This is a genomic window from Pseudomonas sp. B15(2017) (genome assembly GCF_002113215.1).
GTDB lineage: Bacteria > Pseudomonadota > Gammaproteobacteria > Pseudomonadales > Pseudomonadaceae > Aquipseudomonas.
In genome coordinates, this window is sequence record NZ_NEJZ01000016.1 from 57,672 (window position 1) to 113,596 (window position 55,925).

The following is a 55,925-nucleotide window of genomic DNA, read 5'->3' on the forward strand; positions in this document are numbered from 1 at the left end:
GTACCAGGCCTTCACGGATAAACAGCTCCCGCGAAACCACCGGATCCACCGGGCCGTAATGCACCGGTCGCCGGCCGACCACGATCAGCCCGAACAGAGTGATCTGTTCGAACGCGACGACCTGGCCGCGTTTCTTCTCCCAGTGCGGTTCGAAGTGGTTCTTCTTGATCAGGTGCCTGGCCAGCGGCTCGATCCAGTCGGCGTCGATCTTCGCCACCATGCGCGCGTACAGCTTGGTGGTTTCCACCAGTTCGGCGGTCATTACCCACTGCGGGCGCTTCTTGCCGATGCCCGACGACGGATGAATCCAGAACCGCCGCTGACGGGCGCCAAGGTAATCGCCGTCTTCGGTTTTCTGGCCGATCTGGCTGAGCAGGCCGACCAGCACCGCTTTGTGCAGTTTCGGATAATCCGCCGGCTCCTTATTCAGGCTCAGCTGCAAGTCGCGGCAGATCAGGCTCAACTGACGATGGGAATCGCGCCACTCGCGCAAGCGCAGGTAGTTGAGGAAATTCTTGCGGCACCAGTTACGCAGCGGGCTCGCCGTCAGCGCCTGGCGCTGCTCTTCAAAACCGCGCCACAGATTGACCAGAGCAGCAAAGTCCGAATCGGCGTCCTTCCACTGCGCGTGGGCCTGGTCAGCCGCCTGCTGACGCTCCGGCGGACGCTCGCGCGGGTCCTGAATCGACATGGCGCTGGCGACGATCAGCACTTCCTGCAAACTGCCGAGCTTCGCCGCTTCGAGCAGCATGCGGCCCATGCGCGGGTCCACCGGCAGGCGCGCCAGTTGACGACCAAGCGGGGTTAACTGATTGTTGCGATCCACCGCCGACAATTCTTGCAGCAGGTTGAAACCGTCGCTGATCGCCTTGCCGTCCGGCGGCTCGATGAACGGGAACGCGGTGATCTCGCCGAGGCGCAGATGGAGCATCTGCAAAATAACCGCCGCGAGGTTGGTGCGCAGGATTTCCGGATCGGTAAATTCCGGACGACCGAGGAAATCCTCTTCGCTGTACAAGCGCACACAGATGCCCGGCTCGACCCGGCCGCAGCGACCTTTACGCTGGTTGGCGCTGGCCTGGGAGATCGCTTCGATCGGCAGGCGCTGGACCTTGGCGCGATAGCTGTAGCGGCTGATGCGCGCAGTGCCGCTGTCGATCACGTACCGGATGCCCGGCACGGTCAACGAGGTTTCGGCAACGTTGGTCGCCAGCACCACGCGACGTCCCGGATGCGACTGGAAGATCCGCTGTTGTTCGGCCGGCGACAGGCGCGCGTACAACGGCAGGATTTCGGTGTGCTTGAGCTGGGCCTTGCGCAGCATGTCGGCGGCGTCGCGAATCTCGCGCTCGCCGGGCAGGAACACCAGCACATCGCCAGGACTGCGGCGTTCGCTGCGTTCATACGCGGCGATTTCGTCGAGGGTGGCGAGGATCGCCTGATCTACGGTCAGGTCATCTTCGACGCGGTTGCCCTCCTCGTCCTGCTCCAGGGTCAGCGGGCGATACCAGGTTTCCACCGGGAAGGTGCGGCCGGACACTTCGACAATCGGCGCATCGTCAAAGTGCTTGGAAAAGCGCTCCAGATCGATGGTCGCCGAGGTGATGATGACTTTCAGGTCCGGGCGACGCGGCAGCAGGGTTTTCAGGTAACCGAGCAGGAAATCGATGTTCAGACTGCGTTCGTGGGCTTCGTCGACGATGATTGTGTCGTAGCGTTCGAGGTAGCGGTCGTTCTGGGTTTCCGCCAGCAGGATGCCGTCGGTCATCAACTTGATCAGGGTGTTGGAATCGCTCTGATCTTCAAAGCGCACCTGATAGCCGACCAGCGCGCCCAGCGGCGTGCCGAGCTCCTCGGCAACCCGGCTGGCCACACTGCGCGCCGCGATCCGGCGAGGCTGGGTGTGACCGATCAGGCCCTGTTGGCCGCGACCGATCTCCAGGCAGATTTTCGGCAACTGAGTGGTTTTACCCGAGCCGGTTTCGCCGGCGATGATCAGCACCTGATGCTTTTCCAGCGCCTTTTTGATTTCGTCACGCTTGGCCGCAATCGGCAGGCTGTCGTCGTAACGGATCACCGGCAGGCTGGCCTTGCGCGCCAGCACCTGATCGCAGGACGCCTGCATGCGCGCCACCCACTGGGCCAGCTTGGCCTCGTCGGGTTTCTTGCGCAGCTCAAGCAATTGCCGCCGCAGCCGGTGGCGGTCGGCGAGCATGGCGTGATCGAGGTTTTTCAGCAGTTTGTCGATGGAGGGCGATTCGTCGGTCATCGGGTACGCAATTCGGTCGTCTAGTGGCGCAAGGACGCGATTGTCGCAGATTTACGCCTGACTGTGATCGTTCCCACGCAGAGCCTGGGAACGATCAGTAACAGGTTATTCGTTATCGAGGCCTTTACGACGGTAAGGGAAAACATCGATCACTTTCCCGGCCCTGATCGCCTCCTGCAGTCCCTTCCAGTAATCGGCGTTGTACAACTCGCCATGCAACTGATCGAACAGTTTGCGCTGCTTGGTATCGGCAAACAGAAACGGCGGAAACTCTTCGGGAAAAACGTCCAGCGGCCCGATCGAGTACCACGGCTCGGAGGCCATTTCGTCCTCCGGCGTGCGCGGTGCCGGGATGTGGCGGAAATTGGCTTCGGTGAGGAAACAGATTTCGTCGTAGTCGTAGAACACCACCCGACCATGGCGGGTGACACCAAAGTTCTTCAGCAGCATGTCGCCCGGGAAGATGTTGGCTGCCGCCAGTTGCTTGATCGCCAGGCCATAGTCTTCCAGTGCTTCGCGCACCTGGGCTTCACTGGCATTGTCGAGGTAGAGGTTCAGCGGCGTCATCCGGCGCTCGGTCCAGCAGTGGCGGATCAGTACGGTTTCACCTTCCAGCGACACCGTGGACGGCGCAACTTCCAGCAATTCCGCCAGGCACGCCGGCTCGAACTTGCTCAGGGGAAAACGGAAGTCGGCGAATTCCTGCGTATCGGCCATGCGCCCGACGCGGTCGACGCTTTTTACCAGTCGATACTTCTCGATCACCGTGGCGCGGTCGACGTTTTTCGACGGCGAGAAGCGGTCCTTGATGATCTTGAACACGGTGTTGAAGCCCGGCAACGTGAACACGCTCATGACCATGCCACGCACGCCAGGCGCCATGATGAACTGGTCGTCGGTGTTGGCCAGGTGATTGATCAGGGCACGGTAGAACTCGGACTTGCCGTGCTTGTAGAAGCCGATCGAGGTGTACAGCTCGGCGATGTGCTTGCCCGGCAGGATACGCTTGAGGAATCCGATGAACTCCGCCGGCACCGGCACATCAACCATGAAATACGAACGGGTGAAGGAGAAGATGATCGACACCTCCGCTTCGTCGGTGATCAATGCGTCGATCTGAATCCCGCGTCCCTCGCGGTGCAGCAGCGGAATCACCAGCGGCCATTGATCGTCGTTGGTGTAGATGCGCCCGACCAGGTACGCACCCTTGTTGCGGTACAGCACCGAGGAAAACAGCTCGACGCTCAGCTCTGGATCCTTGCACACCCAGTCCGGCAGATTCTCGCGCAGTTGCGCTTCCAGACGCTGCAAGTCGCCGGGCAGATCGGCATAGGCCTCGCTGAAGCGGTAATCGGCAAAGATGCTCGCGAGCATGCCCGATATCTGCCCTTGCGGTTTATAGGTGCGTGTTTGCGCGGCTCGTGCCCGGCGCAGGCTCGGGCGCGTCGTGTGGATGAACATGCAACCGTCGCTGATCAGGTCGTGGCTGAACAGGCTGCAGAAAATCGAGTTGTACCAGGTCTCGGACAGCTCATCGTCAAAACGCAGGTCGATGATGCTGATGTAGGCGCTTTTCACCAGTGGCCAGCAGGTGATGTCCATCAAGGTGTCCGGCTCGAAATATTCGCGCAGGCGGGCGACGGTTTCACCGACCTTTTCTTCGTAGAGGTTGATCCGCGCGGCCGACGCCGTTTGCGTGTCCTGCCAGCGGGCCTGCTCGAAGCGCTCCCGGGCGCCGTCGGTGATTCGCCGGAAATGCTCGCGGTAATCGTCAAAGCCATCGAGGATCAGGCGGGCGATTTCGGTGGCTGGCCATTGCTGCGGCATAGATGAGACCTCTGCGGGAATTGGAGAATCTGTGCTCGAAGGCCTGAGCTTAGCCACGGAAGCGGGCGCAGGAGAAGCGCAATTTCTGCCAAATCCTCGACCGGGTTGTACAGCGACACAGTTTTTATCAAAGTTTTTTTAATCGACCGTTTGGTCAATTAACGTCTCGCACCGCTCTCTGACCATCCCGGCGCCAGCCCGCGGTTTCGTTGGGGTTGGGATCCAATTGCTCAGCGACATCTCTAGTTCGCGGCTTTCCCTGATTGACCACGCCTGCCGACTTCGTGCGGCCTCGAATATCAGTCCGGCCTTACCAAGATGATGGCACTTTGATATACACCCCGCCATTACCCGCCTCACAACAAGATCCTCGGTTCACGAGGACATCCTCTCTCTCATCCTAAGGAGCACATTGATGTCTATCCGGAATCTGCGTATCGGTTTGCGCGCCAGTTTGTGTTTTGCCGTTCTGGCCAGTCTGCTGGTGGTGGTCGGCCTGTTCGGGCTGGGCCAGATGAAAACCCTGCGCGAGAGCGCGGCGGTGATCGAGGAGTCGTGGATGCCCAGCATCGAAAGCATCCATGACACAGCGGCTAACATCGCCAGCATCCGTCTCGAATCCCTGCGCCTGATCACCAGCACTCAGGCGGCCGTTCGCGAACGCAGCAAGGGCCTGCTTACCGTGCAACGCCAGGAACTGCTCAAGCGCCTCGACGACCACAAAGCCCTGATCACCAGCGATCAGGAACAGACGATGCTGGAAGGTCTGAGCGCCGATACGGCCAAGTACTTGAGCATCCTCGACCAGATCATCAAACAGATCGACGCCGGACAGAACGAACAGGCCTACACGCGCCTGAACAATGAACTGGCGCCGCAGGGCACGGTGCTCGACAAAACCCTGGAGCAGATGATCACCCTCAATCAGCAGGGCGCGGATGCCGCGGCCAAGTCCGCAGCGGCGATGTATCAGCAGGCGCTGTGGATTGTCGCCACGATCATCGTCATCGCCCTGATTGCCACGTTACTGCTGGCCTGGCTGCTGACACGCAGCATCACCGCGCCGATCAATCAGGCGCTGAACGTGGCACGGCGAATTGCTTCGGGAGACCTCAGCGGTCGCATCGACAGCGACGGCCGGGACGAAGCGGCGCAGTTGCTCACGGCGCTGGCCGAAATGCAGGGCAATCTGCGCTCGACCATTCGCGGCATCAGCGAGTCGGCCCAACAACTGGCCTCCGCCGCCGAGGAAATGAGTTCGGTGATGGAACAGAGCACCCGCGGCCTGCAACAGCAGAACGACCAGATCGAGCAAGCCGCCACGGCGGTCACTGAAATGAGCACGGCGGTCGATGAAGTGGCCGCCAATGCGGTGTCCAGCGCCGAGGCGTCCGAAGCCTCGAACGAGGACAGCAAGCACGGGCATGTGCAGGTCAGTGAGACCATCAGTTCGATTCAGGAACTGGTCAGCGCCGTGCTCGGCGCCTCCGAACAGGCCGAGGGCCTTGCGACTCAGGCCCAGGACATCAGTAAGGTTCTGGAGGTGATTCGCGGCATCGCCGGGCAGACCAATCTGTTGGCCCTGAACGCCGCCATTGAAGCGGCGCGGGCCGGTGAGGCCGGACGCGGGTTTGCGGTAGTCGCCGACGAGGTTCGCTCGCTGGCCCAGCGCACGCAGAACTCCACCGAAGAAATCGAGCTGATGATCAGCAGCATCCAGCAAGGCACCGGAGCCACCGTCGATGCATTGCAAAACAGCGCCGAGCAGGCCAGCCAAACCCTGCGCCGTGCCAACAGCGCCGGCCATGCACTGGAGAAAATCACCGCGTCGATCTCGCAGATCAACCAGCGCAATCTGGTCATCGCCAGCGCCGCCGAGCAACAGGCGCTGGTGGCCCGGGAAGTCGACGAGAACCTGGTGACCATCCGCGATCTGTCGACCCAGACCGCTGCCGGAGCAACCCAGACGTCTGCCGCCAGTCAGGAACTGTCGCGGCTGGCCGTCGACCTCAACGGCCTAGTGACGCGTTTCGTGATCTGATCAGAACATTAAATGCCTGATTAACGGTTGCCATCGCCGGGGCCCTCGGCAACACTCTCGTCCCGATCAAGGAAGGAGTGGCCCGTGAGCCCTGTCGATATTTTCCGCATGTTGTCGCTGGCTGCCATCTGGGGCGCAAGCTTCCTGTTCATGCGCATCATCGCTCCCGCGATCGGTACGGTTCCGACCGGATTCTTCCGCGTTTCGATTGCCGCCGTCGGCCTGCTGGTGATCCTCGGTCTGATGCGCATCAGCTGGGATTTCAAAGGCAAACTCAAGACCGTGATGCTGCTGGGTGTTATCAACTCGGGCCTCCCGGCAACCATGTACTCCGTCGCCGCTCAGGTTCTGCCCGCCGGGTATTCGGCGATCTTCAACGCCACCACGCCATTGATGGGGGTGTTGATCGGCGGATTGTTCTTCAGTGAAAAACTCACGCTGGCCAAACTCGCCGGCGTGTTCCTCGGTCTGCTCGGGGTGGGCGTGCTGACCCGCGCCGGCCCGGTCGCGTTCGATCTGCACCTGCTGATGGGCGCGGTGGCCTGCCTGCTCGCAACGACCTGCTATGGCTTCGCCGGGTTCCTTGCCCGACGCTGGCTGGATCAGGCCGGCGGGCTCGACAGTCGTCTGTCGGCGCTGGGCAGCATGCTCGGTGCGACCCTGTTTCTGTTGCCGCTGTTCGGTTACAGCGTCATCACTGCGCCGCCGGTGAGCTGGGGTGGCTGGAATGTCTGGCTGTCGCTGCTGGGCCTGGGTCTGGGCTGCACGGCGTTTGCCTACATCATTTACTTCCGCCTGCTGAGTTCCATCGGGCCGGTGAAGTCGATGACCGTGACCTTCATGATTCCGCCGTTCGGCGTGTTGTGGGGGGCGCTGTTTCTCGATGAACCGCTGTCGATGGCCCACGTGTATGGCGGGGTGTTGATCGCGGTTGCGCTGTGGCTGGTGTTGAAACCCGCGGCGGTGAAGTCGGCAGAAATCGCCACCCGCTGATTGGCAGATGCACAAAGGCCCGGAAGTTTCCTCCCGGGCCTTTTTCATGCGCGGCGGTTAAGCCGATTTACGGAACACGAACACCAGACCGACGATGATCAACAGCATCCCCAGTACGCTTAACGCGGCCAGGCGATTACCGAAAATCAGGTAATCCATCACCGCCGTCACGGCCGGCACCAGATAGAACAGACTGGTGACATTCACCAGATTGCCCCGGGCGATCAGCCGGTACAGCAGCAACGTCGCCAGCACGGACACCACCAGTCCCATCCACAACACCGGCACGATGAAACCGGTGCTGTGCTCGAAGTGAAATGGCTGGAACGGCACGAATATCCCGCACAGCAGCAGACCGGCCAGGTACTGCACCGGCAGCGTACCGAGGGGATTGTCGGTGATGCGTTTCTGCATGATCGAGCCGAAGGTCATGCTTGCCAGCGCGAGCAGACCGAACAGCATCCCCGCCAGCGACATGCCGGCCAGGCCGATGCCTTGATAAACCACCATGATCAGACCGGCCAATCCCAGTGCCAGGCCGAACATCCGGCTCACCGAGCGCTGCCGCTCCATGATCACCACCGTAAGGATCGGCTGCACGCCCATGATGGTCGCCATCACGCCGGGGGTGACCTTCAGGTCCAGCGCCAGCAAATAGAAGATCTGATAGGCACCCAGCAGCACCACGCCGGTGGCCATCGCGTACAGCATCGGCTTGCCGCCCTTGGGCAACTTCAACTTGAGCAACGGCACCAGCACCACCAGTCCGCACAGCGCAATCACAAAACGCATCAGCAGAAAGGCAAACGGTGAAGCGTGGGCCAGGCCCCACTTGGAGAAGATCGCCCCGCTGCTCCACAGCAGAACGAACAGGCTCGTGGACGCGGCCGCGAGCGCGGATTTTTTCGAAAGGACAAACATGAATACCACCTGTAGTCAGGCAAATAGCCAACTCAGCCGAAGCTGAAATTCAGTAGGTTTTTTCAGGCGGGCACAGGGGTCAGCAGAAAACGCCGATCAGCCCGAAACACCAACGCCCGGCGGTGATACGACTGCGCACACCGGCGTGCTACTGACAGGTGGAGGGTAATGACTGATCTGCACAGGCTGCTGATTCCCGCACGGCACGACGCCAGCGTTGACCGCTGAATCGACTACCGCGTTGATGGGGGATGCAGGCATCTGGGCTGATCTTTTTTGGAGGGTTGGACAGTGAGTCGTGCGACTCACGAGCGCCGACTATAACCAGCCCGCGACATGGATTGCAACGTTTTGGGCAAAGGGCCTCCAGCGACGGGTGGACGAGAGCTGAATAGTCTGTCGAGCAACGGCTACACCCACTGATGGGGAGACATGGAATGCTCGAAATCATATGCCAAGGGAACGCAATCATCTGCGGTATCAGTTGTATAAATCGCAAGCCAGGAAGCTTGCCCGTCTTGCCACGACTCAACTCCAGACTGACCTGGAGATGGCTGGCCCCACAACACTTGACCTTTCGAAAATACGTTTCGAACCCATCGACTCGTTGGCGCTGAGTGCTTTCGAGTGTTGGGAGAGCCCGCATTTTTCATGGGAAGAAGTCATTGGATGGAAATCGCGCGAACCTCTCGCTCTCGACATCGCGATCTGGTTTGAATCCGAACTGTGCGGACTTTGCTTTGCCAACCCGAATAAAAGTCGGCAACGCATTCGAATCGTACGACTGGAGGGGCGGCCCACAGAAACTCATCCATTGAAGAACCGTGTTGCACCGTTATCCGTTCTGGTCATAGAGCAATACGCCCGCATCATTGGAGGCAGCTTGATCGAGGTTCAAGAACCATTCCAGGGAGCAATACCAATTTACGAACAACTCGACTTTGGTTTGGATAACGAGGGCCGTCTTGTCAAAACAGTAGGGAGCCTAGTATTGTGAAAAACGCTCAAATATTGATCAACCAAGGTGGGAACATGCGCAAAGAAATAAAAAAGTCCCCCAGAAAGAAAAAAGCGCATGCAATGAGGGAGGATTCTAATCTGACGGGGCTGACAGCCAGTCAAAGGCGGCTCTTACAGATCATTGCAACCGGCACCGCCATCGATGAACCAATCTTGCTGGCGGGCCGTCCCTGATTCAGAAAAAATAAAAAACCGCTCACAAGGAGCGGTTTCATGTTTTCAAATCCAGCCTCAACCAAACAGCCAATACCCCAGCAACGTCAGCACCACCACCGCCAGCACCGGCCGCATCACGCGGTAGGCCTTTGGATTGCGGCGTTTCCACTGTTTGACCTTACCGCTGAACTTGTCGCTGAAGTTCTTGCTCCACGCGTAAGCCTGGTTGATCCCGCCGACGCGCTCGTCGTCGAGGTTCTGCGGTGCCGTGGCACGGCCCAGCCAGGCGCTGATGAAGCGGTTGATGCGGGTCATGAGACGATTGCTCAGCGGACGTTCGATGTCGCAGAACAGGATCACCCGGGTCTGTTCGGTTTCGTTCTTGACCCAGTGCACGTAGGTTTCGTCGAACATCACGTCTTCACCGTCGCGCCAGGCGTAGACCTGACCGTCGACAAAAATCCGGCAATCGTCGGAGTTCGGCGTCGACAGGCCCAGATGATAACGCAGGGAACCGGCGAACGGATCGCGGTGCGGGTTCAAATGACTGCCCCCCGGCAACAACGCAAACATCGCGCCTTTGACGTTGGGGATGGCACTGACCAGCGCCACGGTTTTCGGGCACAGGGTTTCGGCCGATGGCAGCGGTTTGTCGTACCACTTGAGGTAGAAACGCTTCCAGCCCTTCTTGAAGAACGAACCAAAACCGGCATCGTTGTTCTTCTCGGCGGCGCGAATATAGCCCTCGTCGAACAGGTGCATGGCCTCGTCGCGAATGGTTTCCCAGTTATCGCGCAACACGTCCAGTTCCGGAAACTTGCTGCGATCCAGATACGGTTTGGATGGCACGCCCGAGAACAGGTACATCAAGGCGTTGTAGGGTGCGAACAGCGCCGAATGGTTGACGAACTGACGCAGCACCGGCAAACGCGCCTTGCCGCGCAAATGCACGTAGAGGATGCTGCCCACAAACAGCAGCAACACCGACACCTTGGCGGCTAACGAAAAGGTCATCAACAACTCCTTGAAATAAGACAACGCCACGCCATGTCATTTGCCCGAGATGGCGGCCGGCCATGATAAACACTACCGGCTCCGGGAAAAACCCGCCCGACCCAAGATTCAGTGTTAAGAATTGCGCAACAAAGCATTTCTTAACATAACAATCCTGAACCCTGGCTGACCTGAATCAACGCGCCACTTACTGCTGGTTTTCCTGATCGGTGAACAGATCACTGAACAACATGCTCGACAGATAGCGTTCACCGGAATCGGGCAGCACCACGACAATGGTCTTGCCCTGCATTTCCGGGGTTTCCGCCAGGCGCACCGCCACCGACATGGCCGCACCGCAGGAAATCCCGCACAGGATCCCCTCTTCCTGCATCAGGCGCAGGGCCATGGCCTTGGACTCGTCATCGGTCACCAGCTCGACCCGGTCAACCATCGACAGATCAAGGTTCTTCGGCACAAAGCCGGCACCGATGCCCTGAATCTTGTGTGGGCTCGGCTTGATTTCTTCGCCTGCCAGCGCCTGGGTGATCACCGGAGAAGACGCCGGTTCCACTGCCACCGACAGAATCGGTTTGCCCGCCGTATTCTTGATATACCGCGACACACCAGTAATGGTTCCGCCGGTACCGACGCCCGCCACCAGCACATCAACGGCGCCATCGGTGTCGTTCCAGATTTCCGGGCCGGTGGTTTTTTCGTGGATGGCCGGGTTGGCCGGGTTGTCGAACTGGGCCGGCATGAAATATTTGCCCGCATCGCTGGCAACGATCTCCGCGGCCTTTTCGATGGCACCCTTCATGCCCTTGGCGGGCTCGGTCAACACCAGCTCGGCGCCCAGCGCCTTGAGCACCTTGCGTCGCTCGATACTCATCGAGGCCGGCATGGTCAGCAGCAATTTGTAACCACGAGCGGCAGCCACGAAAGCCAGACCGATGCCGGTATTGCCGGAGGTCGGCTCGACGATGGTCATGCCCGGCTTGAGTTTGCCGCTGCTTTCGGCGTCCCAGATCATGTTGGCGCCGATCCGGCACTTGACCGAGTAGCCCGGGTTGCGACCTTCGATCTTGGCCAGAATGGTCACGCCACGGGGCGCGATGCGGTTGATCTGCACCAGCGGCGTGTTGCCGATGGAATGGGCGTTGTCAGCAAAAATACGGCTCATGGCTGGGTCCTTGTGCAGCGTTGAATTCAGCGCTCCAAGGTAAGCCTGTTGCCCTTCTCAGTCCAGTCGGGCCGAACGTCTGCGGCAAGCGGCAGTCAATCGCTTTACACCGTTCGGAATTTGCTGCCATGAAGCGTCGCTACCGTTGGCCATTGTGGATTTTCGCCACTCTCGTTGTATTACTGGTCGCCCTGCACATCGCCCTGCCCTACCTCGTGCGTGATTACTTGAATGACAAACTGGCCAACATGGGCGACTACCGCGGCCAGATCACCGACGTCGACCTGGCGCTCTGGCGCGGCGCGTACAAGATCAATGGCCTGAAAATCGTCAAGGCCGACGGCAAGGTACCGGTGCCATTCGTCGATGCGCCGGTTATCGACCTGTCTGTCAGTTGGCACTCGCTTTGGTATGACCATGCTGTCGTGGCGCAGGTGAAATTCTTCAAACCTCAGGTGAACTTCGTTGATGGCGGCGCCAACAAGCAGAGCTCCCAGACCGGTCAAGGCACCGACTGGCGCGAGCAGTTGAGCAAATTGCTGCCGATCACCCTCGACGAGGTGCAGATCAACGATGGCCGTATCAGCTTTCGCAACTTCAACTCCAAACCACCGGTAAACATGAATGCGACCAATGTCGATGCCAGCATTTACAACCTGACCAACGTGGTCGACAAGGAAGGCAAGCGTGACGCTAGCTTCGAAGGCAAAGCCCTGCTGTTGGGCCATGCGCCGCTGGAAACCAGCGCCACCTTCGACCCGTTGAGCAACTTCGAAGACTTCGAATTTCGCCTGCGGGCCCGGGACATCGAACTCAAGCGCATGAACGACTTCGCCTCGGCCTACGGCAAATTCGACTTCAACGCCGGCCACGGCGACGTGGTCATCGAAGCCGCCGCCACCAACGGCCAACTCAAGGGCTACATCAAACCGCTGCTGCGCGACGTCGACGTATTCAACTGGCAGCAGGATGTCGAGAACAAGAACAAGGGGATCTTCCGCTCGATCTGGGAAGCATTGGTCGGTGGCACCGAAACCGTGCTGAAAAACCAGGGCAAGAACCAGTTCGCCACCCGGGTCGAACTCAGCGGCAGCGTGCACCAGCAAGATATCAGCGCATTCGAAGCGTTTTTGCAGATTTTGCGCAATGGATTCATCCAGGCGTTCAATGCGCGGTATGAACGGCCGAAGCCGGATGCGGGTTAGCGCACTTGTTCAACTGGCCCTCGGCTGAAACCGAGTCAACATGTGACGCCCCATTCAGAGACTGAATAAGCCGTCTGCGTTCACAGTTGACCGGGCCGCGCGTTATAGTCGGGCATCCGATTATTTCGCCCCCGCCCTGCCCGTTCAGGTCGGCGTTACCGTTCGAGGATTAGCAGATGAAGTTCGAAGGCACCCAGGCCTACGTCGCCACCGATGACCTGAAGCTGGCGGTCAACGCCGCCATCACCCTGGAGCGGCCGCTGCTGGTCAAGGGCGAACCGGGCACCGGCAAGACCATGCTCGCCGAGCAACTGGCCGAATCGTTCGGCGCCAAGCTGATCACCTGGCACATCAAATCCACCACCAAGGCCCATCAGGGCTTGTACGAATACGATGCGGTCAGCCGTCTGCGCGACTCGCAGCTGGGCAATGAAAAAGTCCACGACGTGCGCAACTACCTGAAGAAGGGCAAGCTCTGGGAAGCGTTCGAGTCCGAAGAACGCGTCATTCTGCTGATCGACGAAATCGACAAGGCCGACATCGAGTTCCCCAACGACCTGCTGCAAGAACTCGACAAGATGGAGTTCTACGTTTACGAGATCGACGAGACCATCAAAGCCAAGAAGCGTCCGATCATCATCATTACCTCCAACAACGAGAAAGAGCTGCCGGACGCGTTCCTGCGCCGCTGCTTCTTCCACTACATCGCCTTCCCCGACCGCACCACCCTGCAGAAAATCGTCGATGTGCACTACCCGGACATCAAGAAGGATCTGGTCAGCGAAGCGCTGGACGTGTTCTTCGACGTGCGCAAGGTGCCGGGCCTGAAGAAGAAGCCATCGACCTCCGAGCTGGTGGACTGGCTGAAACTGCTGATGGCCGACAACATCGGCGAAGCCGTGCTGCGCGAGCGCGATCCGACCAAAGCCATCCCGCCGCTGGCCGGTGCGCTGGTAAAGAACGAACAGGACGTGCAACTGCTTGAGCGCCTGGCGTTCATGAGCCGTCGCGGCACCCGTTAAGAGGCTGACGCCATGTTGCTCAACCTGTTCAATGAAATGCGTGCAGCCAAGGTGCCGGTGTCGGTGCGCGAGTTGCTCGACCTGATCAACGCGCTGAAACAGCGCGTGACTTTCGCTGACATGGACGAGTTCTACTACTTGTCCCGGGCGATCCTGGTGAAGGACGAACGGCATTTCGACAAGTTCGACCGCGCGTTCGGTGCCTACTTCAATGGCCTGGAAAAGCTCGACGATCACTTGCAGGCGCTGATCCCCGAAGACTGGCTACGCAAGGAGTTCGAGCGCTCGCTGACCGACGAGGAACGCGCGCAGATCCAGTCCCTCGGCGGTCTGGACAAGCTGATCGAAGAGTTCAAGAAACGCCTGGAAGAACAGAAGGAGCGCCACGCCGGCGGCAACAAATGGATCGGCACCGGCGGCACCAGTCCGTTCGGCTCCGGCGGTTTCAACCCGGAAGGCATCCGGGTCGGCGATGCCGGCAAGCGCCAGGGCAAAGCGGTGAAAGTCTGGGATCAACGCGAGTACAAAAACCTCGACGACTCTGTGGAGCTGGGTACCCGCAACATCAAGGTCGCCCTGCGCCGCCTGCGCAAATTCGCTCGTCAGGGCGCAGCGGAAGAGCTGGATATCGACGGCACCATCGACCACACCGCCAAGGACGCCGGCCTGCTGAACATCCAGATGCGCCCGGAACGGCGCAACACGGTGAAGCTGTTGCTGCTGTTCGACATCGGCGGTTCGATGGACGCCCACGTGAAGATCTGCGAGGAACTGTTCTCGGCCTGCAAGACCGAGTTCAAGCACCTGGAGTATTTCTACTTCCACAACTTCATTTATGAATCGGTGTGGAAGAACAACATGCGCCGCACCTCCGAGCGCACGTCGACCCAGGATCTGCTGCACAAGTACGGTGCCGACTACAAAGTGATCTTCATCGGTGACGCCGCGATGGCACCCTATGAAATCACCCAGGCCGGCGGCAGCGTCGAGCACTGGAACGAAGAGCCGGGTTACGTGTGGATGCAGCGCTTCATGGAGAAGTACAAGAAGCTCATCTGGATCAATCCTTATCCGAAAGATACGTGGGGCTACACATCGTCGACCAATATCGTTCGGGACTTGATCGAGGATCAGATGTATCCGCTGACGTTGCGCGGTCTGGAAGAAGGGATGCGGTTTTTGTCCAAATAATCGGCTGCCTGCACTGACGCTATCGCGGGCAAGCCCGCTCCCACAGGTATCGGTGGTGTACATGAATTTCGTGTACATCTCGAACACTGTGGGAGCGGGCTTGCTTCGGGCGGCGTTCCGACGATGCTTTCAGCGGTCGATAAATCGCTTCAGATACTCGACGTGTTCCCGGTGTGCCACTTCCTGCACCACCGGGCGCAATCTGACCATCGCTCCCGGCAGACACTGTGCCAGACGCGCCAGTGCCAACGGCGTCAACGCGCCCAGTCGCGGATAACCGCCAATGGTCTGCCGGTCATTGAGCAACACGATCGGCTGCCCATCCGGCGGCACCTGTACCGCGCCCAGCGGAATGCCCTCGGAAATCATCGGCTTGCCCTGATACTGCAACGCCGTCCCCAACAGGCGAATGCCCATGCGATCGGCGCGACTGTCCAGCGTCCAGGCCTTGTTGAATGCATCGAACAGGCTCTGCCCGCTGAACTGACCGATCTGCGCGCCGAGTACCAGATCGAGCGGAGCGTCGAGGCGCAGGTCCGGTAGATGCTGTGCCGGAACCTCACGCATCAATAGGGTTTCGCCCTGATAACTCAGCGAGGAGCCCCTGGCCAATGGCAAGCCGAAACCATCGAGACCACCCAGTTCCTCACGGACCACCGTGGCACTGCTGCCCAGCACTTTCGGCGCACTGAACCCGCCGGGCGCCGCCAGATAGGCCCGCGCGCCCAGCAACGGCTGGGTGAACTTCAAGGTCTGCCCTTTGCGCAGTTTGAAACTGCGCCACGGCGCCAACGCCTCACCGTCGATCTGCGCGCCAAGATCGGCACCCGCCAATGCCAGCAGGCAATCTTCTTCAGCCACCACCGTAAAACCGCCGAGGGTGATTTCGATCACCGGCAAATCCAGCCCATTGCCCAGCAGCCAGTTGGCCCAGGCCATCGACCGCCAGTCCGCCGCACCGCCCTGAGTCACACCCAGATGGCGCACGCCAAACCGCCCGGCGTCCTGTAACAGGCACAGCGGCGTACTCGCCTCAATTGTCAGTCGGCTCATGCCAAGGCCTCCAGAGGCGTGTCGTCACCGCCAAGACGGATGAATTCGGCGTGGCTCACTGCTTCGAAACGCACGGTATCGCCGGGCTGCATCAGGCTGTAGCCATCGCGCTCACGGTCGAACAGTTTTGCCGGTGTGCGACCGATCAGGTTCCAGCCACCGGGTGACACCACCGGATACGCCGCGGTCTGCCGTTCGGCAATGCCGACGCTGCCGGCGGCGACTTTCTTGCGTGGGGTATTCAGACGCGGTGCCGCGAGGACTTCTTCCACCAGCCCCATAAAGGCAAACCCCGGTGCAAAACCGAGCGCGAACACCTGATATTCCCGAGCACTGTGACGGCGAATCACTTCTTCCACCGACAAACCGCTGCGTTGCGACAGCAAGCTCAGTTCCGGGCCGACACTCAGGTCGTACCAGACCGGCAGCACATGACGCTGGCCGCTGGCGCGCGCATTCGGCGACAGGTCGATCAAGGCTTCGGCAATCAACTCCCGAGCCTGATTCGGATTCAATCCGGTCAGGTCGTAATGCACCATCAACGTGGTGTACGACGGCACCAGATCAATCAGATTTTCGCCGAACACTGTGCGTAAGCGCTCACTGGCGGCGAGCATCCACGGCATGTTGGTTTCGGCGATTTCATCGAACAGGCGCAGCATCAGGCAATCCAGCGCCACCACCTCCACCCGCGGATTCATGGCGCGCTCTGCTCGTTCAGGGCCTGACGAATGCGTTGCACGGCGGCCACTGAACTGGCGTTGTCACCGTGGACGCACAACGTGTTGGCTTGCAGATGCAGCGCGCTGCCGTCGCTGGCGGTGAGGTTGTCGCCACGGGCGATGGTCAGCGCTTGCCCGATGATGGTTTCGGAATCGTGGTGCACCGCACCCGGCAGCTGCCGCGAGACCAGTCGGCCGGCGCTGTCGTAGGCGCGGTCGGCGAAGGCTTCGAACCACAGGGTCACGCCGTATTCATCGCCGAGCTGTTGCGCGGCAGTGTTGTCGCGGGTGGCCATCAGCATCAGCGGCAAGCTGCGGTCGTAAGCCGCGACAGCCTGAATCACCGCTCGCAACTGCGCCGGGTTGGCCATCATGTCGTTGTACATCGCGCCGTGGGGTTTGACGTAACTGACTTTGCCACCCTGGGCGCGGCAAATGCCGTCCAGGGCCCCGATCTGGTAATGCAGGATGTCTTGCAGTTCCTGGGCGGTGTAGGCCATGGAACGTCGGCCGAACCCCACCAGATCCTGATAGGCCGGATGCGCGCCGATCTGCACGCCATGGCTCAGGGCCAGGCTGACGGTCTTGCGCATGATGCCCGGATCGCCGGCGTGGAAACCGCAGGCAATGTTGGCGCAATCGATGAAGGGCATGACCTCCGCGTCCAGACCCATGGTCCAGCTGCCGAAGCTCTCGCCGATGTCACAGTTCAATAGCAGGCGGCTCACGGTGAACACTCCTGTAGTTCTTTTCTTTTTTTGCCGTGGGACAGACAGTGCCCCGCAGGTTATCAGTTACTGCGCGTCCAGTTGTTTGCCACGGGTTTCCGGCAGGCTCAACGCCGCGAGAATCACCACGCCGTAGGACACTGCCGCGAAGGCACCGATGCCTACACTCAGCGGTACTTTCTGGCTGAGCAGCCCGATCAGCAGCGGAAACAACGCCGCCAGCGCCCGGCCGATGTTGTAGCAGAAGCCCTGCCCCGACCCGCGAATCCGGGTCGGAAACAGCTCGGTTAGAAACGCGCCCATACCACTGAAAATCCCCGAAGCAAAGAAGCCCAGCGGGAAGCCCAGCCACAACATCACGCCGTTGCTGACCGGCAATTGGGTATAGAGCAGAACGATGGTGAACGAGCCGACCGCGAACAGGATGAAGTTCTTCTTGCGGCCCAACAGGTCGGTCAAATAGGCGCTGATCACATAGCCGGCGTAGGAACCGATGATCACCATCGCCAGATAACCGCCGGTGCCGAGTACGCTTAAGCCGCGTTCATTCTTCAGAAAAGTCGGCAGCCAGGAAGTGATTGCGTAGTAACCGCCGAGGGCGCCGGTGGTCAGCAGCGAGGCGCGGATCGTGGTGAAGAGAATGCCGGGGGCGAAGATCTCGTAGAACTTCGAAGGGCTTTCCGGGGTTTGTCTGGCCTTGGCTTCGCGGTAGATCTCCGGATCTTTCACCAGACGCCGGACGAAAATCACGAACACCGCCGGCACGATGCCGAGGATGAACAGTGCGCGCCAGGCGTCTTCCGGCGGCAACACCGAGAACAGCAGCGCATACAGAATCGCCGTCAGCCCCCAACCCAGCGCCCAGCCGGATTGCACCATACCGACCGCTTTACCACGATCCTTGGCGCGGATCACTTCACCGATCAGCACCGCGCCGGCGGTCCATTCGCCGCCGAAACCGAAGCCCATCAGGGTGCGGGCGATCAGCAGTTGTTCGTAGTTCTGGGCGAAACCGCAGAGGAAAGTGAAAAAGGCGAACCACAGCACCGTCAGTTGCAGGGTGCGCACGCGGCCGATGCGGTCGGAGAGAATCCCCGCCACCCAACCGCCGATGGCCGAGGCGATCAGCGTGCTGGTGTGAATCAACCCGGCCTCACCGGTGGTGATGCCCCACATCGCGATCAGGGTCGGCACCACGAAGCTGAGCATCTGGGTGTCCATGCCGTCCAGACCGTAGCCGATCTTGCAGCTCCAGAACGTCCGGCGCTCCTGCTGATTGATGTTGCGATACCAGTCGAACGGGCCGGGACGGGCCGTGGTCTTGGGGAGGTCGAGGGTGTCGGGCGCACTCATGGCATGTCTCCGCAGGCTTTTATTGGTCTTGTTCGAAGCTCCGACGACGCCTATCGTGGGAACCGGATGCGTCGATTCTTGGGTGCGTCACCCGGTCGCGTCCAACGAATAAAAACCCGCCCAAGACATAAGAAAAATTTGTTGCCATGAACCTGAAGTTTCTCGAAACCTTCGTCTGGGTCGCCCGGCTGAAAAGTTTTCGCCTGACCGCCGACAAGCTGTTCACCACCCAGGCCTCGATCTCCAGCCGGATCGCGGTGCTCGAAGGCGAGCTCGGGGTGAAGCTGTTTGTGCGTGATTCACGCGGCGTCAGCCTGACGCCCGAAGGTTTGAAAGTGCTGGACTATGCCGAGCAGATGCTCGACACGATGCAGGCGCTGAAGCAGTCGATCGAGACCCGATCGAGCAAGGTCGGCCGGGTGCGCATCGGCGTGATGGACACGGTCATTCACACCTGGCTCAGCCCGCTGGTGGCGCAGATGACCGATCTGTACCCACGGGTGGAAATCGAGCTGGTGGCGGATACCTCGCTGAACCTCTGCGATCAGCTGCAAAAAGGCTTTCTCGATCTGATCCTGCAAACCGATCTGGTGCGCCATGAAAGCGTGCGCAGCCTGGAACTGGCCAGCCACCCCATAGGCTGGATCGTCGCCAGCAACTCGATCTACAACCGCGACTACCAAAGCCTCGCCGACCTGGCCCAGGAACGGATCATCACCTACTCGAAAAACTCCCGGCCACATCAGGACATTCTGGCGCTGATGCAGGCCCAAGGCATGTTGGCGCCACGCTTGAACTGTGTGAATTCGGTGTCGGCGATTACCCGGCTGTTACGCGACGGGTTCGGCATTGGCGCATTGCCGCCGGTGCTGGTGGCCGAGGAGCTGGCGCGGGGCGAACTGACCCTGCTCGACATCGAACAACGCCCGCCGAACCTGCAGGTCGTGGTGTCGTGGCGGGTCGGCGTGGAATGGGTCGAGGAGATTGTGACGCTGTGTCAGCAGGTGCTGGAGGGGTACGCGCGCAAGGTCGGCACGGATTACATCGTTCTGAGTTGATCGTTCCCACGCGGACGGTTCGACGCCTCGACGCGGGAACGATCTTCATAAGGCTCAGAGCCCGCGCACATCCCGGTCTTCGATCGGCCGGCTCTGGCGCAGGCGCTTGCCGCCCAGCACCACCCAGTCGATCAGACGAAACAGGCATTCAAGGCCGAACGACAGCAGCAACGCGCCGCTCATGCCCCAGATCATCGCTTCCGGCGTCAGCAGGATCTGGTAGCTGTAGCCGTTCCAGGTTTCCTTGCGGATGTCCGGGTCGGCGGCCAGCACCACTTGCAGGAAGCGGATGTACCACGGGCCTTGCATCGCCTGGAATTGCTTGTCCAGCGCCAGCTGGCGATTGAGCAAAGTGCTCAGGCTGTCGGCATCGCTGCGAAACACCGGGTCTTCGCTGGCGCGATAGTGAGCGACCAGCGCCTGGATATCACCCTTGAAAAACTGCTCGGCGGTGCCCTGGAAACCGCGCAGACCGGTCTGCGCCTCGATCAGGTGCGCTTCGACCCGCTTGGCGTAATCGTTGATGAAGCCGGGCACCTGGACACCGATCAACAGGCCCGCCGCAAACAACACCAGCCGTAGATAACTGAGCAACATTCGGGGAAATCCTTATTCGGTCGTGCCCTGGCTGACGCATTCGCCGCGTCGCCACAGGCTCCATTGGCCCGGCTCATAGCGGGTCCAGGTTTCGTTTTCGGTCAAGGGTTCGGTGGCAATCACCGTGACCACGTCGTTGGGCGTGGTTTCGGCCTGGAAGTCGACAATCACATCGACGTCCTTGAGCCGCGCCGGGCCGAACGGTGCGCGACGGGTGATCTGTGCCAGTTTGGTCGAGCAATAGCAGAACAGCCAGTCGCCGTCGCTGAGCAGGCAGTTGAACACGCCTTTGCTGCGGTATTCGGCGCAGGCCGCGACCAGATTCGGCAGCAGCGCTTCGACATCGACCGGTTCCGGAAACGCTGCACGTACGCGGTTGAGCAAATCGCAGAACGCCGCTTCACTGTCGGTATCGCCGACCGGGCGGTAGAAACTCTTGATCGGGGAGAAATCGGCGAGCTGGCCGTTATGCGCGAAGCACCAGTTGCGCCCCCACAGTTCGCGGACGAACGGGTGGGTGTTGGACAGGCAGACCTTGCCGACGTTGGCCTGACGGATATGACCGATGACCACTTCGCTCTTGATCGGATAGCGCTGCACCAGATTGGCCACTTCCGATTCGCTGCTGGCCGCCGGGTCCTGGAACAGGCGCAAGCCGCGCCCTTCATAGAAACCGATACCCCAGCCGTCGCGGTGCGGGCCGGTGCGACCGCCGCGCTGCATCAGCCCGGTGAAGCTGAACACGATGTCGGTCGGCACGTTGGCACTCATGCCCAGTAATTCACACATGTGCGGACTCTCGTGATTACAGACGCGGCTCGACGCGCCGACGCTGCGGATTGCTCGGCAGCGGTGGGCGGCCATAACGATCATCGCCGGCGCCGCCGAACGGTTGATCGCCGTCACGCTCATCTTCGGCACGGGCGGCTGCGCGAGCGGCTTCGGCCTGCTCCTTGCGAGCGTTCGACGCGCGCTCGATCGGGAAGCGGATCAGCACGAAAATCAGGTACAGGCCGAACGCGATCATGGCGTACATGAGCAGTTCGGAAATCGCGCGCCAGGCGTTGTTGCCGACCTTGAACGCCAGATCCAGCACGGTGATGGCGATGGCCGGGGCGAATTTTTCCTTCACCGGGTCAATGATGGTCGGGCTGAACAGCAACACCGCCATCAATACACGCAGCGGCTCGCGCAGCCAGCGCCACATCCAGCGGGTCATGCGCATCCACACCAGCAGGCAGCCCACGGCGGCAAAGGCGTAAAGGCCCCAGGCGATCAGATAGTCGTTCTCGGTCATGGTGTCCATGGCAAGGCAGGCAAGTCGGGTAGAGACAGACCATTACTGGTCTGCCTCCCCCTAAGAACCGTACGTGCGCCTTTCAACGCATACGGCTCAAGTCTTTAAAAAGCCCCGGTTGGAGCCGGCTTGTTTACTGTCAATCCACGGCTGTGTAGCTGCTGATGACAAACTGGATGCAATAGTACTCGGTTATCCAAGGTGTCTCCACCGCCTTGGGAGCGGTGGATTACATGATGGTCGTGCCACCCGCTTTCCTTGGTAATCGGCTGATTGCACAGCGGACATAGACCTTTTTGGCTTTGAAAAAGACTTACGATCTGTTTCCGATACTTCAGCTTTTTAAGCATTCGCACCATTCGCAATTTCTCTCCCATTTCCTCCATGGAAGGATCGAAGGGGTTGTATTCCCCGCTCACCTTTCTATGCCGCTCGATCGCAGTGCTCGCTATTGAGTACAGGGGAGCTATTGCTTTCGTCCCGTCCGTCCTCATCGCCGTGGTGGCGAATACCCAACTTCTGCCTTCATGGGGTTGGAAATAACCTCTCCTGACCCATTCCAACGATTTATTTGGATGTCGCCTTTTCGCCCAACGCCACAGAGCATGAAAAACAGAGTTATCCATTCTGCTAAACGCCTTCTTAGCAACCACCGGCTGGTGGTACATCGCCCAGCCACGCAGTATCGGATTCAGCCGTTGGATCAGATCCTCTTGCTTTGCCGTTTTGTTGGTACTGATGACGTCCTTCACCTTGCGATAGAACGCTTTCACGTTTTTCTTGCTTGGCTTGATCAGGAGCTTTCCCTCGTACTTGCGGAAATTCCATCCCAGAAAGTCAAAGCCTTCGTCTATGTGAACCACGCGGGTTTTCTCGAGTGACAGCTGCAATCCCCGCACAGCGAGGAATTGCTCCACCCAAGGTCTGATTTCGCTTTCCAGCATCTCTTTCGAGTTTCCGGTAATCACAAAGTCATCCGCATAACGCACCACATTGATTTTCAGCTTCTTGGCTTTCGTCACGCCCAGATGTTGCTTGAGCTGTGACTCCAGTCCATCCAGCACCATATTTGCCAAGGTTGGCGAAATAATCCCGCCTTGTGGCGTACCGGCGTCCGTTGCCTGAAGCTGACCTTTATGAATCACTCCAGCCTTTAGCCATTTCCGGAGGATCGTTTTGTCCGTAGGGACATTGGCGATCAGCCAGTCATGGTTGATGTAGTCAAAGCAGCCTTTGATGTCCGCCTCCAGTACCCATTCGGCCGAAACCTTCTTGGATAAGCAGATGAACAGCTGTCCCATCGCGTCAGCGGTAGAGCGTTCGATCCTGAAGCCGTAGCTGTTCGGATCTCCGGTGGTTTCTGCAATGGGCGCCAGAGCCAGCAGGTATAGAGCCTGCATGGCCCTGTCAGTCATGGTCGGAATGCCCAGAGGGCGTTCCTTCCCATTCGACTTCGGAATGAAGACACGCCTTAACGGCCGTGGCTTGTATCCGTGGCGCTTCAACCCGTTCGCCGCTTTCCATTTGGCATCGGGTGTATCCCAGAGCACGCGGTCGACTCCCGCCGTGCGCTTGCCCTGGTTTTCAGTGACTCGCCGAACAGCCAAATATCTGGCCGAACGAGAGCGGGTCAGCATTCGTTGCAGGGAGTTAACCCCGCGCCAATTGCCTTCCCGACAAGCCTTCGCAATCCGTAACTGCATCGCCCGGACATTCCGCTGAACACGCCACCAATCGATGTCATGCCATTGTTGCGGAGCGCCGGAAGGCGCAGACACGGCCGTAGGGCTGTGTACTTTCATGCTGCCTTCCTCTCAAATTGCCTGAGCTGAAGACGTACGCATCCCCTGACGGGAATGGACGTCCCGTCAGGGCTGGATAAATGGGAAACCTAAACTGCAGGTTTCTGAAATTATTGAGACAGGCTCAGTCAGAGTTCATGCGACGAAAGACCTCGCAGAAGTCTGCCCGGTTTCCCGTGGGGTGATGTTCCAACCCCTATTCGACCCATTACAGATCGACTTTCGCTTTATCTGCGATCCCATACCCGCACAGCCAACAGATCCCCTTGCGGTTCACCTGCCCGAAGGCAGCCATACGGGCTTACCACGTTCCCTGCCTGTCACACGATTGGTTCAGGGCCTGCCTTTTCGCCGGTGATCCTGATGACGACGTATCTCCAGCCTCTACAGAGATATCCGATCACTTTGCCTTTTGGCTCAAGCCTGACAGCTGTTTTGGCTTGTTTATAATTACGACGTTTATCAGCAGTTCACATATGTTGCCCATGCCAACCAGCCTGGCGCCTCAACCCGGTTCAGCTCCGAGCATCTCCACAGCCCCTCACGGTGGCTGCAGACCTTTTCAGGGGCTACGTTGTTAGAAAAGCTTCACACCTCATCGTTGCCGATGACGCATGTTTTCCTAGGCTATCGTTGGTCGCACAACGAGTCCGCTGCCGGCTTGCGAGCAAGCCGAGTGGACAATGACAGACAGAGCTTTCGCTCGAGTCTTCAGAGGGATAAGCAAGAACTGACAAAGTCAGCATGCTCAGAAAAGTGTTTCCTCCTGTTTCGGAAGCAGGAGAAAACCCTTGCGGGGATTCTTTCCCGCTGGGGTGGGGTTCTGTGAGAACCGAAGATTGAAGATGCATTCTAGAAAGAAAAAGATCCTTTCCCGGTCGATAGTATCGAATGCTGATCGACTGTGGGCACGCCCCGCCGCAACGGTAAGTCCTTGAAGGCAGTGGACTTCTTTGATGGATTATTATTCCGGAGATTGGGTACTCCAGCCTTGGCTGTAATCAGACAGCCCTTCAAGATGACCATCCACCTCGAAGTCTTGAAGACACGCTACGCGTGTCGCACAGAGGCGCTTATAGTAACGACTTTTCGCACGTCAGGCTTCCCCGCCGTCCGTGCGGCCCTTATTTGTCATGTCCGAGAGCTTTCCATGCCCGTATCCGCCAACGTCATCAGCGCCCCGATTGCCCACAAGGCTGCCGGTCACGACCCGTACGCCTGGCTGCAGGAACGCGACACCGACGCGGTGCTCGACTACCTCAAGGCTGAAAACGACTATCAACAGGCGCAGACTGCCGATCAGGCCGGACTACGCGAAACCCTGTTCGAGGAGATCAAGGGCCGGATCCTCGAAACCGACCTGTCCCTGCCGTCGCCATGGGGCCCGTATCTGTATTACACCCGCACCACTGCAGGTGACGAATACGCCCGTCACTACCGTTGCCCACGCCCGGCCGACAACAGCCTGACCCTCGACGAAAGCCGCGAACAGCTGCTGCTCGACCCGAATGCACTGGCCAACGGCGGCTTTTTCTCCCTCGGCGCGTTCAGCATCAGCCCGGATCACCAGCGCCTGGCCTACAGCGTCGATGCCTCGGGCGACGAGATTTACACGCTGTTCGTGAAGGAATTATCCAGCGAACGCGTCAGCGAACTGGAATTCCAGGACTGCGACGGCAGCATGACGTGGGCCAATGACAGCCTGACACTGTTTTTCGGTGTGCTCGACGATACCCATCGCCCGCACAAGCTGTTCCGCTATCGCCTCGACGGTACTGCCGCCGAAGAGGTGTTCCACGAACCGGACGGGCGTTTCTTCCTGCATTGCTACCGCGCCAGCTCCGAACAGCAATTGCTGCTGTCGCTTGGCAGCAAGACCACCAGCGAAGTCTGGGCGCTGGACGCCAATCAGCCGCACCAACCGTTCACTTGCCTGGCGCCACGGGTCGAGGATCACGAGTACGACGTCGACCACGGCAAACTCGATGGCGAATGGACCTGGTTCATCCGCACCAACCGAGACGGCATCAACTTCGCCCTGTATCAGGCGCCGGACACCGGCATCGCGCCGAGCGAAGCCGACTGGCAGAACCTGATCCCGCACAGCGATTCGGTGATGCTCGATGGCGTGACCCTCAACGCCGAAGCCCTGACCCTGAGCCTGCGCGAAGGTGGTCTGCCGATCATCGAAGTTCGCCCACACGGTCTGGCGCCTTATCGCGTGCAATTGCCGGACGCGGCCTACAGTCTCTACGTGCAAAACAGCCTGGAGTTCGAAAGCGACCGCATTCGCCTGCGCTATGAAGCGCTGAACCGTCCGGCTCAGGTTCGGCAACTGATTCTCGCCACCGGCGAACAGACCGTGCTCAAGGAAACCCCGGTGCTCGGTCCGTTCGACGCCGACGCCTACGTCAGCCAACGCCTGTGGGCCACTGCGCCGGACGGCACCCAGGTGCCGATCAGTGTGGTGATGAAACGGGAAATGGTCGGCAAAGCAGTGCCGCTGTACCTGTACGGGTACGGCGCCTACGGTTCGAGCCTCGATCCGTGGTTCTCCCACGCTCGCCTGAGCCTGTTGGATCGCGGCATGGCATTCGCCATCGCCCACGTGCGTGGCGGCGGCGAACTGGGCGAGTCCTGGTACCGCGCCGGCAAGCAGGAGCACAAGCACAACACCTTCAGCGACTTCATTGCCTGCGCCGAATTCCTGATCCTCAACGGCATCACCACCGCACCACAACTGGCGATCAGCGGCGGCAGTGCCGGAGGACTGCTGATCGGCGCGGTGCTCAACCAGCGTCCGGATCTGTTCGGCGTGGCGATTGCCGAAGTGCCGTTCGTCGATGTGCTCAATACCATGCTCGACCCGGACCTGCCGTTGACCGTCACTGAATACGACGAGTGGGGCAATCCCGAAGAGCCGGAGGTCTACGAGCGGATCAAGGCTTACGCGCCATACGAAAACGTCACCGCCCAGGCTTATCCCGCGACACTGGTGATCGCCGGTTACAACGACAGCCGCGTGCAGTACTGGGAAGCCGCCAAGTGGGTCGCGAAGCTGCGCGCAACCAAGACCGATGACAATCTGCTGCTGCTCAAGACCGAACTTGGCGCCGGCCATGGCGGGATGAGCGGGCGTTATCAGGGATTACGTGACGTAGCGCTCGAATATGCATTTGTTTTCAAGGTTCTGGGCATTGCCTGAGGAACTCCGCCGGTCACTTGGGTCTTAATTCCAGACCCCGGCGGTCGATACACCACAGATCCCATTGTGGGAGCAAGCTCGCTCCCACAACGATCCGTGTAGTGCCTGCAACCTGTGAAAACAAAAAGATTGTGACGACATGTCAGAACCCACTCTACTGAACAACGAAATCCGCGACTGGCTGATGGACTGCGGCCTGTTCGATCAATTGCAACTGGCGGATTTCGCCGCCGCGTCGGGCTACTTCAGCATCAGCACCGTGGCTGAAGGTGAAGCGATCTTTCGCGAAGGCGATGCCGGCAGTTTCATGTGCATCATCCACACCGGCCAGGTGGCCGTGCAGAAAACCGGCGGCGACGGCCAGGTCGTGACCATGGCTACCCTGCGCAGCGGCCGGGCGTTCGGCGAAATGGCCGTGCTCGACGGTGAGCGCCGTTCGGCGACTTGCGTCGCGGCGAGCAACTGTCAGTTGCTCAATCTCGGCAAGGATTCGCTGGAAAAAATGCTCAACGACGCGCCGAAGATTGCCGCCAAGATCATCCGCGCCCTCGCCGTTTCCCTGTCCAAACGCCTGCGCATGGCCGACGGACAACTCGCCGCCCAGCAGATCTAGCCTCCCGGGGATTTGGGTTTGCTGTCGGTCTGTTCCAGGCCCGGCAATGGCTGATCCTTGGTCGGCGGGCTGGGCATTTCGATCGGCACCAGCGGCGGGCCGCCACTGCCGGGGCCGGCCTTGGGAATCGGCACCGGGCTGATCTGCGGATACGGGGTTGGCGTCGCAGTACCGGGCGAGCCCGGTTGCGGTGTCGGGCTGACGGGAATCGTCTGTTGCGCCTGTACGGCAGTTATCGAGAGCGCGGCCAGGGTAATGGCCGTTAGAATGGTGCGCTTCATCAAGGGCTCCGTTGGCCTGAAGTCTGCCTTCAGGCTACTCCCAACGCGCCGGCTTGCCTTCCCCCCTGTAGAGATTTCCATGAAACGTTTCGTTCTGCTCGACACCACGCCGATCCCTGACAACGGCGGTGCCCTGTGCCTGTTCGAGTATGGCGAGGACTTCGTCATCAAGATCCAGGGCGGCGACGGCGGCCAATTGATGAACACCCGCATGCACGGTTCCGAAGACGCGCTGGCCGAGATCCCGTGCCGCAAGGTCGCTGGTCGGCCGAACTCGCGGGTGCTGATCGGCGGCCTGGGCATGGGCTTCACCCTCGCCTGCGCACTCAAGCATCTGGGCAAGAGCGCCGAAGTGGTGGTCGCCGAGCTGGTGCCTGGCGTGGTCGAGTGGAACCGTGGCCCGCTCGGAGAAAAGTCCGGACGTCCGCTGCTCGATCCGCGCACGGTGATTCGTCAGGAAGACGTGGCCAAGGTGCTGCAAAGCGAGCCGAATGGCTTCGACGCGATCATGCTCGACGTCGACAACGGCCCCGAAGGCCTGACCCAGAAGGCCAACAGTTGGCTGTATTCCGCCGCCGGTCTTGCCGCTTGCGCCAAGGCGATGCGGCCCAAAGGCGTGCTCGCGGTGTGGTCGGCCAGCGCTGACCGGCAGTTTTCCGACAAATTGCGCAAGGCCGGTTTCAAGGCCGAGGAAGTGCAGGTCTTTGCCCACGGCAACAAAGGCACGCGCCACACGATCTGGATTGCCGAGAAGCTCAAGGGCTGAGCTAAACTTGCCTCATAACCGTCATTAGTCTTCTGCAAAGGTGAACCCATGAGTTCGTCCACCCCGACCAACACTTCGAAGCTGGATCGCATCCTTGCCGACAACCAGCGCGACAAGGAAATGGGCTACCGCGACAAGGCCCTGAAGATGTACCCGCACGTGTGTGGCCGCTGCGCCCGTGAGTTTTCCGGCAAGCGCCTGAGCGAATTGACCGTGCACCACCGCGACCACAACCACGACAACAACCCGCAGGATGGTTCCAACTGGGAACTGCTGTGCCTGTACTGCCACGACAACGAACACTCGCGCTACACCGACCAGCAGTACTTCGGCGAAGGCTCGCTGAGCACGCCGAAAATCGCCAAGGCCACGCATAACCCGTTTGCGGCGCTGGCCGGGTTGATGAAAAAAGAAGACTGAGCCTGCCATGATCGTTCCCGCGCTCTGCGTGGGAATGCAGCCCGGGACGCTCCGCGTCCCAAAGCGGACGCAGAGCGTCCATTGAGGCATTCCCACGCAGAGCGTGGGAACGATCAGCACCGCAGATCCTCAATCTGCCCGCCCTCCCCCAATCCCCGTATAATCGCCCTCTTTTTCCCGAAGGCACCCCGCTCGTGGCAGACAAACGGTACAGCTGCATTGGTTTGTATAACCCCAAATCACCGGAAAACGTCGGTTCGGTGATGCGCGCCGCAGGCTGCTACGGCGTGTCGACCGTGTTCTACACCGGCAAGCGCTATGAGCGCGCCGCCGATTTCGTCACCGACACCAAGCGCGTGCACTACGACATCCCGCTGATCGGCATCGACGACCTGAAAAAGATCCTGCCGCTCAACTGCGTCCCGGTCGCCGTGGAACTGGTCGACGGCGCCCGCCCCTTGCCCGAATACACCCATCCGGACCGCGCCCTGTACATCTTCGGCCCCGAAGACGGTTCGCTGGATCAAGAGATCCGCGACTGGTGCGAAGACGTCGTGTACATCCCGACCACCGGCTGCATGAACCTCGCCGCCACGGTCAACGTCGTGCTCTACGACCGCATGGCCAAAGGCCTGAATACCCGCTCCGGACCGAAATTTCGCTGAAACGCCGCACATCCGATGGAACGAGCTGACCGCCTGCGCAGTCAGCTTGTTTATCGATTACTCATTGCCTGGAGAAAGATCATGACCGAGCTCAAACGCGTCGAGCGTATCGAATCCACCCCGTTCCAGAGCCGTTCCGAGCAGAACGTCGAAGGCTGGGAGCGCATCGGCTCGCTGGCCGGCGGCGTGATCATGGTCGGCAAGGGCCTGCGCCGTGGCGGGGTGTTCGGGCTGATTCAGGTGGCGATTGGCGGTGTGGCCATGGCCCGCGGCATCACCGGCCACAGCTCGGTAAAAAGCCTGCTGGAGAAAAGTCGTCAGGACATGAACAACGTGCGGGCAAAGATCGAGCGGGCCGGCGACGAGCTGAGCAAGCTCAAGGCCAATGCCGAAGCGGCGACCAACACCGCCACGGTGACCGGTAATGACTCAGTGAAATCGCCGAAAGCCGGGGTTTGATTCTGGATTTACCTTGAGGCTGCTGGCCTCATCGCTGGCAAGCCAGCTCCCACAATGTTTTGGGGTGGAGACCAATCGGTGGTCACCACACAATCCTGTGGGAGCTGGCTGGCCAGCGATGACGGTATTACTGCAGTAACGCGGTATCGAGGACTTTGGACGACTCGCCGAGAATGCTTTCGGCGAGTTGCACGAACGCTTTGGTGTCCACCGTCCCCAGATGCATTGCCCCGCGCAGCATGTCATCCAGCGAGCGCTTGTTGCGGGTCTTCAGGCGAATTTCGCCATCCAGCTCCTGCAACAGCAGCACCGCTTTCGACACCTGCGCCGGGCTGATCTGCTCGCCGCGCAGGGTCGTGACCTTCTGGCTGTCCTTGGCCAGCTTCGCCTGCAACGCCTGGTAACGCTCGTCGCTCATGCCCCCCGCACGGCGCACCAGTTCGATGGCGTAATACTCGGCAAACCCTTCGCTGATCCAGTCGCTGCGCTGCTCGTCGTTGATCCGTCCGAACACTTGCGCCAGCTCGCGCACCAGTGCGCTGCTGCCGCTTTCGCTGACCAGCGGCAACCGCGTGTTGAGGTAGATCGACTCCCGCGCCGCCAGGCTGCCGCGCCACATCGGGTCGTTGGCACCGACGATCAACAGTTTGCTCGGATGGCGCGGAAACACCGCCTGCACCTGCGGCCAGACAAACGTCAGCAGCGTCAACACGTCCATCCGGCGCATGCCCTGCCCTTGCGGCGAGGCCACGGTGACTTCGGTTTCCCCCAACCGCGAGCGACGGCTGCCAAGGTGGCCGGCGAGCATCCAGCCGGTCGGGCGGTCGAACAGGCGTGACGGATTATCGATGCGGAATTTGTTCTTGCCGATGCGTGGCCAGGCGGTTTCGACGCTTTTCCAGCCATCGGGCAATTCGAAGTGCAGGCGTGCGACCAGCTCGATGCCGTCCTGTTGATCGAGCCTGGCTGGCGGCACCAGTTCATCGCCGCGCATCAGCGCCCAGGTCGGGGTCATGCGCGTGTCGAAGCTGCCGTTCTTGCGACCATGGCTGATGCGCACGCGGTAGGTCAGGCTGGCCTTGTCCGCCGTCGGGCGCCAGACCCCGCGCGCCGGTTTGCCCGGCGTCAGTTGCCACTGGCCGTCGGCCTTGAAATCGCTGTAGCGGCTGCCATCGCCAAGGTCGAAATCCAGGCTGCGCACCACTTCGCCCCTGGCGAAGGTCATGCGCACTTCGGCCTGATCGCTCTGCGGCAACAGGCGTACCTGATAATCCAGATCGACTTTCTTCGCCGCCCACACCGGCGCACTCAGCGCCAGCAGCGTGACGATCAGCGCCCGGCGCAATCCCGTCGCCATACCTGCTCCTTGGTCAATCGTTAACCTGCGCGGAAAATCAGGTGATCTTCCCAGTCGTCTTCCGGCACGCTGCCTTCGGCGAGCATGCGCCCGGACTGGGAAATCCGCTCGTGGTGCACCGCGTCGCGATCACCGCAGACCAGGTGATGCCACAGCGGCAGATCCTTGCCTTCGCTGACCAGCCGATAACCGCAGGTCGGCGGCAGCCATTTGAATTGTTCGGCCTGGCCCGGGGTGAGCTGAATGCAGTCCGGAACAAACTTCATGCGGTTCGGGTAATCGCTGCACTGGCAGGTTTTCAGGTCCAGCAGTTTGCAGGCGATACGCGTGTAATAGACGCTGTTGTCTTCTTCATCCTCGAGCTTTTGCAGGCAGCACAGGCCGCAACCGTCGCACAGCGATTCCCACTCCTCGTGATCGAGTTGATCGAGGGTTTTGCGTATCCAGAACGGTTCGACTTTGGCGGCCATGGCTCAAGCATCAACATCAGGTGGTGAAAAGGCCGCCAGTCTAGTGCCCAAGGCCCCGTGATCCAAGCGCTGGCGACTGCCGGTTGTGCGGGGCTTGTCAGTTTTTGCGCGGCCAAGTAGTTTTGCCGGTCACACCAGGCCTTCGCCGGATGCCATTAACGCTCGACCGCGTTGCACCCGGTGAACTGCAGGCTTGCGCCACAACCCCATCGTTCAGCCCAACTGATCCCGCCGGGTTTCGCTTCCAACCTGTCCTCAAACGTAGCAAGGAATCTCTCGATGAGTGCCAACCCTCGCGTTGCCGAATACGCCATCCACCCGCAGTTCACCGATCGCTGGTCGCCCCGCGCCTTTACCGGCGAAGCGATTTCCGAAGAAACCTTGTTGAGCTTCTTCGAAGCCGCGCGCTGGGCGCCGTCGGCGTACAACTCGCAGCCGTGGCGTTTTCTCTATGCCCGTCGCGACACGCCGAACTGGGAGCGTTACCTGGGTCTGCTCAATGAATTCAACCGCAGCTGGGCACAGCACGCGTCGGCACTGGTGATCGTGATTTCGAAAACCACCTTCACCGCACCGGGCGCGACCGAGGAAACGCCAGCGCTGTGGCACACCTTCGACACCGGTTCCGCGTGGGGCCATCTGGCGCTGCAAGCGAGCCTGAGCGGCTGGCACACCCACGGCATGGCCGGCTTCGATCAGGAGCTGACCCGCAAGGAGCTGAACATTCCGCAAGGCTATGCGCTGCACGCCGCCGTCGCGGTGGGCAAGCTGGGTGACAAGGCAAGCCTGGCGGATTACCTGCAAGCACGGGAAACGCCGAGCCCGCGTCGTCCGCTGAGCGAACTGGCGGCTGAAGGCGATTTCACCCTCTAAGCCCCGTTTGATCGTTCCCACGCTCTGCGTGGGAATGCCTCAAGGGACGCTCCGCGTCCAGTGACGCGGAGCGTCACGGGCTGCATTCCCACGCGGAGCGTGGGAACGATCTCTAGTCAGTAACCGCGTGCGAAATCCACTTCGCCGCGCAGCGCCTCGCCCGCCTGATACGCCCGCAAGTTATCCAGAAACAACTGCACCATCATCGGCGGCGAGGTCGGTGCCGAGCTGTGCCCGGTCAGCAGCAAGCCCCACGCGGTCCAGAACGGGTGCCGTTGCGGCAACGGTTCCTGGCGGCAAACGTCGATCACCGCGCCAGCCAGATGGCCTTCTTTCAACGCTTCCACCAGATCCGCGTCGACCACCGCGACACCGCGCCCGGCGTTGATGAACAACCCGGTCGGCTTGAATTGCTTGAACAGTGCAGCGTCGTAGATGTCGTGGGTGTGCTCGGTGTTGGGCAGCAGATTGACCACGTAATCCGCTTCGCCCACCAGACGCGGCAAGTCCGCCATCGAGCCGACTTCGACAAAAGGCGCCTGCTCGCGAGCGCTGCTGGCGATGCCGTACAACTCGACGCCAAACGGCAGCAGGAACTGCGCCACGCTCTGGCCGATGTCACCGGTGCCGACGATCAGCACCTTGCGTCCGACCAGACTCTGGCCGGTGCGGTTGTCCCACTTGCGCTCGACCTGGCTGACCAGTCGCGCCAGCACTTCGCGCTCATGGCCGAGCATGTAGGTCAGCACGTATTCAGCCATGACCTGGCCGAAAATGCCGACCGCCCGGGTCAAGCGGTAATCCCGGCGCAGGCCGTCGGCCAACAGCGGCGTGATGCCGGCCCAGGTCGATTGCAGCCATTGGGGCTGGTGGCCCTGACGCAGCAGGGTCGCCAGCAGATCCGGCTGACCCAGCCATACCGGGCAATCGACGGCCTGACGGGCCAGTTCGGCGGAGTCGCCGCTGGTCAGCACTTCAAGCTCCGGGGCCGCCTGACGCAGCAGTCGGGCGTATATCGCGTGGTCGTGTTCAGCAATCAGAACGCGCATCTTCAAACCTTTCGCAAACCGTGCAGGCGGCCGTCCACTTCGGGGCAGCCGTCGCCGTAAAAACCGTTCCAGGGGTTACAAGAGGCCCAGGACAGGGCCTCGCGGATCAGACCGGGTCGTTGCGTCGCAGCAACTCTTCGGGCAAGTGCTCGATGTACTCTTCCTCGGCCGGTGGCATCTGCAGGTGATAGCCCTGCTTGTCGAGGTTTTCCAGGACCACGGCGATGTCTTCGCTGGCGAGCTTGCGCTCGGGGGTCAGCACCAGATCGAAGGAGTGCTTCGCCTTGCCGAACGCCGCCATCAGGCCTTCCGGCACACGCTCCAGCGCATCGCTCTTGAGCACGTACAGATACATGCCGCTTTTCTTCGAACTTTGATAAATGGAACAAATACGTTTCAAGGCTGTTCTCCGGCGGTGGCCAGGCTGTCGAGCAGCTTCTGGCCCATCAATTCGCGGCGCCAGCCACGCAGCGAATCAGGCAATTGGTAAGGCCCCTCGGGGAAGCCGCTTTTGACCAGCGCTTCGAGGGTTTTCTTGCGCAGCATCAGCTCCGGCGCGATGCCCAGACGCTCAGCTTCGGCCTGACCGAGCGCCCGCAGCTGTTTGATCAGCGCGGCGGCTTCGATCGGCAATGGCTCCGGCACAGCTGGCGGCCATTGATCAGGCCCCACACTGCCAGAGCGCTTGATCAGATCAAGCAGAAACTCGCCGTCCTGACGCACGGTACGCGGATGCATGTCTTCGATCTTGCCCAGCGCGCTGAGGCTGTCCGGTTGGGTCCGGGCCAGCGGCCACAGCGAGTGTTCACGGACGATGCGGTTGCGCGGCAGATCGCGGGCACGGGCCTCGCGTTCACGCCAGGCACACAGCTCACGCAGTACGGCCAGTTGGGCGCGGGACAGCTTCCACGCCAGTTTGGCCTCGCGATACACCTCGTACGGGTCGGTTTCGCGGCGCAGGTTGGCGACCAGTTCGGCGCCGTCCTCCAGCACCCAGGCGTATTTGTCGTCGGACAGTTTCGGACGCAGTTGTACGAAAACCTCCGCCAGATGCACGGCGTCTTCGGCGGCATAGCTGATTTGCGTGTCAGACAACGGACGCTGCAACCAGTCGGAACGGGTTTCACCCTTCGGCAGTTCGATGCCGAGCACTTCCTGCACCAGACGCGAATAACCCATCGAGAACCCGAGGTTCAGGTAGGCGGCAGCCAGTTGGGTGTCGAACAGCGGCGCCGGCAGGCTGCCGGTCAGGCGCAGCAGGACTTCAAGGTCTTCGCTGCAGGCGTGCAGGACTTTGAGTACCGCCGGGTTTTCCAGCAAAGCGGCCAGAGGTTGCCAGGCGTTGATGGTCAGCGGGTCGATCAGGTAGGCGCGTTTGCCGTCGCCGACCTGCAACAGGCCGGCAATCGGGTAGAAGGTGTCGACCCGCATGAATTCGGTGTCGAGGGCAACGAACGGCAGCTGCTGCCACTCGGCGCAAAACTGCGCGAGGCTATCGTTGTCGCGAATCCAGTGAATATCGATGGCCACACGGCTCTCCCTTCAAGAATGGCGCGCAGTATATATCGCCACCGGCGCTTTCCGCGCCTCTACAGGGCAAGAGCTTGATGAAATCTCCTGCCTGAGGGAAAGAATAGTCTTACAGATTGAGTCTGCCGGTCAGTCCTTGGCCAGCACCCCGTCGATCACCGCGCCCCGGCAGCCGGCAAACATGTCCAGATCCGGCTGGTACACCTTGCTCTGCACCTCCAGCAGACCGAGCATCGAGTGGAACAGGTTGTCCTGGCTCAGCGGCTTGTCGCGGCTCATTTGCAGGCAATGGGTGTCGACCGAGTAAGACTTCTGATAGCTGTCAGAGAACCACGCCAGCATTGCCACGTGTTTTTGCTGCTCCGGCGCCAGCATGTACGGCGTGCCGTGCAGGAACAGGTTGTACTCACCCAGGGATTCGCCGTGGTCAGACAGGTAGAGCATGGCGGTATCGACCTTGTCCTGATTGCTGCGCAGCACATCGATCAGGCTCGAGAGCACATGATCGGTGTACACCAGCGTGTTGTCGTAACCGTTGACGATGCTTTCGCGGCTGCAATTGTTCAGCGCATTGCTTTCACACACCGGGGTGAAGCGCTCGTATTCCTTTGGATAGCGCTTGAAGTATTCCGGACCGTGACTGCCCATCTGGTGCAGGACCAGCACAGTGTCCTTGTCCAGGTGATCGATGAAGCTTTGCAGGCCTTGCAGCAAAATCTCGTCGCGGCATTCGCTGTTGGCGCACAGCGCCGGGTCTTTCAGATTGCTGACATCCTGCAGGGTGACACGGTCGCAGGTGCCTTTGCAGCCGGACTGGTTGTCGCGCCAGATCACGTCGATCCCGGCCCGTTTCAGCACGTCCAGCAACCCTTCCTCATTCTTCGCCTTGCTGGCGTCGTAATCCTTGCGGCCCATGTTGGAGAACATGCACGGCACCGACACCGCGGTTTCGGTGCCGCAGGAATGCACGTCGGTGAAGGCGATCAGGCCGGCTTCCTTGTCCAGTTTCGGTGTGGTGTCGCGGTCATAACCGAGGATGCCGAAGTTTTCCGCCCGGGCACTTTCCCCCACTACCAGCACCGTCAGGGATTTGCGCGGATGGTTCTGCACGGCGGCGTTACGCTGGGCGTCTTCGCCAAGCGTGACGAACGGTTGATGCGCCGAAGCCACCTGCTCACGCAGATAACCGGCCGAGGCGCCGATGTAATTGCTCGGCACCAGCATCAGGCGAATTTCGTGGTGATTGCGAAACAGCGACGACAGTCCTTGATAATTGGCCAACGCGACGCCGCCAATAACCGCGACCGACGCGACACTCACCACAACTTTGCTTAATAACTCGCGATGCCAGCGACGATAGTTGACTGGAACTTTCCACAACAACCAGGACGGCAAGACACCCAAAAACAAGATATAAACCAGCAACTTCAAAGACAGCAGATCGCGAACTTCGGTGGCATTGGTTTCGGCAAAGTTGCGAAACATGCCGGCATCGATCAATACACCGTATTGGCTCATGAAATAAGCTACGCCGGCACTGACCATGAACAACAACGTCAACACAGGTTTCAAAACAGGTCGAAACGCCAGCAGCGTCAAGACGATGTTATACGCCGCGAAGATCATCACCCCGAACGCAATGCGCATCGCAATGCCCTTGCCGTCCGCGGCGGTGATGTCGAACAGGTGTTGCCAGAGAACGAAATTGAATCCGGTCAAAAGAAAGGCGCTGGCAAACAACGTCACCCATTCCGGGTGCACGGCTTTTAACTTGAACATGGCGAGGGACTATTTCCTTGAAAGAAGTGCCGTCGCCAATTGTGAAAATTTCATTGACGCAGACCACACAAACTCTAAGCAGGCAACCATCAATTTTTTGTGAAAAAGAAGCCAACGATTAGTTGGCCGATGAAATAACCATGAAATATGCAGCGTATTTGAGAATGATTCAGCTGTGGTTAAGACGCGGGCCACGAGGTGCCGTATCGAGTTTCTCGATAGCGGTCATGACATTCTGATTTGCCGCCCCGCTCGCCTGCCCGCCTAATCAACAGCCCCTGGTTCAAAGGTCTGAAGATGGAAAACGTTCGCGCCACTGCCCGCCCCGCTTTCTGGCTCATGCTCGGCATCATCCTGGTCGCCCTCAACCTGCGCCCGTCGATGGCGGCGGTCGGCCCCTTGCTCTCGGCCATTCGCGGCGATATGGCGCTGAGCTTCAGTCTCGCAGCGTTACTGACCCTGCTACCGGTGATGGCGATGGGGCTGGCGATGTTTTTCGGCATGGCGGTCAGCCAGCGCCTCGGTGAACAGCGCACGGTGCTGCTGTCGCTGGTGATCATTGGCTTGGCGACGTTTTCGCGTTTGTTTCTCGATTCAGCGGGCGGATTGATCGCCAGCGCCGTGCTGGCCGGGATCGGTATTGCACTGATCCAGGCCCTGATGCCCGCGCTGATCAAATCGCGATTTCCCGACAACGTGGCGCTGTGTATGGGCCTTTACGTCACTTCGATCATGGGCGGCGCGGCGCTGGCCGCTTCGTTCGCACCGTGGGTGATGATGCAGACCGGCAACTGGCGGGCGGGACTGGCTGTCTGGGCGGTTTTGGCACTGCTCGCCATTCCTTTCTGGTGGAAAAACCGCGCCACGTCACCGAACACCAACCGGGCCGTTGTCAGAAAAGAATCCTTCTTCACGAATTCCCGCGCCTGGCTGCTCGCGATCTTCTTTGGTCTCGGCACCGCGTCCTACACCTGCGTGCTCGCCTGGCTGGCGCCGTATTACGTGGAAAAGGGCTGGAGCGAACAAAACGCCGGCCTGATGCTGGGTTTTCTGACGGCCATGGAGGTGATTTCAGGGCTGGTGGTGCCGGCCATCGCCAATCGCAGCCGTGACCGACGCCTGGTGCTTGGCGCCCTGCTCGGCCTGATCATCGCCGGGTTTGTGGGGCTGATCCTCAGTCCCCTGCACTTGAGCCTGCTATGGCCGTGCCTGCTCGGGCTGGGTATCGGCGGGTTGTTCCCGATGAGCTTGATCGTATCCCTCGATCACCTCGACGAACCGCAACGTGCCGGCGGGCTGACCGCATTCGTACAAGGCATCGGCTACCTGATTGCCGGGCTCTCGCCGCTGATGGCCGGGATGGTGCGCGATCAGTTGGGCAGCTTCGAATGGGCCTGGTGGTCACTGACGGCAGTGATGGCGCTCATGCTGTTGATGGTGCTGCGTTTTGATCCACGGCATTACACCCGGCACATGGGCTGATCGGGCGAACGGCAGGCCGCCTCGTCTGGATAAAGGCTTCTGGCCAGCTTTTCCGGGTTTGATTGTGTACGTCGTGTTACTAAAACTTTCTGTCCCACAAGTGACAGTGAAACGTCCTACAGGGCTTTCTCCTGGCACCATCGTTCCGTTACGATCATGCGCACACGTTTGCGCGGATTCGGCGCAAGGAGCACAGCGAGACAGAACGGATGCTGAACAGTAACTTGCTTAGAAAGCTCGACATGCAGGATCTCATGGTGTTTGTCGCCGTGTATGAGCAAAGCAGCGTCACCGACGTGTCGGAGTCGCTGTTCGTCAGCCAGTCCACCGTCAGTTACTGCCTGAAAAAACTGCGTACCAGCTTCGAAGACGATTTGTTCGTCAATACCCGCACGGGCATGCGCCCGACCTACAAGGCCAGCAGCATGTATGGCCATGTGCAGAAAATCCTCGAAAGCATCAACCTCTGCCACGCCGGCGCCCCGACCTTCGACCCGATGGCGCAACCGGTGACCTTCAACATCTGTGCCCCGGAATACTTCGAGCAACTGATCCTGCCGCGGATGTTGAAGCGCTTTGACTTCGATGACTTGCCGGTGATGGTCAACATGCACAAGTTCGAAACCGACGTGCCGGTCGAAGAGTTGCGCGACGGCAGCCTCGATCTGGTGATCTGTTTCGGCCCGCACTTCCATCGCAGTCACGCCGACCTGAAATCACGCATGTTGCTGGAAGATGATCTGGTCTGCGTTTTCGACAAACGCGCCACGCCGCTGGAGCCGCGACTGAGTCTGCAAGCTTTTACCGAACGCCGGCATGTGTTTCCCACGCCGTGGACGTCGACCACCAACATGGTCGATGGCTGGCTGGCGCGCCAGGCGCAAAAACGCCAGATCGTCGCCCGCTCCAACAGTTACAGCGCGGCGTTGAAGATGATCACCGGCACCGATTTCATTCTCACCCTGCCCCGGCGGATCCAGCGTTTACTGACCAACGAAGCGGTGTTCAACCACTGCGAGGCGCCGAATGGCCTGCCGGGGTTTACCCTCGACATGCAGTGGAGCCACAACGTCGATCAGGACAGCGCCAACCTCTGGCTGCGCGAGCAGGTCATCAAGACCTGCGCAGAGCTGGAAGCGGCCTGAGTCCTACACGCCGATGGCGGTCTTGTTGTAGGACTCGCGGTCGATGTCGAGCAGTTCCACACTCAACTGCACCTCGACCCCGGCCGGCCATTCGCACAATTCCTGCAATACCGCCAACAGGCTCTGCGACAGTTGCTTCTTGATCTCCGGAGAGCGCCCGCTGAGCAGCGCCAGCCTCACCGCCACAAAGGCGCGCTCGTTCATGGCGGTGCCGACCTTGAAGGTTTCAACCTTGAGCGCACGGCTCTTGATATCGAACTCCGCCGAGAACTGACCGGAACCCACCAGCGTGTTATTGAGCCGGATCAACGCCACGTCAGCGTTCAGTTGCGGCAGGTTGGCGGTGTATTCCAGGTGCAGGTGTGGCATCTCGGTGCTCCAGTGGTTCGGCGGAAAGGTCGTACATATAACACAGCAACGCATGACTCACGCCAACGACGACATCACCGGACGCTCACTCATGAACTGCTCCAGCCGCGAACGCAGCCAGCGCTCCGCCGGGTCGCTGTCGACGTGGCTGAGCCAGACCATCGACAGGTCAAGGGTCGGGGTCTTGAACGGGAACGGCTCCTTGAACAGGAACCCGGAAGCGGCCATGGCTTCGGCGGTGTAGTCCGGCAGGCTGGCAATCAGATCGGTGCCGGCCAGCAACGCCGGCAACGAACTGTACTGCGGCACCGACAGCACCACCTGACGGGTGCGACCGATATCCGCCAGCCACTCATCGGCGTAGCCACTGACATTGGCTGTGTGGGAAACCAGCACGTGGGGGCGTGCGCAATATTCATCGAGTGTCAGCGGCGTGTCGGATTTGTCGGCGCGCAGGATGCTCGGCTGAATATGCCGCAGCAGTTTGCGCTTGGCGTTGGCCGGCAGGCCGCGGGTCTGGCTGATGCCGACAGTGATATCGCCGGCGGCCAGCAGATCGGGAATCCGCCAGTAATCGACGTGCTGCACCACGAACACCACGTTCGGCGCCTCCTGGCGCAATACCCGAAGCAATGGTGGCAACAGGCCGAATTCGACGTCATCCGACAGACCGATGCGAAAGGTCATGGTGCTGACGGCCGGGTCGAAATCCCGGGTCAGGCTCAGCGCCACCGACAGCGAGTCAAGCGCGGGCTTTAGATGGCGATAAATGTCTTCGGCGCGGGCGGTCGGCTCCATGCGATGGCCGACGCGGATGAACAACGGATCGTTAAGCATGGTGCGCAAACGATTGAGCGCCGAACTGATGGTCGGCTGGCCGAGAAACAGCTTCTCGGCGGCCCGGGTCACGTTGCGTTCGAGCATCAAGGTCTCGAATACCACCATCAGGTTGATGTCGGCCTTGCGTAGTTCATTGCGGTTCATCCATTGCCCCCCGATCCCCAGATTGCGGCAGTGTAGAAAGGCCGTGGGGGCGGCGTCCATCGAAACGGTGCGTCATTGCACCGTCAACGTCTTCAGCCCCAGCCCCATGACCCGCGAATCGTGGTTGATCCCCAACTGTCGGGGGCTGACGGCATCCGGCAACTGTAATTCGATTTCGAGCCGGGCATCGTTCCCGAGGCGCTGGTTGAGCTGGGCGCTGATCGGAATTTCCAGGCGATTGCCTTGAAACTGCGTCAAACGGGTATCCAGCACTGGTTGGCCGTTCAGACTGATGATCACCCGCTGGCCGGGGTGCCCGGGCTGTATGAATGCCAATGCGTCGATCACGATCGAACTCGCCGGAGGCAACACGCGCAATTGGATTTTCGCCTGTTGACCTTCCGTCCACGTCCCCCAGCTTTCAGGCTTCGACCAGCCGCTGGCCAGTTGCCGGTTTCGATAATTGAAGACCAACGCCTGTCCCGGGCGAGTCAAGGGAAGGAGTGAAATCCGTCGCCCCTCATCCTGCACGGACAGGCACTGCACACAACGTTTCCAGCCCGGCGCCAGTACCGTAATCCCGTCCACGCGCGTCAACAGATCGGTTTCACTGTTGATGGTTCTCGCGGCATCGACCAAAGCATCGTCGTCCAGGACGTACAAGGAATCTGCGTCGTACTGCCCCGAATCGAGCATCGCGCGGGCGTTCTGCTGTGCCCGCACCAGCGCCGAAGTGCTCATGCGTCCCAGATAGACAGCATCGGTCTTCATGCCGTGGGTCGCTGCGAAACCGGCAATCATCTGCCAGCGCTCTCCTTGATTCTGTGGCATCAGACTGCGGACATTGGCATAACGCGCAGCGGCGCTCGCCCAGAAAGGATCAGTCATCGGGCTGGCCCAGACCGACGAAGGTGCCACCATTTTTCCCTGCCGCAGCCCCATCCAGCCGTTTCGGGTATCGACAACCTGGATCAGCAGCGCCACCGCGAGCAGACCGATGGCGACGCGCGGCCGATAACCGCGTACCACCAGAAAAATCGCGGCCAGGATGCAGACATACAGAACCGGCCAGAACATCCGGCCCGAGGCACGAAAGATATTGGCCAGCGCGACAAAACTTTTCGGCAGCGGATAATCGAGATTCAACGCCCCGATACCGATCTGATTCGACAAAGCGAACAGCCATAAACCGAACAGCGCCATCAGCAGCCATGGACGCGCGCGCACCTGATCCTGCAAGGGTTGGCGGTTTCGAAATCCGGCAATCAGCGCCAGCGGCGCCAACAAGAGAACGCCCGGACCAAGGTAGTTGAAACCTTCGTAATCCCCGTCGGCCTTCGGCAGATCAGGCAGGATCAATGACCAGCCGGCCGGGTCGAGGGGCGACAGCAGATTCATCCGGTACAAACCAAAGCCACCGGATGCCGCGCCATCGGCAATGCTGAAATACCCGGCCTGCCAGCAACACACGCTTACCAGAGCGAAAAGCATGCCCCCTTCAATCATCCCCTGACGCCGGGTCAATGACTGATTGAATGTCTTGCCCAGCAGATCCGCCACCCAGATCAGCGCAACCATGGCCAGCAGGTAGGCGTGCACCCATGCCGTTACAGCAAGCAAGGTTCCCCAGGCGACACGACGTCGGCTCAGGTTCGGCAACAGCGTCAGGTACAGCGCAGCCAGGATCAGGAAATGGCCCGCCAGCGAGAGGTGCGCGCCCATGCGCAAAAACATCGCAGGCGAGAACACCAGCAACCCGGTCCCCAGCAGTCGAATCAAGGTTTGGGTCGTCATCAGCCCCATCAGCTTCCAGCCAAACCAGGCTTGCAGGACACAACAGGCCAACAGCCACAAACCGAAATACTGGAAGGTCTCCGGCAACCAGGCACTGAACGGTTTGAACAACAGCGCGAGCAGTGGATTGGAGTCGGAAAAAATGATCGCGCTGCCCAGTTCCAGGCCGTAAGAAGGATTGAGCCCGAGCGGGAACGTCCAGGGCGCCTGCCGAAAAAACGCCCAACCCAGATAATGCGTCGCCGGATCGCCGTGCTCCAGCCAGGCGATGTTCTGCGGATTCAGCGCTTGCGGCCCGACCACCAGAAAAAACACCAGAACACCCAATAGCAGCGGCAACAGGGAAAGTGCCGGGTGCTCCCGTGAATCCGTCATCGATACGTCCAGAAGTTATGCAATACAAAGGTGAATGCCGGAATCGTCAGCGCCACGGCAATGATTCCGGCCAGATAGTGCAGCCCGGCCATCTGCGCCGCCCAGGCCACGAACATTGCCAACAGAAAGCCGCCCGCCGAAACCATCAGAAAACGCATCAGAGTCTTGCCGTGCAACCGGGCGGAAAAACTCCAGGTGGTGTTGATCACGTAGGACACCACCGTCGCCACGATAAAGGCGACGCCGTTGGCCAACGCAGGCACAGGACTGACGAAATTGATGAACAGCACTGCCACCAACGCATGCAGCGCCGTGACGAACAGACCGGTGACGGCAAAACGCACACCGCGCTGAATCAGTGCGGACCGTTTCGTCGCCATCACGGCTTGCGCGCCAGCACGAACACACTCAGTCCGCCTGCGCGGTTGATGCCCATCAGCGGCAGCTCGAGGCTGCACAGGGTTTTCAGCAGTCTATTGACCAGCGGATGATGTTTTTTCAATTGCGAACGCGGTGCCGAACCCCGAGCGCCGGGTATCAGGCGCGACGCCAGCGCAATCGGGAAGACCGCGCCGAAGTAATAGGCGCCCCGCTCCACCGTCAATCCGGCCTTTCGGGCGAGAGTTTCGAATTGCCCCAGAGTGTAGCGACGCTTGTGTTCGAGAAAATCATCGTGCCCGCTCCACATGAACTGGAACGCCGGCACGGTCATCAGGAAGCGACTGCCGGAGGGCACTTTGTCGACGTAAGACTCGAGCAGGCCGAGGTCATCATCGACGTGCTCCAACACATCCATCAGCAACACCAGATCAGCATCCACGGTGTCGATCGAGCGACGGTAATGCACCGGTTTGCCGGCAGTGGTGGCGCTGGAGTCGGCCGGGTAGCTGATGTCCACGCACCAGGCTTCGCGTGCCGCCGTGTGCGTCAACAAATGATGGGAAAAAAATCCTGAACCGGCGCCGACGTCGAGAATTCGTTTGATGGGCGCCTCACCCAGCAGGCGGCGGGTAGCCGCTGCCTTGGAGCAGTAATACCAATGCTCGCCGATGCTGTCGCCGAGAATGTCGGTTTCCTTGAGATCCATCTGTCAGTCCTTGGATTCGTAAATGCGGCGCACCAGGAAAACCGGCCGGCGCTTCGCTTCGATGTAGGTGCGGCCCAGGTACTCGCCGAGCACGCCAATGCCGATCAGTTGCAGGCCGCCGAGGAATGTCACCGCCACCATCAGCGACGCATAACCTGGCAGATCGACACCGTGCAGCACCGTACGCAGCACGATGAACATCGCAAAGGCGAACGATACCAGAGACACCAGCGCCCCCAGATACGTCCAGATCCGCAACGGCTCGGTGCTGAAACTGGTGATGCCTTCCAGCGCGAAATTCCACAGTCGCCAGCCATTGAACTTGCTCTGCCCCGCCGCCCGCTCGGGGCGTTCATATTCGACCTGCGTGGTGCGGAAACCGACCCAGGCGAACAAGCCTTTCATGAAGCGCCGCGACTCGGGCAAGGTCAGCAACGCATCGACCACACAGCGATCCATCAAGCGAAAATCGCCGACATTCTCGGGCAATGGCTGATCGGCAATCCGGTTGTGCAGGCGATAGAACCAACTGGCGGAGGTCTGTTTGGCCCAAGTGTCGTTGCGCCGGCTGATGCGGTGGCCGAGCACTACCTCGAAACCCTCCCGCCAGCGTTCGATCATCTGCAAAATGACTTCGGGAGGATCCTGCAGATCAACGTCGATCGGTACCACGATCTGCCCGGTGGCAATCTGCAAACCGGCGGACATGGCCGCTTCCTTGCCGAAATTGCGACTCAGATCGACGATGCGGATGCGTGAATCGCTCTGCTGACGGATCAGGAGCCGCTCCAACGTCGTATCGGAACTGCCGTCGTTAACGAACACCAGTTCCAGTTGGACGAGCGCCTCTTGCTCGAAAACCTGATGAATACGCAGGAGAAAGCCGTCGAGGCTGTCCTCTTCATTGAATACGGGAATCACCAGCGACAACTTCACCGGGCCCGCGTGTTGCGTTCCGTGCAGATGAGCCAATGGACTGCTCTTTCTTATAGTGATTGTCGGTCGTCGAACGCCGTTCGACGCCATGAGCCGCACCGTATTAAGCAGCAGCCCGATATGTCATGCAAGGGGCAAACGACGGCGTTCCGGCCAATCCGGAGGACGATCCCTGCGCTCTGCCCAGTGCCTTTCAGAAACATTCACGAACGATTGGAAACAAATCCCCGATAGCCAAAAATCCGCGCTCCGCTAGGCTTGCGTCGAGGCGTCACACAGGCTGTCGCACATAAATCGCATGGAGCGAACTGAATGTATTTCGAGATTTACAGGCAATCCAAAGGCACCCCGAGCACCGGCAAGGGCCAATGGCGCTGGCGGCTGCGGGCAGGCAACCACGAGACGGTCGCCAGCGGGGAGTCGTATGTGAACAAGGCGGATTGTCTGCATGTGATCGAGTTGATCAAGGGTGTCCAGGGGGATACGCCGATCAAGGAGATCTGAGGACTGTTCAGGACGCCGGGCTGCCTGTGTTGGCAGCTCCGGCGACTTCTGATGTTGCTTCAGGGCATCAGGTCGCCCTGGAGATGGCGGAACAGACTGAGTTTGGAATATGCCTTGCGACGGTCGAGTCCTGACCGTCGCTACCCAGCCAGAATCAGCCGATAGAAGAATCTTTAATTTAAGAGGTGACTCTATGTTTTAAGCACTTGTTGATATCTTCAGAAGTTACAACTGGCGGGCCTGCTGAGTGCTAGACAAACCAGCTTAGATGGTTCTGCCAATTGCTTGCTCGTAGTACGAAAGGAAATGCCGCCACTGCGACTCATCCCAGTAAGAATGCCGTCTGAGTTGAGGAATGTCGTGACGAGCTGCTCCCATCGCCGTAGCACGACCGCGTGACTTCTCTAAATCAAGTAACGCCAGCTCGAAGTCAAATACCGCATCCGTAATCGATGCCTTGATAAAGATGTGTTTGGACCGCATGCAACCGTGCTGCCACTTGCCCGAGTGCATTCTCGCCAGCATTTGCGCCAAACGCTTAAATAGTTGCTCATGTTGTTCCGTCGTCAACATGCTGGCAGCGCCTTGGCTATACCAAGTATCCAGATCTATGAAGCCGCCCAGGTCTTCTGTAACCAAAACACCTTGCCATACCCCGTCGACTTTTCTCGCCCCATAAAATACGGGTCTTGGCGCGTTTACACCCAGTTTCTCGAGTCTGGAGAGAGCAACTCCCTCACGCAGAGCGGTGGGTCTGCCAGTGGGATAACGCAGGCTGCGAAACAGATGGCCGGTTTGACGCTTGACGAAGAAGGTTCTGTTATCTTGAACAACCAGCTGGACACCACTAGTACCGCTTCGGCGCACATTGGGTGGTTCAACCCACGATCCGGATGTACCCCACCAAAATTCAAACTCTTTGCCTGACCTGCCCATTACGCGCTCCATTATTTAAAAGTTTTCTGCGCCGTTTTATTTTGATCGCAATAGCAGCTCAGTCCATTCGTGAATATAAATAGTTCCCCGCAAATTGCAGGTTTTTTTACCAGCTCGAGTTCTTGCTCTTTACAGAGCCGGACATTCAGAGCGACCACGCTCAAGACAAGCGATTTGGAAGATTTTTGCGTCCACGATTGGCCGATGGTGGTTACTGGCAAACCTCTGCTTATCGCTGGAAGCGGTCGGTCAGCCTACTAAGCTTTTACCAAATATTTGCCGGACGATCTTCGTTGGATTTCATTCGTCCCCTCATAAGTCCCTCTGAAAGGTATTCAGCCAGCCTTAGAGCATCAAGTCCGTCGTTAACTATGTAAGCAACGCCAAGCACGTCGAAAAAATTTGGCAAACGCCGATTCGTCTACATCAGCAAGAGCGATGTAGAGCCATTCGAAGCGCTCGTAGACACCAAGAGCATGGCCGGTGTCGTGTCAAAAATGCTGGGGTTTTAAAACGGACTAGAGCCGCATGACGGGCAAGGTTTATGCCCAGGAAATGTTTCAAATAGATCGACGGGAACGAAAAAGCCCCCGTAATCTTCAATGATTACGGGGGCTTAGTCTTGTTCAATAATGGCGGAGAGATAGGGATTCGAACCCTAGGTACCGGTGAAGGTACAACGGATTTCGAATCCGTCCCATTCGGCCACTCTGGCATCTCTCCAACGGCGCGCATCATAACAACACTTTTACCGAAAGCAAACCCTCTTTCGAAAATTTCTCCGTGCTATCAGATGCTTGCGTCGATTAAAGCGGTACGCCCAGACGGTTGGCGACTTCTTCGTAGGCTTCGATGACGTCACCGAGGCCCTGACGGAAGCGGTCCTTGTCCATCTTCTTCTTGGTGTCCTTGTCCCACAGACGGCAGCCGTCCGGGCTGAACTCATCGCCCAGGACGATGGAGCCGTCGCTGAACACGCCGAATTCAAGCTTGAAGTCCACCAGCAAGAGGCCTGCGTCGTCGAACAGTTTGCTCAGGACTTCGTTGACCTTGAGCGACAGTTCCTTCATGCGCGCCAGTTGCTCGGCGGTGCCCCAGCCGAAAGCCACGACGTGGGATTCGTTGATGAACGGGTCGCCCTTGGCGTCGTCCTTCAGGAACAGTTCGAAGGTGTACGGGTTGAGCTTCATGCCCTCCTCGACGCCCAGACGCTTGACCAGGCTGCCGGCGGCGTAATTACGCACGACGCACTCGACCGGGATCATGTCGAGTTTCTTCACCAGGCACTCGTTGTCGCCCAGCAGTTTGTCGAACTGGGTCGGAATGCCGGCCGCTTCGAGTTTCTGCATGATGAAGGCGTTGAACTTGTTGTTCACCATGCCTTTGCGGTCGAGTTGCTCGATGCGCTTGCCGTCGAACGCCGAAGTGTCGTTGCGAAACAGCAGGATCAAGCGGTCAGCGTCGTCGGTCTTGTAAACCGATTTGGCTTTGCCGCGGTAGAGTTCTTCACGTTTTTCCATGATGGGCTCCGCTTGCTAAGTAGATGGGCTAGGCGATGTGGCGCCAGTCGAGCCCTGAATCTTGATCGGCCAGTTGCAGCCAGTCCGGGTCGCACCCGAGGGTGTCGACAAAACATTGCCGGGCCAGCTGCGGCAGGTTGTTCTTGCTGCTCAGATGGGCCAGGACCAGGTGTTGCAGGCCTTGCCAGCCCAACTCGGCCACCAGGAATGCCGCCTGATGGTTATTCAAATGTCCCAGCTCGCCGCCCACCCGCTGCTTGAGAAAGTACGGGTAATGACCACGGGCCAGCATGTTGCGACAGTGATTGGACTCGATCATCAACGCATCGAGATCCCGATAGCCGTCCAGCACCCGTTCACAGTAAGAGCCCAGGTCGGTCAGCAGGCCGAAGCGCCGTTCACCGTCACTGAACACGTACTGAGTCGGTTCCCGCGCATCATGGGCCACGGCAATGACCCCGATGTTCAGAGCACCGATCTGCAACTGCTCGCCACCGGTCACGAAACCGGCAGGTTCAATCGGTTTGCGCATCCCTCGCAGTGTGCCGCGACTGAGGTAGACAGGCAGATTGTAGCGCCGAGACAGCAAACCCACGCCATGCACGTGGTCGGCATGTTCGTGGGTTACGAGTATCGCGCTCAGTTGCGCCGGGTTAACCCCCAGGCGCAACAGGCGCTTTTCGGTTTCCCGCAGGGAAAAACCACAATCCACCAGCACATACGTATCAGCACTGGCGATCAGCGTGCCGTTCCCTTGGCTACCGCTGCCGAGAACGGCAAAACGCATTGGATCAGCCCAGGTTGTCCTGAATCACGCTCAACACTTTGCGGGCCACATCGGCCGGCGCAACGGTGTTGATGTTTTTCTCGACGGTCACCTGAACGTTCTCGCCGACCTTGCTCAGGCGAACCTGATAACGCTCGGCACGGGCTTCAACTTCTTCCTTGGTCGGCGCGCTGCCGAACAGGCTGCTGAAGAAACCTGGCTTCTCGTCTTTCTTCTCGGCCTTTTCGGACAAGTTGATGTAGTAGAGACCCAGGCTGCGGTTGATGTCTTCAACGCGCCATTCGCCCTGTTCCAACGCACGACCGACGCTCGACCAGGCACGATCCAGATCCGTACCGACGTTCAGTACCGGGTTGCCGCTGCCGTCTTCGCTCAGGCTGACACGGCTTGGGGTGTCGAAATCACGCGAAGCCAGCATCGACACCGAACCACCCTTCTCGGAGGTCCGGCTCATGCTCGCGAGCATGTCGTCAACCAGCGCAGCGTCCAGGCCAGTGTTGACCGAACGGTTGGTGAAATCGACATTGGCGGTGCTGCCGGCAGGACGCTCGGCGCTGACCACGTAGACTTCACTGGTGTTGCGCTGCACGCCTGGCTCGATGCGCACCCGCACGCGGGTTTCGCTGTCGGTGCTGACGCCGGCGGCGCTCAGGCGCTTGGCCATGGCGGCGGACAGTTCATCGGAATGCTGCCAGGTGGTGGTGAATTCGCCGGTTTGCGGGCGCTGTTCATCCAGACGGAAACCGTTGTCCTGGAAGTACTGCACCGCTACTGGCCAGACTTCGGCCGGTGGGTGCTGGGCCATGACCCAACGCGAATCACCGCTCTTCTGCAGCGAGTAGTCGCTGGCATCGGCAACGGTCGACAGCGGTTGAGGACGCGGAACGACGTATTCACCCTTGGCGGTGTCGTCGGCCACGTTGCGCGGGATCGGCAGCAGCGGATCCAGGCGCTTGGAAGTGCTGACGTCTGGTGGCAGTTGCATCGGTGCAGTCTGTTGCGCTTCCAGGTAATCGCTACCACGGTCACGGAAATAACCTTCCGGGCCCCAGATCCATCCGCAGCCACTGGTGCTGGAGATAATCAAGGCAAGTGCGGAAAGTCCGGCCATTCGCTTCATGCGTTGTACTTCCTCAATTAAACCAAGACGTTGCACTGGCGCAGGGCCGAGCGCAGCGTTTCATGACAAGGAGCGCTCAGCCAGGTCAGCGGCAGGCGGATGCCTTCGTGCATCAGGCCCATTTCGACCAAAGCCCACTTCACCGGAATCGGGTTGGCTTCGATGAACAGGTCCTTGTGCAGCGGCATCAGTTTTTCGTTGATGGCCCGCGCGGTCTCGGCGTCGCCCTTGAGCGCGGCCTCGCACAGGTCGGCCATTTCGCGCGGGGCGACGTTGGCGGTGACGGAGATGTTGCCCTTGCCGCCCAGCAGGATCAGCTCGACTGCGGTCGGATCATCGCCGGACAGCACGATGAAGTCCTTGCTCACGCCGTCGATGATCGCCTTGGCACGTTTCAGGTCGCCGGTCGCTTCCTTGATGCCGATGATGTTCGGCACGGTGGACAGGCGGATCACGGTCTCGGCCTGCATGTCGCAGGAGGTGCGGCCAGGAACGTTGTAGAGAATCTGTGGGATGTCGACCGCTTCGGCGATGTGCTTGAAGTGCTGGTACAGGCCTTCCTGGGTCGGCTTGTTGTAATACGGGACTACGAGCAGGCAGGCATCGGCGCCGGCTTCTTTGGCATTGCGGGTCAGCTCGACCGCTTCGCGGGTCGAGTTGGCGCCGGTACCGGCGATCACCGGAATGCGACCGGCAACCTGTTTGACCACGGCTTTGATGACGGCGATGTGTTCTTCTACATCAAGGGTTGCCGACTCGCCGGTGGTGCCAACCGCGACAATGGCATGGGTGCCGTTCTTGAGATGGAAGTCCACGAGTTTGCTCAGGCTGTCCCAGTCAAGACGCCCTTGTGCATCCATGGGTGTGACCAGTGCCACCATACTGCCCGCAATCATGAAACCGCTCCTGCCGGAAAAAGAGAGCGGTAATGGTACTGGCGCCAAGATGCTTGCACAAGCGAAGTACTGTGCCGCCATTCCCCTTGGCGCCGCTTTTCGCTACCCTTCAGACTTTGATCGGTACTGATCAGCTTGTACGCCGGGTTCCAGTCTCCCGTTTCGGCCTACCGGGCTCCGTTCCAGTGTCGTTGCCGTACGCTTGCTTGTTCATGGAGCCGTAGCGCCACACGAATCGGGCCTTCCGGACAGTCATTGCCCCGGCAATCAACGCCCTCTCCCTACCGACCGCTCATCGCTTTAGGAATGCTGCATGTCCACCCCCACAGTTCGCGAACAATTCCTTGTCATCAGTGCCCTCGGCGCCAATCCCATGGAGCTGACCAACGTCCTGTGCCGCGCCAGCCATGAAAACCGCTGCGCAGTCGTCACCTCGCGCCTGACCCGCCACGGCGAATGCAGTGCGCTGGTGCTCGAAGTCTCCGGCAGCTGGGACGCCCTGGCTCGCCTTGAAGGCAGCCTGCCGGTGCTGGCCAAGCGTCATGCGTTCACCGTCAACGTGGTACGCAGCGCCGCCCTGGAAAATCGTCCGCAGGCCTTGCCGTATGTGGCTTACGTGTCTTCGGCGTACCGCCCGGACATCATCAACGAGCTGTGCCAGTTCTTCATGGATCACAACGTCGAGCTGGAAAACCTGACTTGCGATACCTATCAGGCACCACAGACCGGCGGCACCATGCTCAACGCCACGTTCACCGTGACCCTGCCCGCCGGCACCCAGATCAGCTGGCTGCGCGACCAGTTTCTGGATTTCGCCGACGCCATGAACCTGGATGCACTGATCGAACCGTGGCGCCCACAGAACCCAATGTAAGGAAGCTTTCATGGCCGTTGTCATTGACCAACCGGTTACGGATTTCGAAGCACCTGCCACCAGCGGGCAGACCGTCAGCCTGTCAGCCCTCAAGGGCAAGCAAGTGGTGATCTACTTCTATCCGAAGGACAGCACCCCGGGCTGCACCACCGAAGGCCAGGGCTTTCGCGATCAATACGCAGCGTTCAAGGCTGCCAACACGGAAATCTTCGGGATTTCCCGCGACAGCCTGAAATCCCACGAGAACTTCAAGTGCAAGCAGGAGTTTCCGTTCGAGCTGATCAGCGACAAGGACGAAGCCGTCTGCCAGCTGTTCGACGTGATCAAGTTGAAAAAGCTCTACGGCAAGGAATACCTGGGCGTTGATCGCAGCTCCTTCCTGATCGACAAGAACGGCGTACTGCGTCAGGAATGGCGCGGCGTGAAAGTGCCAGGACATGTCGATGCAGTGCTGGCTGCTGCTCAGGCGCTGAACAAGGCCTGATGCTGTTGGCGCCCTTGCGGGCGCCCCTTCATTTTCAAAGCAGCGGCGCCACCGCCGGCTCCTTGCGCGGCCAAGCATCCAGCACAGCCTTGAACAGGGTCGCCAGCGGAATCGCGAAGAACACGCCCCAAAATCCCCAAAGCCCACCAAACAACAGCACCGCGCAGATGATCGCCACCGGATGCAGGTTGACCGCTTCGGAGAACAGCAACGGCACCAGCACGTTGCCATCCAGCGTCTGAATGATGCCGTAGACCGCCATCAGATAGATGAACTGATCGCTCCAGCCCCACTGGAACAGCGCAATCAGCAGAACCGGCACGGTCACCACCACCGCTCCGACATACGGCACCACCACCGACACGCCGACCAACAGGGCCAGCAACGCTGCGTAGTTGAGCCCCAGCGCGACAAAGGCAATGTATGTCACGCCACCACAGATCACGATCTCGATGACCTTGCCGCGAATGTAGTTGGCGATCTGCCGGTTCATTTCTTCGGCGACCCGGGTGATCAGCGCTCGCTCACGCGGCAAATAGCCGCGCACCCACTCGCCGATCATTGCCCGATCCTTGAGGAAGAAGAACACCAGAATCGGCACCAGCACCAGGTAGATCATGATGTTCACCAGCAGCGGCAAGCTCGACAACGAAAACGTCAGCGCCCACTGGCCGAACTTGCCGATTTCACCCCGCGCCGCTTCGATCGCTTGTAGCACCTGCTCGTCGGACACCAGATGCGGATAACGCTCCGGCAGTAACAGCAGCAGCGATTGCCACTTGGCGAGCATCCCCGGCAGCTCGTTGAACAGGGTGATCAACTGATGCCAGAGCAGCGGCAGCACCACGACGATAAACACCATCAGCACGCCCATGAACAGCGCAAACACCAGACCGACCGCCGCGCCGCCGGGTACGCGCAGGCGTTCGAGCGTGACCACCAGCCCCTGCATCAGGTACGCCAGCACCATCCCGGCCAGCACCGGCGCGAGCATTCCGCCCAGCGTCAGTACAGCGGTGAAGGCGAGAAACAGCAAAACCGCCAGTACCACCGCTTCTTCATCGGAGAAGTAGCGCTGAATCCAGTCGCGCAACACTTTGAACATCAATTTTCCTTAGGTCATTTACGCGGTCGGTTTCAGGCTTTTTTCAGCCAGTAACGGTAGACACCCGCCTCGTCTTCTTCACGCAGCAGCGTATGACCGGCCAACTTGGCGAAGGTGCGAAAGTCGCGCTGCGAACCGGCATCCGTTGCAATCACCTTGAGTACCGCTCCAGTGGGCAGCTTGTTCAGCTCCATTTTGGCCTTGAGCAACGGCAACGGACAATTCAGGCCACTGGCGTCCAGCTCACAGTCATAGGCTACAGCGTCGGTCATGCGTCACTCCGGATCAGGTGGTCAGGCTGCCTAGAATATCTGGTCGCAAGCTCGGTGTCCGGCTACAGTAAGGTCTTTGTCGACTAAGGCTTTGTGCATGACTTTTTTGCGCCCCACCCTGCTGACGCTCGCTTGCCTGCTCGCCTCACCGGGCTTCGCCGACGACCTGCCGTCACTCGGTGACGCCAGCTCTGCCATCGTCTCGCCACAACAGGAATATCAATTGGGTCGCGCCTGGCTGGCATTACTGCGCAGCCAGGTTTCGCAGCTCAACGATCCACAACTCAAGGACTACGTCGAGTCCAGCGTTTACAAACTGGTGGAAACCAGCCAGGTCAATGACCGACGCCTGGAATTCATCCTGATCAACAGCCCGCAGCTCAACGCTTTCGCGGCGCCGGGCGGAATTGTCGGGGTCAACGGCGGCCTGTTCCTCAATGCCCAGACCGAAGGCGAATATGCCTCGGTACTGGCTCACGAACTGGCGCACTTGTCCCAGCGTCACTTCGCACGCGGCGTCGAAGCCTCGCAGCGGATGCAGGTGCCGATGATGGCGGCGCTGCTGGCCGGTATCGTGATCGCCGCGGCCGGCGCCGGTGATGCTGGCATCGCGACGATTGCCGGCACCCAGGCGGCGGCAATCCAGGAACAACGGCGCTTCTCGCGTCAGAACGAGCAGGAAGCCGACCGCATCGGCATCCTTAATCTGGAAAAGGCCGGATACGATCCGCGCTCGATGCCGACCATGTTCGAGCGTTTGATGCGCCAGTATCGTTTCGACGCCAAGCCACCGGAATTCCTGCTGACTCACCCAGTCACCGAGTCGCGGATCGCCGACACCCGCAACCGTGCCGAACAGACTAAACCCGGGGGCATCGAAGACAGCATGCGCTATCAACTGATCCGTGCGCGGGTGCAGTTGACCTACGAAGAAACGCCGGGCCTTGGTGCCAAGCGCTTCCGCGCCCAACTCGATGAGAACCCGAAAAACGACGTGGCTCGCTACGGCTTGGCGATCGCCCAGATCAAGGGCGGCCAGTTGAACGAAGCACGGGCGAATCTCACGCAACTGCTGGCCAAATCACCGAACGAGATCATCTACAACCTGGCGCAGATCGATCTGGACATCACCAACAACAAACTGGCCGATGCACAGACTCGGGTTGACCGGATGCTCAGTCAGTATCCTGGCAATTACCCGCTGAATCAGGTTCGCGTCGATCTGCTGCTGAAACAGAATCGCACCGCCGATGCGGAGAAGGCGCTGGAAGGTTTGTTGAAATCACGTCCGGACGATCCGGACGTCTGGTATCAAGTTGCAGAAACTCGCGGGCTGTCCGGCAACATCATCGGCCTGCATCAGGCGCGTGCAGAGTACTTCGCGCTGGTCGGCGATTATCGCCAGGCGATTCAGCAACTGGACTTCGCCAAACGCAAGGCCGGCAGCAACTTCCCGCTGTCCTCACGTATCGATGCCCGCCAGCGCGAGCTGATGGAGCAGGAGCGCATGGTCAAGGACATGATGGGTTAAGCCCGCGCCGAGACAAATTCCGGACAAAAAAAACCGCCTCTTTCGAGGCGGTTTTTTTTTACTTCTTGGACAACTGGATCATTCAGCCAGTTTGAAGGTGATGAAGCTGGCACGGCCCTGACGCAGTACGCGCATCGACACCGAACGGTTCTTTGGCAGCGCCTTCGCAATCTCGGCAAACTCCTTGGAAGAACCAATGGCCTGGTTGTTCAGATGGGTGATGATGTCGCCCGGCTGTAGACCGATCAGAGCTGCAGGACCGTCCTGCACTTCCTTGATCACCACACCGCCCTTCAGGTCGTAGGTTTTCTTCTGCTCGGCGCTCAGCTCTGCCACCGAAACACCCAGACGATTGCTATTGGTCTCGGCACCGGATTTCGGCAGGGCATCCAGCTCCTTGTCTTCGTCCGGGATGGCGCCGACCGTCAGCTCGACATTCTTGCGCTTGCCGTCACGAATCACTTCGAGGTTGGCCTTGGCACCCGCCTTCAATGCCCCCACCAGATGTGGCAGGTCAGCGGACATGACGATCGGTTGGCCGTTCATGCTCAGGATCACGTCACCCACTTGCAGGCCGCCCTTGGCAGCCGGGCCGTCATCCTGAATCTGAGCAACCAGCGCACCGGCCGGTTTGTCCAGACCGAACGACTCGGCCAGATCCTTGTTCACTTCCTGGATGACGACACCCAGCCAACCACGGCTGACCTTGCCGCCGCTTTTCAGCTGGTTGGAAACGTCCATCGCCACGTCGATCGGAATGGCGAACGACACACCCATGAAGCCACCGGAACGGGTGTAGATCTGCGAGTTGATCCCGACCACTTCA

General features: G+C 59.8%; 55 protein-coding genes and 1 tRNA gene (2 of these 56 cut by a window edge). 21 read left to right on the forward strand and 35 right to left on the reverse strand.

Annotated features, from left to right (window positions below):
* Nucleotides 1–2,269, reverse strand: the 5' portion of a protein-coding gene (gene hrpA / locus CAF73_RS21740) for an ATP-dependent RNA helicase HrpA (RefSeq protein ID WP_085703799.1). 1,643 nt of this gene lie to the left of the window's left edge; 2,269 of the gene's 3,912 nt are visible here — the first part of the coding sequence; its start codon is at nt 2,267–2,269; the stop codon falls past the left edge of the window.
* A 105-nt stretch (nt 2,270–2,374) separates the two neighbouring features.
* The gene (aceK, locus tag CAF73_RS21745) at nt 2,375–4,096 is read right to left on the reverse strand and encodes a bifunctional isocitrate dehydrogenase kinase/phosphatase (RefSeq protein ID WP_085703800.1); all 1,722 of its coding nucleotides are present in this window, start codon (nt 4,094–4,096) and stop codon (nt 2,375–2,377) included.
* 415 nt (nt 4,097–4,511) lie between these two features.
* On the opposite strand from aceK, the gene CAF73_RS21750 reads away from it, so the two are divergent.
* Nucleotides 4,512–6,137 (forward strand): methyl-accepting chemotaxis protein, encoded by a 1,626-nt coding sequence (locus CAF73_RS21750; protein ID WP_085700636.1) that lies wholly within the window; start codon nt 4,512–4,514, stop codon nt 6,135–6,137.
* An 84-nt stretch (nt 6,138–6,221) separates the two neighbouring features.
* Nucleotides 6,222–7,130, forward strand: a complete 909-nt coding sequence (locus CAF73_RS21755) for a DMT family transporter (RefSeq protein ID WP_085703801.1) — start codon at nt 6,222–6,224, stop codon at nt 7,128–7,130.
* 57 nt (nt 7,131–7,187) lie between these two features.
* Here the strand turns inward: CAF73_RS21755 and CAF73_RS21760 are convergent, their stop codons facing one another.
* On the reverse strand, nt 7,188–8,051 hold the full coding sequence (locus CAF73_RS21760; protein ID WP_085703802.1) for a DMT family transporter: 864 nt from the start codon (nt 8,049–8,051) through the stop codon (nt 7,188–7,190).
* A gap of 451 nt (nt 8,052–8,502) precedes the next feature.
* Between CAF73_RS21760 and CAF73_RS21765 the strand changes: the two genes are divergently transcribed.
* Together CAF73_RS21765 and CAF73_RS21770 are read left to right on the forward strand one after the other, a co-directional pair.
* Complete coding sequence (locus CAF73_RS21765) at nt 8,503–9,048, forward strand: hypothetical protein (protein ID WP_085703803.1); 546 nt, start codon at nt 8,503–8,505, stop codon at nt 9,046–9,048.
* A complete protein-coding gene (locus tag CAF73_RS21770) occupies nt 9,045–9,245 on the forward strand; it encodes a hypothetical protein (protein WP_085703804.1) in 201 nt (66 codons plus the stop codon). The genes CAF73_RS21765 and CAF73_RS21770 overlap by 4 nt, the downstream gene beginning before the upstream one ends.
* A gap of 57 nt (nt 9,246–9,302) precedes the next feature.
* Here the strand turns inward: CAF73_RS21770 and CAF73_RS21775 are convergent, their stop codons facing one another.
* Entirely contained in the window at nt 9,303–10,241 is a 939-nt protein-coding gene (locus CAF73_RS21775; protein ID WP_085700631.1) for an aspartyl/asparaginyl beta-hydroxylase domain-containing protein, read from the reverse strand.
* A gap of 187 nt (nt 10,242–10,428) precedes the next feature.
* Nucleotides 10,429–11,403 (reverse strand): cysteine synthase A, encoded by a 975-nt coding sequence (gene cysK / locus CAF73_RS21780; protein WP_085703805.1) that lies wholly within the window; start codon nt 11,401–11,403, stop codon nt 10,429–10,431.
* A gap of 128 nt (nt 11,404–11,531) precedes the next feature.
* On the opposite strand from cysK, the gene CAF73_RS21785 reads away from it, so the two are divergent.
* The 3 genes from CAF73_RS21785 to CAF73_RS21795 all read left to right on the forward strand — a co-directional run bounded on the left by CAF73_RS21785 (nt 11,532) and on the right by CAF73_RS21795 (nt 14,821).
* Nucleotides 11,532–12,608 carry a DUF748 domain-containing protein gene (locus CAF73_RS21785; RefSeq protein ID WP_085703806.1) on the forward strand — a complete coding sequence of 359 codons (1,077 nt, stop codon included), beginning with the start codon at nt 11,532–11,534 and terminating at the stop codon, nt 12,606–12,608.
* Nucleotides 12,609–12,784: 176 nt separating this feature from the next.
* Nucleotides 12,785–13,630 (forward strand): MoxR family ATPase, encoded by an 846-nt coding sequence (locus CAF73_RS21790; RefSeq protein WP_007911294.1) that lies wholly within the window; start codon nt 12,785–12,787, stop codon nt 13,628–13,630.
* 12 nt (nt 13,631–13,642) lie between these two features.
* Nucleotides 13,643–14,821 (forward strand): VWA domain-containing protein, encoded by a 1,179-nt coding sequence (locus CAF73_RS21795; protein ID WP_007956512.1) that lies wholly within the window; start codon nt 13,643–13,645, stop codon nt 14,819–14,821.
* Between the two features lie 129 nt (nt 14,822–14,950).
* On the opposite strand, the gene CAF73_RS21800 is transcribed toward CAF73_RS21795, so the two are convergent.
* The 4 genes from CAF73_RS21800 to CAF73_RS21815 all read right to left on the reverse strand — a co-directional run bounded on the left by CAF73_RS21800 (nt 14,951) and on the right by CAF73_RS21815 (nt 18,677).
* Nucleotides 14,951–15,874 (reverse strand): biotin-dependent carboxyltransferase family protein, encoded by a 924-nt coding sequence (locus CAF73_RS21800; protein ID WP_085703807.1) that lies wholly within the window; start codon nt 15,872–15,874, stop codon nt 14,951–14,953.
* Entirely contained in the window at nt 15,871–16,575 is a 705-nt protein-coding gene (gene pxpB, locus CAF73_RS21805) for a 5-oxoprolinase subunit PxpB (RefSeq protein ID WP_085703808.1), read from the reverse strand. The genes CAF73_RS21800 and pxpB overlap by 4 nt, the downstream gene beginning before the upstream one ends.
* Complete coding sequence (locus tag CAF73_RS21810) at nt 16,572–17,324, reverse strand: 5-oxoprolinase subunit PxpA (protein WP_085605606.1); 753 nt, start codon at nt 17,322–17,324, stop codon at nt 16,572–16,574. Before CAF73_RS21810 ends, pxpB begins: the two co-directional genes overlap by 4 nt.
* A 66-nt stretch (nt 17,325–17,390) precedes the next feature.
* The gene (locus tag CAF73_RS21815; RefSeq protein ID WP_085700626.1) at nt 17,391–18,677 is read right to left on the reverse strand and encodes an MFS transporter; all 1,287 of its coding nucleotides are present in this window, start codon (nt 18,675–18,677) and stop codon (nt 17,391–17,393) included.
* Between the two features lie 146 nt (nt 18,678–18,823).
* Between CAF73_RS21815 and CAF73_RS21820 the strand changes: the two genes are divergently transcribed.
* On the forward strand, nt 18,824–19,735 hold the full coding sequence (locus tag CAF73_RS21820; RefSeq protein ID WP_085703809.1) for a LysR family transcriptional regulator: 912 nt from the start codon (nt 18,824–18,826) through the stop codon (nt 19,733–19,735).
* A gap of 54 nt (nt 19,736–19,789) precedes the next feature.
* On the opposite strand, the gene CAF73_RS21825 is transcribed toward CAF73_RS21820, so the two are convergent.
* From CAF73_RS21825 to ltrA, 4 genes are all read right to left on the reverse strand, one after another.
* Entirely contained in the window at nt 19,790–20,332 is a 543-nt protein-coding gene (locus tag CAF73_RS21825) for a DUF2937 family protein (RefSeq protein ID WP_007956487.1), read from the reverse strand.
* Nucleotides 20,333–20,344: 12 nt separating this feature from the next.
* Nucleotides 20,345–21,121, reverse strand: a complete 777-nt coding sequence (locus CAF73_RS21830; protein WP_085703810.1) for a class II glutamine amidotransferase — start codon at nt 21,119–21,121, stop codon at nt 20,345–20,347.
* Between the two features lie 16 nt (nt 21,122–21,137).
* On the reverse strand, nt 21,138–21,638 hold the full coding sequence (locus tag CAF73_RS21835; protein ID WP_085700623.1) for an MFS transporter: 501 nt from the start codon (nt 21,636–21,638) through the stop codon (nt 21,138–21,140).
* 95 nt (nt 21,639–21,733) lie between these two features.
* Nucleotides 21,734–23,431 carry a group II intron reverse transcriptase/maturase gene (gene ltrA / locus CAF73_RS21840; RefSeq protein ID WP_085703811.1) on the reverse strand — a complete coding sequence of 566 codons (1,698 nt, stop codon included), beginning with the start codon at nt 23,429–23,431 and terminating at the stop codon, nt 21,734–21,736.
* Nucleotides 23,432–24,581: 1,150 nt separating this feature from the next.
* Here ltrA and CAF73_RS21845 point away from each other — a divergent pair.
* Together CAF73_RS21845 and CAF73_RS21850 are read left to right on the forward strand one after the other, a co-directional pair.
* A complete protein-coding gene (locus tag CAF73_RS21845) occupies nt 24,582–26,636 on the forward strand; it encodes a S9 family peptidase (protein WP_085703812.1) in 2,055 nt (684 codons plus the stop codon).
* Between the two features lie 139 nt (nt 26,637–26,775).
* Nucleotides 26,776–27,249 (forward strand): cyclic nucleotide-binding domain-containing protein, encoded by a 474-nt coding sequence (locus tag CAF73_RS21850; protein ID WP_007956482.1) that lies wholly within the window; start codon nt 26,776–26,778, stop codon nt 27,247–27,249.
* Here CAF73_RS21850 and CAF73_RS21855 read toward each other — a convergent pair.
* Nucleotides 27,246–27,530 carry a hypothetical protein gene (locus CAF73_RS21855; protein WP_085700621.1) on the reverse strand — a complete coding sequence of 95 codons (285 nt, stop codon included), beginning with the start codon at nt 27,528–27,530 and terminating at the stop codon, nt 27,246–27,248. The genes CAF73_RS21850 and CAF73_RS21855 overlap by 4 nt on opposite strands.
* A 79-nt stretch (nt 27,531–27,609) precedes the next feature.
* Between CAF73_RS21855 and CAF73_RS21860 the strand changes: the two genes are divergently transcribed.
* From CAF73_RS21860 to CAF73_RS21875, 4 genes are all read left to right on the forward strand, one after another.
* Nucleotides 27,610–28,296, forward strand: coding sequence for a hypothetical protein (locus CAF73_RS21860; protein ID WP_085700620.1), 687 nt, complete (start codon nt 27,610–27,612; stop codon nt 28,294–28,296).
* Between the two features lie 48 nt (nt 28,297–28,344).
* Entirely contained in the window at nt 28,345–28,716 is a 372-nt protein-coding gene (locus tag CAF73_RS21865; protein WP_007944009.1) for a YajD family HNH nuclease, read from the forward strand.
* Nucleotides 28,717–28,910: 194 nt separating this feature from the next.
* Nucleotides 28,911–29,381, forward strand: a complete 471-nt coding sequence (locus tag CAF73_RS21870; RefSeq protein ID WP_007958066.1) for an RNA methyltransferase — start codon at nt 28,911–28,913, stop codon at nt 29,379–29,381.
* 81 nt (nt 29,382–29,462) lie between these two features.
* A complete protein-coding gene (locus tag CAF73_RS21875) occupies nt 29,463–29,840 on the forward strand; it encodes a DUF2892 domain-containing protein (protein WP_085683107.1) in 378 nt (125 codons plus the stop codon).
* Between the two features lie 127 nt (nt 29,841–29,967).
* Here CAF73_RS21875 and CAF73_RS21880 read toward each other — a convergent pair whose 3' ends face one another.
* Complete coding sequence (locus CAF73_RS21880) at nt 29,968–31,197, reverse strand: hypothetical protein (RefSeq protein ID WP_085703813.1); 1,230 nt, start codon at nt 31,195–31,197, stop codon at nt 29,968–29,970.
* Between the two features lie 20 nt (nt 31,198–31,217).
* Complete coding sequence (locus CAF73_RS21885; RefSeq protein WP_085683109.1) at nt 31,218–31,667, reverse strand: YcgN family cysteine cluster protein; 450 nt, start codon at nt 31,665–31,667, stop codon at nt 31,218–31,220.
* Nucleotides 31,668–31,946: 279 nt separating this feature from the next.
* Between CAF73_RS21885 and CAF73_RS21890 the strand changes: the two genes are divergently transcribed.
* Entirely contained in the window at nt 31,947–32,540 is a 594-nt protein-coding gene (locus CAF73_RS21890) for a nitroreductase family protein (protein ID WP_085700617.1), read from the forward strand.
* Between the two features lie 116 nt (nt 32,541–32,656).
* Here the strand turns inward: CAF73_RS21890 and CAF73_RS21895 are convergent, their stop codons facing one another.
* From CAF73_RS21895 to CAF73_RS21910, 4 genes are all read right to left on the reverse strand, one after another.
* Complete coding sequence (locus CAF73_RS21895; protein WP_007958054.1) at nt 32,657–33,589, reverse strand: D-2-hydroxyacid dehydrogenase; 933 nt, start codon at nt 33,587–33,589, stop codon at nt 32,657–32,659.
* Nucleotides 33,590–33,695: 106 nt separating this feature from the next.
* Nucleotides 33,696–33,989 (reverse strand): YcgL domain-containing protein, encoded by a 294-nt coding sequence (locus CAF73_RS21900; RefSeq protein WP_085703814.1) that lies wholly within the window; start codon nt 33,987–33,989, stop codon nt 33,696–33,698.
* Nucleotides 33,986–35,119 carry a ribonuclease D gene (gene rnd / locus CAF73_RS21905; RefSeq protein ID WP_085700615.1) on the reverse strand — a complete coding sequence of 378 codons (1,134 nt, stop codon included), beginning with the start codon at nt 35,117–35,119 and terminating at the stop codon, nt 33,986–33,988. The genes CAF73_RS21900 and rnd overlap by 4 nt, the downstream gene beginning before the upstream one ends.
* Before the next feature lie 129 nt (nt 35,120–35,248).
* Nucleotides 35,249–36,898 carry a phosphoethanolamine transferase gene (locus CAF73_RS21910; protein WP_085703815.1) on the reverse strand — a complete coding sequence of 550 codons (1,650 nt, stop codon included), beginning with the start codon at nt 36,896–36,898 and terminating at the stop codon, nt 35,249–35,251.
* Between the two features lie 297 nt (nt 36,899–37,195).
* On the opposite strand from CAF73_RS21910, the gene CAF73_RS21915 reads away from it, so the two are divergent.
* Complete coding sequence (locus tag CAF73_RS21915; protein ID WP_085703849.1) at nt 37,196–38,380, forward strand: cyanate transporter; 1,185 nt, start codon at nt 37,196–37,198, stop codon at nt 38,378–38,380.
* Between the two features lie 209 nt (nt 38,381–38,589).
* Complete coding sequence (locus tag CAF73_RS21920; RefSeq protein WP_085703816.1) at nt 38,590–39,525, forward strand: LysR family transcriptional regulator; 936 nt, start codon at nt 38,590–38,592, stop codon at nt 39,523–39,525.
* Nucleotides 39,526–39,528: 3 nt separating this feature from the next.
* On the opposite strand, the gene CAF73_RS21925 is transcribed toward CAF73_RS21920, so the two are convergent.
* The 6 genes from CAF73_RS21925 to CAF73_RS21950 all read right to left on the reverse strand — a co-directional run bounded on the left by CAF73_RS21925 (nt 39,529) and on the right by CAF73_RS21950 (nt 45,106).
* Nucleotides 39,529–39,894 carry a 5-carboxymethyl-2-hydroxymuconate Delta-isomerase gene (locus tag CAF73_RS21925; RefSeq protein WP_085700611.1) on the reverse strand — a complete coding sequence of 122 codons (366 nt, stop codon included), beginning with the start codon at nt 39,892–39,894 and terminating at the stop codon, nt 39,529–39,531.
* Nucleotides 39,895–39,951: 57 nt separating this feature from the next.
* Nucleotides 39,952–40,878: a LysR family transcriptional regulator gene (locus CAF73_RS21930; protein ID WP_085700610.1), complete on the reverse strand. Its 927-nt coding sequence runs from the start codon at nt 40,876–40,878 to the stop codon at nt 39,952–39,954.
* 72 nt (nt 40,879–40,950) lie between these two features.
* Nucleotides 40,951–43,047: a DUF6311 domain-containing protein gene (locus CAF73_RS21935; RefSeq protein ID WP_085703817.1), complete on the reverse strand. Its 2,097-nt coding sequence runs from the start codon at nt 43,045–43,047 to the stop codon at nt 40,951–40,953.
* Nucleotides 43,044–43,427: a GtrA family protein gene (locus CAF73_RS21940; RefSeq protein WP_227234739.1), complete on the reverse strand. Its 384-nt coding sequence runs from the start codon at nt 43,425–43,427 to the stop codon at nt 43,044–43,046. The genes CAF73_RS21935 and CAF73_RS21940 overlap by 4 nt, the downstream gene beginning before the upstream one ends.
* Nucleotides 43,427–44,134, reverse strand: a complete 708-nt coding sequence (locus CAF73_RS21945; RefSeq protein ID WP_085703818.1) for a bifunctional 2-polyprenyl-6-hydroxyphenol methylase/3-demethylubiquinol 3-O-methyltransferase UbiG — start codon at nt 44,132–44,134, stop codon at nt 43,427–43,429. Before CAF73_RS21945 ends, CAF73_RS21940 begins: the two co-directional genes overlap by 1 nt.
* A gap of 3 nt (nt 44,135–44,137) precedes the next feature.
* Complete coding sequence (locus CAF73_RS21950; protein WP_085700606.1) at nt 44,138–45,106, reverse strand: glycosyltransferase family 2 protein; 969 nt, start codon at nt 45,104–45,106, stop codon at nt 44,138–44,140.
* Nucleotides 45,107–45,382: 276 nt separating this feature from the next.
* Between CAF73_RS21950 and CAF73_RS21955 the strand changes: the two genes are divergently transcribed.
* Nucleotides 45,383–45,574 carry a DUF1508 domain-containing protein gene (locus CAF73_RS21955; RefSeq protein WP_085700605.1) on the forward strand — a complete coding sequence of 64 codons (192 nt, stop codon included), beginning with the start codon at nt 45,383–45,385 and terminating at the stop codon, nt 45,572–45,574.
* A gap of 264 nt (nt 45,575–45,838) precedes the next feature.
* Here the strand turns inward: CAF73_RS21955 and CAF73_RS21960 are convergent, their stop codons facing one another.
* The 6 genes from CAF73_RS21960 to dapA all read right to left on the reverse strand — a co-directional run bounded on the left by CAF73_RS21960 (nt 45,839) and on the right by dapA (nt 50,833).
* Nucleotides 45,839–46,510 (reverse strand): lipopolysaccharide kinase InaA family protein, encoded by a 672-nt coding sequence (locus CAF73_RS21960; protein WP_085703819.1) that lies wholly within the window; start codon nt 46,508–46,510, stop codon nt 45,839–45,841.
* A gap of 633 nt (nt 46,511–47,143) precedes the next feature.
* Nucleotides 47,144–47,233: transfer RNA gene (locus CAF73_RS21965), tRNA-Ser, on the reverse strand.
* Between the two features lie 83 nt (nt 47,234–47,316).
* On the reverse strand, nt 47,317–48,030 hold the full coding sequence (gene purC / locus CAF73_RS21970) for a phosphoribosylaminoimidazolesuccinocarboxamide synthase (RefSeq protein ID WP_007963288.1): 714 nt from the start codon (nt 48,028–48,030) through the stop codon (nt 47,317–47,319).
* Between the two features lie 28 nt (nt 48,031–48,058).
* Nucleotides 48,059–48,817, reverse strand: coding sequence for an MBL fold metallo-hydrolase (locus CAF73_RS21975; protein WP_085700603.1), 759 nt, complete (start codon nt 48,815–48,817; stop codon nt 48,059–48,061).
* A gap of 4 nt (nt 48,818–48,821) precedes the next feature.
* On the reverse strand, nt 48,822–49,937 hold the full coding sequence (bamC, locus tag CAF73_RS21980; protein ID WP_085700602.1) for an outer membrane protein assembly factor BamC: 1,116 nt from the start codon (nt 49,935–49,937) through the stop codon (nt 48,822–48,824).
* A 17-nt stretch (nt 49,938–49,954) separates the two neighbouring features.
* On the reverse strand, nt 49,955–50,833 hold the full coding sequence (dapA, locus tag CAF73_RS21985; protein ID WP_085683177.1) for a 4-hydroxy-tetrahydrodipicolinate synthase: 879 nt from the start codon (nt 50,831–50,833) through the stop codon (nt 49,955–49,957).
* A gap of 313 nt (nt 50,834–51,146) precedes the next feature.
* Between dapA and CAF73_RS21995 the strand changes: the two genes are divergently transcribed.
* Together CAF73_RS21995 and CAF73_RS22000 are read left to right on the forward strand one after the other, a co-directional pair.
* Nucleotides 51,147–51,707: a glycine cleavage system protein R gene (locus tag CAF73_RS21995; protein ID WP_007958014.1), complete on the forward strand. Its 561-nt coding sequence runs from the start codon at nt 51,147–51,149 to the stop codon at nt 51,705–51,707.
* Nucleotides 51,708–51,717: 10 nt separating this feature from the next.
* Nucleotides 51,718–52,191, forward strand: coding sequence for a peroxiredoxin (locus CAF73_RS22000; protein WP_085703820.1), 474 nt, complete (start codon nt 51,718–51,720; stop codon nt 52,189–52,191).
* Nucleotides 52,192–52,225: 34 nt separating this feature from the next.
* On the opposite strand, the gene CAF73_RS22005 is transcribed toward CAF73_RS22000, so the two are convergent.
* Both CAF73_RS22005 and CAF73_RS22010 read right to left on the reverse strand, forming a co-directional pair.
* Nucleotides 52,226–53,296, reverse strand: a complete 1,071-nt coding sequence (locus CAF73_RS22005; RefSeq protein WP_085700599.1) for an AI-2E family transporter — start codon at nt 53,294–53,296, stop codon at nt 52,226–52,228.
* A gap of 32 nt (nt 53,297–53,328) precedes the next feature.
* A complete protein-coding gene (locus CAF73_RS22010) occupies nt 53,329–53,568 on the reverse strand; it encodes a sulfurtransferase TusA family protein (RefSeq protein WP_085700598.1) in 240 nt (79 codons plus the stop codon).
* 97 nt (nt 53,569–53,665) lie between these two features.
* Between CAF73_RS22010 and CAF73_RS22015 the strand changes: the two genes are divergently transcribed.
* Nucleotides 53,666–55,099: a M48 family metalloprotease gene (locus CAF73_RS22015; protein WP_085703821.1), complete on the forward strand. Its 1,434-nt coding sequence runs from the start codon at nt 53,666–53,668 to the stop codon at nt 55,097–55,099.
* Between the two features lie 78 nt (nt 55,100–55,177).
* Here the strand turns inward: CAF73_RS22015 and CAF73_RS22020 are convergent, their stop codons facing one another.
* Nucleotides 55,178–55,925 carry the 3' portion of a DegQ family serine endoprotease gene (locus tag CAF73_RS22020; protein ID WP_085700596.1) on the reverse strand. Its footprint extends 701 nt past the window's final position, so 748 of the gene's 1,449 nt are visible here — the last part of the coding sequence; its start codon lies beyond the right edge, outside the window; it ends in the stop codon at nt 55,178–55,180.

Excerpts from the sequence above, each read along its gene's own strand:
- aceK (WP_085703800.1), bottom strand. The coding sequence starts at position 4,096 with ATGCCGCAGCAATGGCCAGCCACCGAAATCGCCCGCCTGATCCTCGAT.
- CAF73_RS21750 (WP_085700636.1), top strand. The coding sequence starts at position 4,512 with ATGTCTATCCGGAATCTGCGTATCGGTTTGCGCGCCAGTTTGTGTTTT.
- CAF73_RS21760 (WP_085703802.1), bottom strand. The coding sequence starts at position 8,051 with ATGTTTGTCCTTTCGAAAAAATCCGCGCTCGCGGCCGCGTCCACGAGC.
- CAF73_RS21765 (WP_085703803.1), top strand. The coding sequence starts at position 8,503 with ATGCCAAGGGAACGCAATCATCTGCGGTATCAGTTGTATAAATCGCAA.
- CAF73_RS21775 (WP_085700631.1), bottom strand. The coding sequence starts at position 10,241 with ATGACCTTTTCGTTAGCCGCCAAGGTGTCGGTGTTGCTGCTGTTTGTG.
- cysK (WP_085703805.1), bottom strand. The coding sequence starts at position 11,403 with ATGAGCCGTATTTTTGCTGACAACGCCCATTCCATCGGCAACACGCCG.
- CAF73_RS21785 (WP_085703806.1), top strand. The coding sequence starts at position 11,532 with ATGAAGCGTCGCTACCGTTGGCCATTGTGGATTTTCGCCACTCTCGTT.
- CAF73_RS21790 (WP_007911294.1), top strand. The coding sequence starts at position 12,785 with ATGAAGTTCGAAGGCACCCAGGCCTACGTCGCCACCGATGACCTGAAG.
- CAF73_RS21795 (WP_007956512.1), top strand. The coding sequence starts at position 13,643 with ATGTTGCTCAACCTGTTCAATGAAATGCGTGCAGCCAAGGTGCCGGTG.
- CAF73_RS21800 (WP_085703807.1), bottom strand. The coding sequence starts at position 15,874 with ATGAGCCGACTGACAATTGAGGCGAGTACGCCGCTGTGCCTGTTACAG.
- pxpB (WP_085703808.1), bottom strand. The coding sequence starts at position 16,575 with ATGAATCCGCGGGTGGAGGTGGTGGCGCTGGATTGCCTGATGCTGCGC.
- CAF73_RS21815 (WP_085700626.1), bottom strand. The coding sequence starts at position 18,677 with ATGAGTGCGCCCGACACCCTCGACCTCCCCAAGACCACGGCCCGTCCC.
- CAF73_RS21820 (WP_085703809.1), top strand. The coding sequence starts at position 18,824 with ATGAACCTGAAGTTTCTCGAAACCTTCGTCTGGGTCGCCCGGCTGAAA.
- CAF73_RS21825 (WP_007956487.1), bottom strand. The coding sequence starts at position 20,332 with ATGTTGCTCAGTTATCTACGGCTGGTGTTGTTTGCGGCGGGCCTGTTG.
- CAF73_RS21830 (WP_085703810.1), bottom strand. The coding sequence starts at position 21,121 with ATGTGTGAATTACTGGGCATGAGTGCCAACGTGCCGACCGACATCGTG.
- CAF73_RS21835 (WP_085700623.1), bottom strand. The coding sequence starts at position 21,638 with ATGGACACCATGACCGAGAACGACTATCTGATCGCCTGGGGCCTTTAC.
- ltrA (WP_085703811.1), bottom strand. The coding sequence starts at position 23,431 with ATGAAAGTACACAGCCCTACGGCCGTGTCTGCGCCTTCCGGCGCTCCG.
- CAF73_RS21845 (WP_085703812.1), top strand. The coding sequence starts at position 24,582 with ATGCCCGTATCCGCCAACGTCATCAGCGCCCCGATTGCCCACAAGGCT.
- CAF73_RS21850 (WP_007956482.1), top strand. The coding sequence starts at position 26,776 with ATGTCAGAACCCACTCTACTGAACAACGAAATCCGCGACTGGCTGATG.
- CAF73_RS21855 (WP_085700621.1), bottom strand. The coding sequence starts at position 27,530 with ATGAAGCGCACCATTCTAACGGCCATTACCCTGGCCGCGCTCTCGATA.
- CAF73_RS21860 (WP_085700620.1), top strand. The coding sequence starts at position 27,610 with ATGAAACGTTTCGTTCTGCTCGACACCACGCCGATCCCTGACAACGGC.
- CAF73_RS21865 (WP_007944009.1), top strand. The coding sequence starts at position 28,345 with ATGAGTTCGTCCACCCCGACCAACACTTCGAAGCTGGATCGCATCCTT.
- CAF73_RS21875 (WP_085683107.1), top strand. The coding sequence starts at position 29,463 with ATGACCGAGCTCAAACGCGTCGAGCGTATCGAATCCACCCCGTTCCAG.
- CAF73_RS21880 (WP_085703813.1), bottom strand. The coding sequence starts at position 31,197 with ATGGCGACGGGATTGCGCCGGGCGCTGATCGTCACGCTGCTGGCGCTG.
- CAF73_RS21885 (WP_085683109.1), bottom strand. The coding sequence starts at position 31,667 with ATGGCCGCCAAAGTCGAACCGTTCTGGATACGCAAAACCCTCGATCAA.
- CAF73_RS21890 (WP_085700617.1), top strand. The coding sequence starts at position 31,947 with ATGAGTGCCAACCCTCGCGTTGCCGAATACGCCATCCACCCGCAGTTC.
- CAF73_RS21895 (WP_007958054.1), bottom strand. The coding sequence starts at position 33,589 with ATGCGCGTTCTGATTGCTGAACACGACCACGCGATATACGCCCGACTG.
- CAF73_RS21910 (WP_085703815.1), bottom strand. The coding sequence starts at position 36,898 with ATGTTCAAGTTAAAAGCCGTGCACCCGGAATGGGTGACGTTGTTTGCC.
- CAF73_RS21915 (WP_085703849.1), top strand. The coding sequence starts at position 37,196 with ATGGAAAACGTTCGCGCCACTGCCCGCCCCGCTTTCTGGCTCATGCTC.
- CAF73_RS21920 (WP_085703816.1), top strand. The coding sequence starts at position 38,590 with ATGCTGAACAGTAACTTGCTTAGAAAGCTCGACATGCAGGATCTCATG.
- CAF73_RS21925 (WP_085700611.1), bottom strand. The coding sequence starts at position 39,894 with ATGCCACACCTGCACCTGGAATACACCGCCAACCTGCCGCAACTGAAC.
- CAF73_RS21930 (WP_085700610.1), bottom strand. The coding sequence starts at position 40,878 with ATGAACCGCAATGAACTACGCAAGGCCGACATCAACCTGATGGTGGTA.
- CAF73_RS21935 (WP_085703817.1), bottom strand. The coding sequence starts at position 43,047 with ATGACGGATTCACGGGAGCACCCGGCACTTTCCCTGTTGCCGCTGCTA.
- CAF73_RS21940 (WP_227234739.1), bottom strand. The coding sequence starts at position 43,427 with ATGGCGACGAAACGGTCCGCACTGATTCAGCGCGGTGTGCGTTTTGCC.
- CAF73_RS21945 (WP_085703818.1), bottom strand. The coding sequence starts at position 44,134 with ATGGATCTCAAGGAAACCGACATTCTCGGCGACAGCATCGGCGAGCAT.
- CAF73_RS21955 (WP_085700605.1), top strand. The coding sequence starts at position 45,383 with ATGTATTTCGAGATTTACAGGCAATCCAAAGGCACCCCGAGCACCGGC.
- CAF73_RS21960 (WP_085703819.1), bottom strand. The coding sequence starts at position 46,510 with ATGGGCAGGTCAGGCAAAGAGTTTGAATTTTGGTGGGGTACATCCGGA.
- purC (WP_007963288.1), bottom strand. The coding sequence starts at position 48,030 with ATGGAAAAACGTGAAGAACTCTACCGCGGCAAAGCCAAATCGGTTTAC.
- CAF73_RS21975 (WP_085700603.1), bottom strand. The coding sequence starts at position 48,817 with ATGCGTTTTGCCGTTCTCGGCAGCGGTAGCCAAGGGAACGGCACGCTG.
- bamC (WP_085700602.1), bottom strand. The coding sequence starts at position 49,937 with ATGAAGCGAATGGCCGGACTTTCCGCACTTGCCTTGATTATCTCCAGC.
- dapA (WP_085683177.1), bottom strand. The coding sequence starts at position 50,833 with ATGATTGCGGGCAGTATGGTGGCACTGGTCACACCCATGGATGCACAA.
- CAF73_RS21995 (WP_007958014.1), top strand. The coding sequence starts at position 51,147 with ATGTCCACCCCCACAGTTCGCGAACAATTCCTTGTCATCAGTGCCCTC.
- CAF73_RS22000 (WP_085703820.1), top strand. The coding sequence starts at position 51,718 with ATGGCCGTTGTCATTGACCAACCGGTTACGGATTTCGAAGCACCTGCC.
- CAF73_RS22005 (WP_085700599.1), bottom strand. The coding sequence starts at position 53,296 with ATGTTCAAAGTGTTGCGCGACTGGATTCAGCGCTACTTCTCCGATGAA.
- CAF73_RS22010 (WP_085700598.1), bottom strand. The coding sequence starts at position 53,568 with ATGACCGACGCTGTAGCCTATGACTGTGAGCTGGACGCCAGTGGCCTG.
- CAF73_RS22015 (WP_085703821.1), top strand. The coding sequence starts at position 53,666 with ATGACTTTTTTGCGCCCCACCCTGCTGACGCTCGCTTGCCTGCTCGCC.